This window comes from Nocardia terrae (genome assembly GCF_009760405.1).
Classification (GTDB): Bacteria; Actinomycetota; Actinomycetes; order Mycobacteriales; family Mycobacteriaceae; genus Nocardia; species Nocardia terrae.
Map to the genome: position 1 here is coordinate 111703 of NZ_WRPP01000014.1, position 55266 is coordinate 166968.

62 protein-coding genes (2 of these 62 cut by a window edge) are annotated in these 55266 nt (G+C 68.2%); 37 read left to right on the forward strand and 25 right to left on the reverse strand.

The genetic code is table 11. The features are described from left to right. The 3 genes from GPX89_RS41095 to GPX89_RS41105 form a co-directional block, all read left to right on the forward strand. A protein-coding gene (locus GPX89_RS41095) for a winged helix-turn-helix transcriptional regulator (protein WP_157393194.1) crosses the window boundary here: on the forward strand, positions 1-49 show its end. 338 nt of this gene lie to the left of the window's left edge; the window shows 49 of its 387 coding nt (coding positions 339-387); the start codon falls outside the window, past its left edge; the stop codon is at positions 47-49. Between the two features lie 164 nt (positions 50-213). Further along, the gene (locus tag GPX89_RS41100) at positions 214-1464 is read left to right on the forward strand and encodes a sensor histidine kinase (RefSeq protein ID WP_328602898.1); all 1251 of its coding nucleotides are present in this window, start codon (positions 214-216) and stop codon (positions 1462-1464) included. Further along, positions 1461-2150, forward strand: coding sequence for a response regulator transcription factor (locus tag GPX89_RS41105; RefSeq protein ID WP_157393195.1), 690 nt, complete (start codon positions 1461-1463; stop codon positions 2148-2150). The genes GPX89_RS41100 and GPX89_RS41105 overlap by 4 nt, the downstream gene beginning before the upstream one ends. A gap of 106 nt (positions 2151-2256) precedes the next feature. On the opposite strand, the gene GPX89_RS41110 is transcribed toward GPX89_RS41105, so the two are convergent. The 5 genes from GPX89_RS41110 to GPX89_RS41130 form a co-directional block, all read right to left on the reverse strand. Then, positions 2257-2613, reverse strand: coding sequence for a hypothetical protein (locus GPX89_RS41110; protein WP_157393196.1), 357 nt, complete (start codon positions 2611-2613; stop codon positions 2257-2259). A gap of 176 nt (positions 2614-2789) precedes the next feature. Further along, the gene (locus GPX89_RS41115; RefSeq protein ID WP_157393197.1) at positions 2790-3173 is read right to left on the reverse strand and encodes a hypothetical protein; all 384 of its coding nucleotides are present in this window, start codon (positions 3171-3173) and stop codon (positions 2790-2792) included. A gap of 134 nt (positions 3174-3307) precedes the next feature. Continuing rightward, positions 3308-3892, reverse strand: a complete 585-nt coding sequence (locus GPX89_RS41120) for a hypothetical protein (protein ID WP_157393198.1) — start codon at positions 3890-3892, stop codon at positions 3308-3310. Positions 3893-3907: 15 nt separating this feature from the next. Then, the gene (locus tag GPX89_RS44100) at positions 3908-4591 is read right to left on the reverse strand and encodes a hypothetical protein (protein WP_198347833.1); all 684 of its coding nucleotides are present in this window, start codon (positions 4589-4591) and stop codon (positions 3908-3910) included. 108 nt (positions 4592-4699) lie between these two features. Then, positions 4700-5551 carry a hypothetical protein gene (locus GPX89_RS41130; protein WP_328602921.1) on the reverse strand — a complete coding sequence of 284 codons (852 nt, stop codon included), beginning with the start codon at positions 5549-5551 and terminating at the stop codon, positions 4700-4702. Positions 5552-5670: 119 nt separating this feature from the next. Here GPX89_RS41130 and GPX89_RS41135 point away from each other — a divergent pair, with 119 nt between their 5' ends. The 9 genes from GPX89_RS41135 to GPX89_RS41175 all read left to right on the forward strand — a co-directional run bounded on the left by GPX89_RS41135 (position 5671) and on the right by GPX89_RS41175 (position 14463). Further along, positions 5671-6663, forward strand: a complete 993-nt coding sequence (locus GPX89_RS41135; RefSeq protein WP_328602899.1) for a Ppx/GppA phosphatase family protein — start codon at positions 5671-5673, stop codon at positions 6661-6663. A gap of 389 nt (positions 6664-7052) precedes the next feature. Continuing rightward, a complete protein-coding gene (locus tag GPX89_RS41140; RefSeq protein WP_157393199.1) occupies positions 7053-8432 on the forward strand; it encodes a hypothetical protein in 1380 nt (459 codons plus the stop codon). A 22-nt stretch (positions 8433-8454) separates the two neighbouring features. After that, positions 8455-9378: a sugar phosphate isomerase/epimerase family protein gene (locus GPX89_RS41145; RefSeq protein ID WP_328602922.1), complete on the forward strand. Its 924-nt coding sequence runs from the start codon at positions 8455-8457 to the stop codon at positions 9376-9378. Positions 9379-9519: 141 nt separating this feature from the next. Continuing rightward, positions 9520-10416 (forward strand): thioesterase family protein, encoded by an 897-nt coding sequence (locus tag GPX89_RS41150; RefSeq protein ID WP_157393200.1) that lies wholly within the window; start codon positions 9520-9522, stop codon positions 10414-10416. 173 nt (positions 10417-10589) lie between these two features. Further along, a complete protein-coding gene (proC, locus tag GPX89_RS41155; RefSeq protein WP_157393201.1) occupies positions 10590-11408 on the forward strand; it encodes a pyrroline-5-carboxylate reductase in 819 nt (272 codons plus the stop codon). 232 nt (positions 11409-11640) lie between these two features. Continuing rightward, a complete protein-coding gene (locus tag GPX89_RS41160; protein ID WP_040813644.1) occupies positions 11641-11883 on the forward strand; it encodes a helix-turn-helix domain-containing protein in 243 nt (80 codons plus the stop codon). A gap of 197 nt (positions 11884-12080) precedes the next feature. Beyond that, positions 12081-12182, forward strand: a complete 102-nt coding sequence (locus GPX89_RS41165; protein WP_003402602.1) for a 30S ribosomal protein bS22 — start codon at positions 12081-12083, stop codon at positions 12180-12182. A gap of 233 nt (positions 12183-12415) precedes the next feature. Continuing rightward, on the forward strand, positions 12416-13447 hold the full coding sequence (locus GPX89_RS41170; RefSeq protein ID WP_157393278.1) for an NAD-dependent epimerase/dehydratase family protein: 1032 nt from the start codon (positions 12416-12418) through the stop codon (positions 13445-13447). Continuing rightward, positions 13444-14463, forward strand: coding sequence for a lysophospholipid acyltransferase family protein (locus GPX89_RS41175; RefSeq protein WP_157393202.1), 1020 nt, complete (start codon positions 13444-13446; stop codon positions 14461-14463). Before GPX89_RS41170 ends, GPX89_RS41175 begins: the two co-directional genes overlap by 4 nt. Positions 14464-14652: 189 nt before the next feature. Here the strand turns inward: GPX89_RS41175 and GPX89_RS41180 are convergent, their stop codons facing one another. Beyond that, on the reverse strand, positions 14653-15687 hold the full coding sequence (locus tag GPX89_RS41180) for an HAD family hydrolase (protein WP_407939567.1): 1035 nt from the start codon (positions 15685-15687) through the stop codon (positions 14653-14655). Between the two features lie 147 nt (positions 15688-15834). Between GPX89_RS41180 and GPX89_RS41185 the strand changes: the two genes are divergently transcribed. The 5 genes from GPX89_RS41185 (at position 15835) to GPX89_RS41205 (ending at position 21232) form a co-directional block, all read left to right on the forward strand. After that, positions 15835-16095: a glutaredoxin family protein gene (locus GPX89_RS41185; RefSeq protein ID WP_157393203.1), complete on the forward strand. Its 261-nt coding sequence runs from the start codon at positions 15835-15837 to the stop codon at positions 16093-16095. 322 nt (positions 16096-16417) lie between these two features. After that, a complete protein-coding gene (locus tag GPX89_RS41190; RefSeq protein WP_328602900.1) occupies positions 16418-17224 on the forward strand; it encodes a redox-sensing transcriptional repressor Rex in 807 nt (268 codons plus the stop codon). Further along, positions 17221-18621: a glutamyl-tRNA reductase gene (locus GPX89_RS41195; RefSeq protein WP_157393204.1), complete on the forward strand. Its 1401-nt coding sequence runs from the start codon at positions 17221-17223 to the stop codon at positions 18619-18621. Before GPX89_RS41190 ends, GPX89_RS41195 begins: the two co-directional genes overlap by 4 nt. Before the next feature lie 8 nt (positions 18622-18629). Continuing rightward, complete coding sequence (gene hemC, locus GPX89_RS41200) at positions 18630-19673, forward strand: hydroxymethylbilane synthase (RefSeq protein ID WP_235949278.1); 1044 nt, start codon at positions 18630-18632, stop codon at positions 19671-19673. Next, positions 19670-21232, forward strand: coding sequence for a bifunctional uroporphyrinogen-III C-methyltransferase/uroporphyrinogen-III synthase (locus GPX89_RS41205; RefSeq protein ID WP_157393206.1), 1563 nt, complete (start codon positions 19670-19672; stop codon positions 21230-21232). Before hemC ends, GPX89_RS41205 begins: the two co-directional genes overlap by 4 nt. A gap of 439 nt (positions 21233-21671) precedes the next feature. On the opposite strand, the gene GPX89_RS41210 is transcribed toward GPX89_RS41205, so the two are convergent. Then, a complete protein-coding gene (locus tag GPX89_RS41210) occupies positions 21672-21992 on the reverse strand; it encodes a hypothetical protein (RefSeq protein ID WP_328602901.1) in 321 nt (106 codons plus the stop codon). Between the two features lie 144 nt (positions 21993-22136). Between GPX89_RS41210 and hemB the strand changes: the two genes are divergently transcribed. From hemB to GPX89_RS41235, 5 genes are all read left to right on the forward strand, one after another. After that, on the forward strand, positions 22137-23114 hold the full coding sequence (gene hemB, locus GPX89_RS41215) for a porphobilinogen synthase (RefSeq protein ID WP_157393207.1): 978 nt from the start codon (positions 22137-22139) through the stop codon (positions 23112-23114). Positions 23115-23136: 22 nt separating this feature from the next. Further along, positions 23137-23649, forward strand: coding sequence for a hypothetical protein (locus tag GPX89_RS41220; RefSeq protein ID WP_157393208.1), 513 nt, complete (start codon positions 23137-23139; stop codon positions 23647-23649). A gap of 278 nt (positions 23650-23927) precedes the next feature. Next, on the forward strand, positions 23928-24440 hold the full coding sequence (locus GPX89_RS41225) for a hypothetical protein (RefSeq protein WP_157393209.1): 513 nt from the start codon (positions 23928-23930) through the stop codon (positions 24438-24440). After that, complete coding sequence (locus tag GPX89_RS41230) at positions 24440-24682, forward strand: hypothetical protein (protein ID WP_157393210.1); 243 nt, start codon at positions 24440-24442, stop codon at positions 24680-24682. Before GPX89_RS41225 ends, GPX89_RS41230 begins: the two co-directional genes overlap by 1 nt. A gap of 58 nt (positions 24683-24740) precedes the next feature. Continuing rightward, on the forward strand, positions 24741-24965 hold the full coding sequence (locus tag GPX89_RS41235) for a hypothetical protein (RefSeq protein WP_157393211.1): 225 nt from the start codon (positions 24741-24743) through the stop codon (positions 24963-24965). 93 nt (positions 24966-25058) lie between these two features. Here GPX89_RS41235 and GPX89_RS41240 read toward each other — a convergent pair whose 3' ends face one another. After that, a complete protein-coding gene (locus GPX89_RS41240) occupies positions 25059-25442 on the reverse strand; it encodes a hypothetical protein (protein ID WP_198347834.1) in 384 nt (127 codons plus the stop codon). Between the two features lie 422 nt (positions 25443-25864). Here GPX89_RS41240 and hemL point away from each other — a divergent pair, with 422 nt between their 5' ends. From hemL to ccsB, 6 genes are all read left to right on the forward strand, one after another. After that, positions 25865-27202 carry a glutamate-1-semialdehyde 2,1-aminomutase gene (gene hemL, locus GPX89_RS41245; RefSeq protein ID WP_328602902.1) on the forward strand — a complete coding sequence of 446 codons (1338 nt, stop codon included), beginning with the start codon at positions 25865-25867 and terminating at the stop codon, positions 27200-27202. 977 nt (positions 27203-28179) lie between these two features. Next, a complete protein-coding gene (locus GPX89_RS41250; protein WP_157393283.1) occupies positions 28180-28824 on the forward strand; it encodes a histidine phosphatase family protein in 645 nt (214 codons plus the stop codon). Then, on the forward strand, positions 28821-29459 hold the full coding sequence (locus GPX89_RS41255; RefSeq protein ID WP_157393213.1) for a TlpA disulfide reductase family protein: 639 nt from the start codon (positions 28821-28823) through the stop codon (positions 29457-29459). Before GPX89_RS41250 ends, GPX89_RS41255 begins: the two co-directional genes overlap by 4 nt. Before the next feature lie 5 nt (positions 29460-29464). Further along, a complete protein-coding gene (locus tag GPX89_RS41260; protein WP_328602923.1) occupies positions 29465-30289 on the forward strand; it encodes a cytochrome c biogenesis CcdA family protein in 825 nt (274 codons plus the stop codon). Position 30290: 1 nt separating this feature from the next. Beyond that, a complete protein-coding gene (resB, locus tag GPX89_RS41265; RefSeq protein ID WP_157393214.1) occupies positions 30291-31910 on the forward strand; it encodes a cytochrome c biogenesis protein ResB in 1620 nt (539 codons plus the stop codon). After that, complete coding sequence (gene ccsB / locus GPX89_RS41270; RefSeq protein ID WP_157393215.1) at positions 31910-32896, forward strand: c-type cytochrome biogenesis protein CcsB; 987 nt, start codon at positions 31910-31912, stop codon at positions 32894-32896. Before resB ends, ccsB begins: the two co-directional genes overlap by 1 nt. A 44-nt stretch (positions 32897-32940) precedes the next feature. On the opposite strand, the gene GPX89_RS41275 is transcribed toward ccsB, so the two are convergent. After that, positions 32941-33402 (reverse strand): hypothetical protein, encoded by a 462-nt coding sequence (locus GPX89_RS41275; protein ID WP_157393216.1) that lies wholly within the window; start codon positions 33400-33402, stop codon positions 32941-32943. A gap of 100 nt (positions 33403-33502) precedes the next feature. Further along, a complete protein-coding gene (locus GPX89_RS41280; RefSeq protein ID WP_157393217.1) occupies positions 33503-35089 on the reverse strand; it encodes a glycosyltransferase family 39 protein in 1587 nt (528 codons plus the stop codon). A gap of 261 nt (positions 35090-35350) precedes the next feature. Here GPX89_RS41280 and GPX89_RS41285 point away from each other — a divergent pair, with 261 nt between their 5' ends. Beyond that, positions 35351-36541 carry a Rieske 2Fe-2S domain-containing protein gene (locus tag GPX89_RS41285; RefSeq protein ID WP_157393218.1) on the forward strand — a complete coding sequence of 397 codons (1191 nt, stop codon included), beginning with the start codon at positions 35351-35353 and terminating at the stop codon, positions 36539-36541. 71 nt (positions 36542-36612) lie between these two features. Here GPX89_RS41285 and GPX89_RS41290 read toward each other — a convergent pair whose 3' ends face one another. Then, positions 36613-37035, reverse strand: a complete 423-nt coding sequence (locus GPX89_RS41290) for a hypothetical protein (RefSeq protein ID WP_328602903.1) — start codon at positions 37033-37035, stop codon at positions 36613-36615. A gap of 92 nt (positions 37036-37127) precedes the next feature. Here GPX89_RS41290 and GPX89_RS41295 point away from each other — a divergent pair, with 92 nt between their 5' ends. Continuing rightward, positions 37128-37691: a TetR/AcrR family transcriptional regulator gene (locus GPX89_RS41295; RefSeq protein ID WP_157393219.1), complete on the forward strand. Its 564-nt coding sequence runs from the start codon at positions 37128-37130 to the stop codon at positions 37689-37691. A gap of 203 nt (positions 37692-37894) precedes the next feature. Here the strand turns inward: GPX89_RS41295 and GPX89_RS41300 are convergent, their stop codons facing one another. Next, complete coding sequence (locus GPX89_RS41300; protein WP_157393220.1) at positions 37895-38092, reverse strand: hypothetical protein; 198 nt, start codon at positions 38090-38092, stop codon at positions 37895-37897. A 73-nt stretch (positions 38093-38165) separates the two neighbouring features. Beyond that, positions 38166-38399, reverse strand: a complete 234-nt coding sequence (locus GPX89_RS41305) for a BldC family transcriptional regulator (protein ID WP_045438682.1) — start codon at positions 38397-38399, stop codon at positions 38166-38168. 220 nt (positions 38400-38619) lie between these two features. Between GPX89_RS41305 and GPX89_RS41310 the strand changes: the two genes are divergently transcribed. Next, on the forward strand, positions 38620-38931 hold the full coding sequence (locus GPX89_RS41310; RefSeq protein WP_328602904.1) for a DUF4229 domain-containing protein: 312 nt from the start codon (positions 38620-38622) through the stop codon (positions 38929-38931). After that, on the forward strand, positions 38928-40013 hold the full coding sequence (gene cds1 / locus GPX89_RS41315; protein ID WP_328602905.1) for an L-cysteine desulfhydrase Cds1: 1086 nt from the start codon (positions 38928-38930) through the stop codon (positions 40011-40013). Before GPX89_RS41310 ends, cds1 begins: the two co-directional genes overlap by 4 nt. Positions 40014-40051: 38 nt before the next feature. On the opposite strand, the gene GPX89_RS41320 is transcribed toward cds1, so the two are convergent. Beyond that, positions 40052-40936 (reverse strand): helix-turn-helix domain-containing protein, encoded by an 885-nt coding sequence (locus GPX89_RS41320; RefSeq protein ID WP_157393221.1) that lies wholly within the window; start codon positions 40934-40936, stop codon positions 40052-40054. A gap of 140 nt (positions 40937-41076) precedes the next feature. Between GPX89_RS41320 and GPX89_RS41325 the strand changes: the two genes are divergently transcribed. The 4 genes from GPX89_RS41325 (at position 41077) to GPX89_RS41340 (ending at position 42741) form a co-directional block, all read left to right on the forward strand. After that, positions 41077-41361 (forward strand): hypothetical protein, encoded by a 285-nt coding sequence (locus GPX89_RS41325; RefSeq protein ID WP_157393222.1) that lies wholly within the window; start codon positions 41077-41079, stop codon positions 41359-41361. A 121-nt stretch (positions 41362-41482) separates the two neighbouring features. Further along, positions 41483-41704 carry a helix-turn-helix domain-containing protein gene (locus GPX89_RS41330; RefSeq protein WP_147207290.1) on the forward strand — a complete coding sequence of 74 codons (222 nt, stop codon included), beginning with the start codon at positions 41483-41485 and terminating at the stop codon, positions 41702-41704. Beyond that, positions 41704-42294 (forward strand): Clp protease N-terminal domain-containing protein, encoded by a 591-nt coding sequence (locus GPX89_RS41335; protein ID WP_157393223.1) that lies wholly within the window; start codon positions 41704-41706, stop codon positions 42292-42294. The genes GPX89_RS41330 and GPX89_RS41335 overlap by 1 nt, the downstream gene beginning before the upstream one ends. Before the next feature lie 63 nt (positions 42295-42357). Continuing rightward, the gene (locus GPX89_RS41340) at positions 42358-42741 is read left to right on the forward strand and encodes a phage holin family protein (protein WP_157393224.1); all 384 of its coding nucleotides are present in this window, start codon (positions 42358-42360) and stop codon (positions 42739-42741) included. Positions 42742-42758: 17 nt separating this feature from the next. Here GPX89_RS41340 and GPX89_RS41345 read toward each other — a convergent pair whose 3' ends face one another. Together GPX89_RS41345 and GPX89_RS41350 are read right to left on the reverse strand one after the other, a co-directional pair. Then, positions 42759-43634 (reverse strand): 1,4-dihydroxy-2-naphthoate polyprenyltransferase, encoded by an 876-nt coding sequence (locus GPX89_RS41345; protein WP_157393225.1) that lies wholly within the window; start codon positions 43632-43634, stop codon positions 42759-42761. 72 nt (positions 43635-43706) lie between these two features. Further along, entirely contained in the window at positions 43707-44162 is a 456-nt protein-coding gene (locus GPX89_RS41350; protein WP_157393226.1) for an SRPBCC family protein, read from the reverse strand. Positions 44163-44323: 161 nt separating this feature from the next. Between GPX89_RS41350 and GPX89_RS44105 the strand changes: the two genes are divergently transcribed. Continuing rightward, on the forward strand, positions 44324-48013 hold the full coding sequence (locus tag GPX89_RS44105; protein WP_198347835.1) for an AfsR/SARP family transcriptional regulator: 3690 nt from the start codon (positions 44324-44326) through the stop codon (positions 48011-48013). On the opposite strand, the gene GPX89_RS41360 is transcribed toward GPX89_RS44105, so the two are convergent. The 9 genes from GPX89_RS41360 to GPX89_RS41400 form a co-directional block, all read right to left on the reverse strand. Further along, on the reverse strand, positions 48010-48879 hold the full coding sequence (locus GPX89_RS41360; RefSeq protein WP_157393227.1) for a cytochrome c biogenesis CcdA family protein: 870 nt from the start codon (positions 48877-48879) through the stop codon (positions 48010-48012). The two genes, GPX89_RS44105 and GPX89_RS41360, sit on opposite strands and share 4 nt — an antisense overlap. Then, positions 48876-49622, reverse strand: coding sequence for a DsbA family protein (locus GPX89_RS41365; protein ID WP_157393228.1), 747 nt, complete (start codon positions 49620-49622; stop codon positions 48876-48878). Before GPX89_RS41365 ends, GPX89_RS41360 begins: the two co-directional genes overlap by 4 nt. A gap of 61 nt (positions 49623-49683) precedes the next feature. Beyond that, positions 49684-50115: a hypothetical protein gene (locus GPX89_RS41370; protein WP_157393229.1), complete on the reverse strand. Its 432-nt coding sequence runs from the start codon at positions 50113-50115 to the stop codon at positions 49684-49686. Positions 50116-50216: 101 nt separating this feature from the next. Then, positions 50217-51056, reverse strand: a complete 840-nt coding sequence (locus GPX89_RS41375; protein ID WP_157393230.1) for an ABC transporter permease — start codon at positions 51054-51056, stop codon at positions 50217-50219. Next, positions 51053-52063 carry an ATP-binding cassette domain-containing protein gene (locus GPX89_RS41380; RefSeq protein ID WP_157393231.1) on the reverse strand — a complete coding sequence of 337 codons (1011 nt, stop codon included), beginning with the start codon at positions 52061-52063 and terminating at the stop codon, positions 51053-51055. Before GPX89_RS41380 ends, GPX89_RS41375 begins: the two co-directional genes overlap by 4 nt. A gap of 150 nt (positions 52064-52213) precedes the next feature. Beyond that, positions 52214-53350: an o-succinylbenzoate--CoA ligase gene (menE, locus tag GPX89_RS41385; RefSeq protein ID WP_157393288.1), complete on the reverse strand. Its 1137-nt coding sequence runs from the start codon at positions 53348-53350 to the stop codon at positions 52214-52216. A 109-nt stretch (positions 53351-53459) separates the two neighbouring features. Further along, a complete protein-coding gene (locus tag GPX89_RS41390) occupies positions 53460-53822 on the reverse strand; it encodes a DUF3349 domain-containing protein (protein WP_407939568.1) in 363 nt (120 codons plus the stop codon). A 25-nt stretch (positions 53823-53847) separates the two neighbouring features. After that, positions 53848-54117: a hypothetical protein gene (locus GPX89_RS41395; RefSeq protein WP_157393232.1), complete on the reverse strand. Its 270-nt coding sequence runs from the start codon at positions 54115-54117 to the stop codon at positions 53848-53850. A gap of 9 nt (positions 54118-54126) precedes the next feature. Then, on the reverse strand, positions 54127-55266 hold the 3' portion of the coding sequence (locus GPX89_RS41400) for an inorganic phosphate transporter (RefSeq protein WP_328602907.1). 84 nt of this gene lie beyond the right edge of the window; 1140 of the gene's 1224 nt are visible here — the last part of the coding sequence; its start codon lies off the right edge, out of view; it ends in the stop codon at positions 54127-54129.

The window sequence follows — 55266 nt, forward strand, 5'->3', positions numbered from 1 at the left end:
TCACGGGGACACCGTGCGCACCGCCCTCTACGGCGATCCCGAGGATTGAACCGCCTCGCGAAAGTGGTTGCCACAAGGGCGCTCACCAGCCACGACACGCAGACCGAACATTGCGTAAACGCACGGCTAACGAGGATGGAAGTGCCCATGACCTGCGCGAAACTTCCAGCACCCGGGGTTTGACCCCGCGTCGGCGACCGTACGATTCAAAGTGTGAGCGTTCCACAGGCCGTGCTTTTGGCAGTCCTGGCGGCCGTAGTCGGACTGGCCGTCGGAGGACTGCTCATTCCGTATGTGAACGCCCGCCAGGAACGCCTGCGTGCCGCCACCGACACCGGGCTGACCATGTCGCAGGTCCTGGACTTGATCGTGCTCGCCTCCGAGTCCGGCATCGCCGTCGTCGACCAGTACCGGGACGTGGTGCTGGTGAACCCGCGCGCCGAGGAGCTGGGCGTGGTCCACGACCGCCTGCTCGACGAGCGCGCCTGGGCCGCGGTCGAACAGGTCCTGCACGGCGGCCAGGACGTGGAATTCGAGCTCACCGCCAAGATCCCCATGCCCGGCCGCGCCCGCCTCGCTGTCCGAGGAGTTGCTCGGCCGCTCTCCCAGGAGAATCCGAACTTCGTGGTCCTGTTCGCGGACGACGATTCCGAGCAGGCCCGCATGGAGGCCACCCGCCGCGACTTCGTCGCCAATGTGAGCCACGAGCTCAAGACCCCGGTCGGCGCCATGAGCCTGTTGGCGGAGGCGTTGCTGGAGTCCGCCGACGATCCGGATTCGGTGCGGCACTTCGGCGAACGCCTGCACGGCGAGGCCCGCCGCATGGGCAAGATGGTGACCGAGCTGATCGCGCTGTCGCGCCTGCAGGGCGCCGAACGGCTGCCGGAACTCGAGGCCGTCCAGGTCGACACCGTCGTCACGCAGGCCATCGAGCGCTCCCGCAATGTCGCCGAGGCCGCGGGCATCACCGTCTCCACCGACGCCACCAGCGGCCTGGAGGTGCTCGGCGACCAGACGCTGCTGGTGACGGCCCTGTCCAACCTGGTCGAGAACGCCATCGCGTATTCGCCGCGCGGCTCCCACGTGTCGGTGAGCCGGGCGTTGCGCGGCGGCTACGTCAATATCGCGGTCACCGATCGCGGTATCGGCATCTCCAAGGAGGACCAGGAGCGCGTCTTCGAACGTTTCTTCCGGGCCGACAAGGCGCGCTCGCGTGCCACCGGCGGTACCGGCCTCGGGCTGGCTATCGTCAAGCATGTGGCCGCCAACCACAACGGTGAGATCACCCTGTGGAGCAAACTGGGCACCGGATCGACGTTCACCCTGCGTATCCCGGCCCACCCTGCCGATTCCAACGGGCAGGTCGACAAGAAGCTTGCCGCCGGGGTTCCGGTGGCCAAGAAGGAAAGCGGTCCGCGTCCCCTCGGGCGGGCCAGAACCAACGGTGTGGAGGCAACCCGATGACGAGTGTGCTGATCGTCGAGGACGAGGAGTCGCTGGCCGATCCGCTCGCGTTCCTGCTGCGCAAGGAGGGGTTCGAGGTCACGGTGGTGGGTGACGGCCCGTCCGCCCTGTCCGAGTTCGACCGTTCCGGCGCGGATATCGTCCTGCTCGATCTCATGCTCCCCGGCATGAGCGGCACCGACGTGTGCAAGCAGTTGCGTGCTCGCGGCAGCGTCCCGGTCATCATGGTGACCGCGCGCGACAGCGAGATCGACAAGGTGGTCGGCCTGGAACTGGGCGCCGACGACTACGTCACCAAGCCCTACTCCTCGCGCGAGCTGATCGCCCGCATCCGCGCGGTGCTGCGCCGCGGCGCGGGCGAGGAGCCCGACAACGGCAGCGAGACCAGCGTGCTCGAGGCCGGCCCGGTGCGCATGGACGTGGACCGCCACACCGTGCAGGTCAACGGCAAGTCGGTGACCCTGCCGCTCAAGGAGTTCGATCTGCTCGAGTACCTGCTGCGCAACTCGGGTCGCGTGCTGACCCGCGGCCAGCTCATCGACCGCGTGTGGGGCGCCGACTACGTCGGTGACACCAAGACCCTCGACGTGCACGTGAAGCGCCTGCGCTCCAAGATCGAGGCCGACCCGGCCAAGCCGGAGCACCTGGTCACAGTGCGCGGCCTGGGCTACAAGCTCGAGGCGTAGGCCCCGAACCACGAAAAGAACCCGCCCGCCTCGCAATCGCGAGGCGGGCGGGTTTCATGCTTTCTCCCCGACCAAGATTCGTGCGTCCCCCCCCGCCGTCGGCGAACTATGCGTTCGGATCCGACTGCATGTTGTAGACCCACGCGGTGCCGAGGCCCGGAATCTCCTGCTGGTTGAGGATGATCCAGCCCAGGCCCGGGTTGTCCTGCTGCATGCAGCCGTACAGCGGCACGTCCGCGCCGTTGCCCTTGCAGGCGATGGTGTGGCTGGTGCCGTACGGGCTGACGATGATCTGCTTGCCGGCGTCCTTGGCACCCAGCACGGCGGGATCGTTGTAGATGACGAAGTTGGCGGTCTGATCGGAGTAGGCGTTGGGATCGGCGTTATCAGCGAAGGCTTGCGGCGCGAGGGAGACAACGGCACCGGCGGCCAGAGCGGCGACGGCGAGGGTTTTCTTGATCATGGCCAGTGTGTCTAACACGTCTCGGTGAATTGGCAATAGCCGATCGATGTCGGGCGCACTTCCGGCTATTCACAGACCGAGGTCACGGGACCGAGAGGACAACGAAATATACTTCCACGCAGCCTGATTCGATTGCCGGGCGCGGGCACCCATTGTTCACCCGCCGGACATCTGGACTACGAGCCCGCACTGCCGGTGCCCAGGGAACCGGAGCCGAAGGGCGCATCGGAGACCTGTACCACGATCGACCGGTTCTCGGAGCCCTGCGAGACGGTGAGGACGTGCTGACCGGTGGTCATGGGCCGCCAGCTGATGGAGGCGTGTCCGGGCGGCGACTGGATCTTGGGCGGGCCGATCTGGACGCCGTTGTCGCTGAAGTACACGAGCTGGCCGATCGAGGCGCCGCCGAGCGTGGCCGAGACCGTGTACGCCTTGTCCACCACCAGGTTGCCCGGGTCGATGCCGACGCTGTCGACAGTGGCCGAAGCGGAAGGGGCCGCGAGCCCGGCCGCGGCGACCAGGGCCGCGAAACCGGTGATTCCAGAACCGATTCGACGCACGGCAAGCACACTAGGGGACCGAGAGTCTGAATCGGAGGCGTTTCGCAAAAATTCCGCAGCGAGCGTCCGCTTGGTTTGTTCGAGCGTGACGGGATCCGGAGCGGATCCCGTCACGCCTAGGTGCGGAGACCGGACTAGCTGCTGCCGAACAATCCCCGCAACAGTGCGCTGACCAGCGAGCCCGCGCTACCGGTCGCGCTGCCCGTGCCGCCGCTGCCACTGCCGCTCCCACTGCTCGGCTGGCTGGTCGACGGGTTGGCGGTAGGCGGCGTGGCCTGGGCCGGAACCGCCGGCGCGGTGGTGGTCGGCGCGGTCGTGGTGGTCGGCGGGACCGGAGTCGTGGTGGTCGTGCCCGCGCCCGAACCGTCGTTCACGTCCACGACCAGGTATTGCGTGCTGCTGCCCTGCGAGGCCGTGATGACGTGGCGGCCCGCGGTGGCGGGCACCCAGTCCAGATTGGATTCGCCCATCGGCCACGGCATCTTGCCGTTCGGGGTGAGGCTGGTGCCGTTGTCACTCCAGTAGACGGTCTGGCCGAACAACGGACCCGACAGCGAGGCGTGCAGCCCGTAGGAGGTGCCGACGGTCGGCGAGTTGTTGGAGATGGTGATCACGTCGACGTCGGCGGTCGCCGCGGGCGACATGACGGCCACGACCGCGGCGGCGGTGGCGCCGGCCAGCCCGGCCCCGATCGCGCGGCCGGAGGACTTGTTGCGCATGGGAATTCCTGTTCGTCAGAGACCGAACGGCAGGCCGTTGGCGCTGCCGGTGCCACCGCCGCCGCTCGGGGCGGGCGTCGTGGTGGTGGGAACCGTTGTGGTGGTGGGCGGCTCGGTCGTGGTGGTGGGCGGGGCCGTGGTAGTGGTCGGGGGAACCGTTGTGGTGGTGGGCGGTTCAGTGGTGGTGGGCGGGGCCGTGGTCGTCGTCGGCGGGGCCGTGGTGGTCGTCGTCGGCGGCGCCGTGGTGGTGGTCGTGGGCGGGGCCGTGGTGGTCGTGGTGGGTGGCACCGTGGTGGTCGTCGGCGGGACCGTCGTGGTGGTGGTGCCGTCGCTGACGGTCACCGTCACGGATTGGGTGACGCCGTTCTGAGTGCACGTAAGGGTGTGCTGCCCTGGGGTTTTGGGCGTCCAGTCGAGGCTGGCGTTGTACGGCGGCCACGGGACCTTGCCGACGGGGGTGAGGCTGTTGCCGTTGTCGGCCCAGTAGACGAGCAGGCCGAACGACGCACCGGACAGGCTGGCGTGCAGCGTGTAGGTGTTGTTGACCGTCCAGTTCGATCCGGAGATGGTGACCGAGTCGACGTTGGCGTGGGCGGCCGGGGCCTCATGGGTGGTCAGGACGCCGATGGCGCCGGTCGCGATGGCCAGTCCGGCGAGTCCGACGCCGATATGGCGGCCGCCCAAGGGGATTTTGCTCACTGTGCGTACTCCTGTGCTGCGACCCCCGAGGGGTAGGGGTCGGTGGCACAGTAGGTGAGCAACTATGTGAAATTCTCAGTTTTCAGAAAAATCCCGGCAAGTATTTCGCTACTGCCGCGCGGGCTTGGCCTTCTTGGCGGGCTTCTCGGCCGCCGCGGCCTCGGCGGCCTTCTCCTGCGCGATGGCCGTCGCCGGGTGCACCGCCACGATGCCCAACCCCTGCCGTCGCTTGCAGTGCTGCGCCAGCTCGTCATAGGCGGGCTTGCCGATCAGCTCGATCAACTCGGGCGCGTAGGCCTCCCACACCGGCCGGGTGCCGACGTGCGCGTCGGGCGAACCCGTGCAGTACCAGTTCAGGTCGAGCCCGCCGGGACCCCAGCCGCGCCGGTCGTATTCGGTGATGACGGTCCGCAGGATCTCCACCCCGTCGGGCCGGTCCACCCAGTCCTGCGTCCGGCGGATGGGCAGCTGCCAGCACACTTCCGGCTTCACCGTGAGCGGCTCCAGCCCCTTGCGCAGCGCCATGGTGTGCAGCGCGCAGCCGATGCCCTCGCTGAAGCCGGGCCGGTTCAGGAAGATGCACGCGCCGTCGACACGCCGGGTGCGCAACGCCGGTTCGTCGTCGAGGTCGTCCTCTTCCAGATACAGCTTCTTACGGACCCGGCCCTGCTCGTCGGTCGCCTTGTCCATCAGCTGCCAGTCGTCGGCTGTGAGCATTTTCACAGCCCGGTGCAGCTTCTTGCCGTCCTCGGCGTCGGAGAGGAACGCGCCGTGGGAACAGCAGCCGTCGTTCTCGCGGCCGTCGATGATGCCCTGGCATGCCGGAGTGCCGAAAACGCAGGTCCAGCGCGAGAGCAGCCAGGTCAGATCGGCCGCGATCAAATGCTCGTCATTAGCTGGATCCACGAATTCGATCCACTCGCGCGGAAAGTCGAGTTCCACCTCGGGCGTCGGGTCGATCTTCGCCGCTGGTCGCAGCCCGGTCGGTCCGCTCGCCGATGCCCCTGTCGTCACAACGCGGAACGCTAACAGCTCAGTCGCCTGGCCAGAAGTCGTGACGCACCCAGTACCGTGTTCTTGTGCGGCTCGGTGTACTCGATGTGGGAAGCAATACCGTCCACCTGCTCGTGGTGGACGCGCATCGTGGTGGACACCCGATGCCGATGAGTTCGACGAAGTCCGCGCTGCGGCTGTCGGAGAGCATGGACGATCTGGGGCGGATCACGTCCACGGGCGCGGCCCGCCTGACGGCTACCGTAGCCGAATTCGCAAGCATCGCAAAGACTTCCGGTTGTGTGGAGCTGATGGCCTTCGCCACCTCGGCGGTCCGCGAGGCCACCAACTCCGATGAGGTGCTGGCCCGGGTGCGCCGCGAGACCGGCGTCAATCTGCAGGTGCTCTCCGGTGTCGACGAGGCTCGACACACTTTTCTCGCGGTACGCCGCTGGTACGGATGGAGCGCCGGGCGGATTCTCGATCTGGACATCGGCGGCGGCTCGCTGGAACTGAGCAACGGCGCGGACGAGGTGCCCGATGTGGCGCTCTCGCTGCAACTGGGCGCCGGCCGGTTGACGCGCGACTGGCTGCGCCACGACCCGCCGGGCAAGCGCCGCGTCGCGGTGCTGCGCGACTGGCTCGACGCCGAGCTGGTGCTGCCCGCCAAGCAGCTGCTCGAGGTGGGCCGACCGGATCTGGCGGTGGGCACCTCCAAGACCTTCCGCTCGCTGGCCCGGCTGACCGGGGCCGCCCCCTCTGTTGCGGGACCCCGGGTTCGGCGTACCCTCACCAGTTCCGGCCTGCGGCAGCTGATTGCGTTCATTTCGAGAATGACAGCCGCCGACCGGGCAGAATTGGAAGGCGTGAGTTCTGATCGGTCACAGCAACTCGTGGCCGGTGCGCTGGTCGCGGAGGCGAGTATGCGGGCACTGTCCCTGGACACGCTCGAAATCTGTCCCTGGGCACTGCGAGAGGGATTGATCTTGCGCAAGCTGGATACCGACCTGGATAGCGAACCGATAACCGGCGGCCCCGAGGGCGGCCTGTCGGGCCCGATCGAAACGGTGTCTCGATGACCGAGGATGCAAGTCAGCTGTCCGTTGCCGAGCTACTGGCGCGGAACGGGCAGCAAAGTGGGTCCCCCGCGAGCGGTGGGGGGCGTAGACGTCGAAGTGGCCGTGGCATTTCCGTCGCGGATCTGACCGGTGATATTCCGGTGGTCCCGCGCAATGGATCGTCCTCGCACGCCGCGCCCGACGAAGAGGTGGTCGCTCCCGCGCCCGAACCCGCCCCGGTTGAATCGGACTATTCAAACTTTTCGAACTACTCGAATTATTCTGATTACTCGAACTTTTCGGATTACTCGGACCTCTCCTCCTCCGGATCCCCGGCAACACCGGACTATTCGGCGCCGGACTACTCGTCGTACGCCGCGGTACCCGATCCGGACCCGGTGTATTCCCCGGTGTCCGGGCCGATTTCGTACTACGACCCGCTGGCCCCCACCCCGCAGCCGCCGTCCCTACCCGAGCCGTCCGGCCGGGACTGGTCGGCGGGCCTGAACTGGCCGCCCACCGAGAATCCGCTACAACCGGACGGGCGCTCGGGTGGTGGCCGCCGCCGCAAGCCGGATCCGCTGGACTCCGAGGTGTCGCTGGATCGGCTGGGCGGCCCCGACCTGGATCGGCCGGGCGGAATCGACCCCGCCCCGCCCCGCGAGGGCGGCCGTCGCCGCCGCTACGACCCGGAGGACGACACCACCGACGAGGTGCGCCCGTTCCGCGGCGACTCCGCGATGCGCGGCCTGGAGGCAAGTTCGCGCCCGCAGCTCGACGAGCCCGCGCGCACCCAGTTCAACCCCGCGGCCCGCCCGCCCTTCGAGGACGTGGCCCGCACGCAGTTCAATCCGGCCGCCCCCGCGTGGTCGCCCGCGCCGGGACCCGAGCCGCTACCGCGCGCCCCGCGCGGCTTCGAACCGCCGCAGCCCGGCCCCGCGGCCCCGCCCATGTCGCGCTCGGCCCGCCGGCACGCCGAGTCTCAGCTGCCGCCCGGTCCGGCGCAGGCCCCGCCCGATGAGCGGCGCGGCGGCGTCGACCACGGCGCGGCCAACGGACTTCCGGCGTGGTCGGCGCGAAGACGGCCGGGTCCCGACGCCGATCGCGGCGATCAGGCGGCGGTGCCGACGGCCGCGTGGTCCGCGTCGCTGGCCGACGACGATCAGCAGCTGCTCTCGGGTGAATCGGTTGCCGGTGATCTGCTCCGCGATGCCCACAATCGTGATGACGAACCCCGGGGCCGGAATTCACGCTTCGGCGATTCGGGCGGCGGCAAGCGTCGCGGCGGTGCTGCCCGTGGCCGCGTGGCGGTCGCTCCCGAGCCCGAACCCGACGATCACCTCACCGATTTCTACGAGCCGCTCGACGACGACGAGTACGACGATTACGACGACGAGCCCGAAACGTCCATGGCCGGACGGCTTTCCGCCTTCAAACAGAAGGCGGGGGCGATCGGCCGCAAGGCGGGGCGCGGCAGTGCCGTCAAGCCCGCCCGGGCGCGCGCCCGGGGCCGTTCCGACGAGGACGACAATCGCCGGCAATGGGCGGTGATCGCGGGCCAGAGTGTGGGCGCGGCGGTCGCGGGCATGTTGCTGTTCAAGGGTTTCGAACGCATGTGGGAAATGCTCCCGTGGGTGGCCCTGGCCCTGGCGATGATCGTGATTCTCGGATTGGTCGCCTTGGTGCGCGTGCTGCGCCGGACCGATGACATTTTCTCCACTGTGATTGCCGTCGTCGTAGGCGTCTTTGTCACGCTCGGACCGCTAGCCTTTCTACTCAGTACGAACTGAGCAGGGAGCGGCAGTGGGGAATATCGTGCAAGCGCAGGGGGCGAGCACCGAGAACCGGGCGGAGCGAAGGGAAGTCCGGGTCGGGCTCTCGACCGCCTCGGTGTATCCGGAGAACACCGAGGCCGCGTTCCGGTACGCGGCCGAACTCGGATTCGACGGCGTGGAACTCATGGTGTGGGCCGAACCGGCCAGTCAGTCGATTTCCACCGTGCAGCATTTCGCGCACAAGTACGACGTGCCGGTGCTGGCCGTGCACGCGCCGTGTCTGCTGATCTCGCAACGGGTCTGGGGGTCGGACCCGATCGCGAAGCTCACCCGCAGCGTGCACACCGCCGAGGCGCTGGGCGCGGCCACCGTGGTGGTGCACCCGCCCTTCCGCTGGCAGCGCCGCTATGCCGAGGGCTTCGCGAAACAGGTTGCCGAACTGGAGAATTCGGGACCGGTCGCGGTGGCCGTGGAGAATATGTTCCCCATGCGCGCCGACACCCTGTTCCGCGGTAGCTCGATTCAGCGCCTGGAACGCCGCGGCGGCCATCCCGGCCCGTCCATCACCACTTTCAGCCCCTCCTACGACCCCACCGACGTCGGCTTCCGCCACTACACCCTCGACACCTCCCACACCGCGACCGCGGGCATGGACCCCCTGGTCCTGGCCGGTCGCATGGGTTCGGGCCTGACCCACCTGCACCTGGCCGACGGCCGCGGCGCCGCCACCGACGAGCACCTCATCCCGGGCGAGGGCACCCAGCCGGTGGCCGAGCTCTGTGAAATGTTGGTCCACAACGGTTTCGACGGCCAGGCCGTCATCGAGGTGAACACCCAGATGGCCCGCACCACCATGGACCGGGCCGCCATGCTCAATCGCGCACTGCAGTTCGCGCGCAAACACCTGAACGATTTCTCGCCCGCTCCGACTCCGGAACCGACCGCCGCGCACCGCGGCTGAATTCTTTTCGGCGTATTCGGGGGTTTCGGGGGCGTAAGCCCCTGAGAGCTTCGGTGAGTTCGGGTGATTCATCCCACCGACCGGATGGAATGATCTGCTCGCCCGTTTACGCTGTACAACCACACAGTGGAAGGACAGCGGATGACAACGGAGTTGACCGTCGAACCGGATTCGGCGAACGAACTGGCGAATGCGCCGTTCAGTCGCGTCTGCCGAATGATCGAACTCGATTCGGACACTCCCGAAGTCGGTCGCTTCGCGGGCTCGATCGATCCCACCTGGACCATCGGCAACAAGGTGCACGGCGGCACCATGGTCGCGAGTAGCGCGGCCGCCGCCACCGAGTGGCTGCGCCGCACCGCTCCCGAGCAGGCCGCCATGTTCCCCATCTCGGCCAGCACCGACTTCCTGGGCGCTCCCGACCCGGGCGAGGTCGAGTACGAGGTCCGCACCCGCAAGCTGGGCCGTCAGATCGCGCTGACCGGCGCGAGCCTGATCCAGAACGGCCGCACCCTCGTCCACACCGCCTTCACGTTCAGCCACCTTGACGACTCGGCTCCGCGGTACGCCGCCGACCACGCGGGCGACATGCCCGCCGAACCGGACGCCGACTCCCTCGCCTACGACGAGCGCAACCCCATGGGCAAGCTGGTCCACGTGGCCCAGGGCGCCTCGGTCGCCATCGACACGCGGTGGGCGCGCTTCCTCGCCGGCGAGAAGTCCGAGCCCCGCCTGCGCCTGTGGATCCGCCCCCTCGCCGGCGACGAGCAGGACCCCGACGTCGCCGCCTTCTTCGCCATGATGGCCGCCGACATGAGCCCGCCGGTCCCCATGAACCTGGGCCACTTCGGCTGGGCGCCAACCGTGCAGATGACCACCTACCTGCGCCGCCGCCCGGCCCCCGGCTGGCTGCGGGTCATCGCCCACAGCCGCGAGGTCGGCAACCGCATGTTCGACGAGGACCAGCTCGTCATCGACTCCACGGGCGCCATCGTCGCCCAGAGCCGCCAGCTCGCCCTGATCCCCCAGCCCCGCTAGCGAATTGGTTCCCGTATGCCAGGGTGACAGCTGATTTCGTGACGGTCGGGGTAACTCGTCGGGTACGTCCTGAGTTGTTTCGGCTCTCAACCGCCGGCACGCGTTGCCAGCGCCAACGGCTCTCAGCCGTGCGCCAAAGTCGCGGGGAGGCGGGGGAGCTAGCCTTGAAACCCATGACGAGGATTGCGGTTATCGGTGGTGGTCGGATCGGTGAGGCGTTGATCGCCGGCCTGCTCGAGTCCGGGCGGGCCACCAAGGATCTGGTTGTTGTCGAGCCGGTCCCGGCGCGGGCGGAGTTGCTGGCCGAGCGGTTCGGCATTCGCACCACCACCGATATCGCCGATGCGGCCAAGTCCGCGGACCTCATCGTCGTCGCCGTGAAGCCGAACGATGTGGACGGCGTGGTGGCCGAACTGGGCAAGGCCGAACTCGGCGACGAACACGATCAGGTGCTGGTCTCGCTGGCCGCCGGTGTGCCGACCACGCGCATGGAATCCCGGCTGCCCGCCGGTTTCCCGGTCGTGCGGGTCATGTCGAACACCCCGATGCTGGTGGGTCAGGGCATGAGCGCCCTCGCGGCGGGCCGCTACGCCCGCAAGGAGCAGCTGGCCCTGGTCACCGAGATGATGGAATCGGTCGGCAAGGTCGTGACGGTTCCGGAGTATCAGATGGACGCCGTGACCGCCGTGTCCGGTTCGGGTCCGGCCTACTTCTTCCTGATCGTCGAGGCCATGGTCGATGCCGGGGTGGGCCTGGGTCTGACCCGCGATGTGGCCACCCAGCTGGTGGTGCAGACCATGCTCGGTTCGGCCGCGCTGCTCGACGAGTCGGGTCAGTCTGCTCCGGAATTGCGTGCCGCGGTCACCTCGCCCGGTGGCACCACCGCGGCCGGTCTGCGGGAGCTGGAGCGGAACGCGGTGCGTTCGGCATTCCACGATGCATTCGACGCCGCAAAACGCCGTTCCGCCGAACTCGGCGCGGTCGCGGACTAACGTTGACGGTGCGGCGATCGCGTTCGCCGCACCTTTCTCGTCCTCGTGGCGTCCCAATACTGCTCGGTTGCTAGTTTGCTGCCGAAGGCCGACTCGCCACAGCAAAGGCTGATTTCTCACACCCGTCGCAGCAATCCCACTGGTCCCGCTAAGCTTCAAGGAGCACGTGCGTGTCTGTTCCGCCGGTGGGGAAGCCGGCGGCGCGGACGTGCCGGAGGTCAGTGACGCGATGATGTCTGGAAACAGTCAAGCGAGGTCCGGAAACAGCCCAATCAACGCCAGCTCGGTCATCGGCGGAGGGACACAGTTCCTCACCGTCGCCGAGGTCGCGAATCTGATGCGGGTATCCAAAATGACGGTGTACCGGTTGGTGCATTCGGGAGAGCTGCCCGCGGTGCGGGTGGGGCGTTCCTTCCGAGTACACGCGAAAGCGGTACACGACTATCTGGAGACGTCCTACTTCGACGCGGGGTAGCACGCCCGGGGTAGTCAGTCGGCCCCCACCCGTTTCGTTCGCCGGAGAGTGGCCCGGTAGCATGGACCGGCATCCTGTACGTGCCGGTGGTGCCGCCGGGTCCATCTCGGCCCGTATCGGGTAGGGACTGTGCAGGGTCAGACAGTGTGCACCCCGTGAAAGCGGGGATGACCCGAGAGAACGCGAGGAACAACCCTATGGGTTCTGTGATCAAGAAGCGCCGCAAGCGCATGTCGAAGAAGAAGCACCGCAAGCTGCTTCGCCGCACGCGTGTTCAGCGTCGCAAACTCGGCAAGTAAGCCCGCTGCGTCGTAGCTGGAAGCCCGTCACCGTCGGTGGCGGGCTTTCGTTTTTCACGGGTGATTGAAGTCATCGTTAGATCCTGGTTAATACTCTTCGGATGGCCCCTACCGGCCGGTTACCCTTGGGGGCGCGGGAATAAAAAGCAGGCAGTGACACAGCAAAACATTGGGGGCTGCGAGTGGGATCCGGTGCGGCAGGGACCCGGGACGGGCAGGCGCCCAAGGTGGTGATGGTGACCGGCGCGAGCCGGTTCTTCGGCGGCAATGTGGTGGCCCGGCTGGCGGCCGACCCCAGCGTCGAACGCATCATCGCCGTGGATGCCAAACAGCCCAGCCGGGAGTTGCTGCGCCGCATGGGCCGCGCCGAATTCGTGCGCGCCGATATTCGAAATCCGTTGATCCGCAAGGTTATCGACGGAAATCAGGTGGACACGGTGGTGCATCCCGCAGCGCTGTCGCGCCCGCCGTCGGGTGGCGGTCGCGCCGCCATGAAGGACATGAACGTCCTCGGCGCCATGCAGCTGTTCGCGGTGTGCCGCAAGGCTTCCAGCGTGCGCCGGGTGGTGGTGCGGTCCTCGTCGGCCGTCTACGGGTGCAGTGCCAAGGATCCGGTGAAATTCACCGAGGAAATGAGCGCGCGCACCCCGCCGCGCGGCTGGTTCGCGCGGGACATGATCGAGGTGGAGGGTTTCGTCCGCGGTCTGGCGCGGCGACGCCCGGATATCTCGGCGGCCATTCTGCGTTTCCCGCCGATCGTGGGTCCGCAGTTGGCCAAACGCGGTGTGCAGTATTTCCGTTCGCCGATCACGCCGACCATCCTCGGCCGCGATCCGCGCATGCAGCTGCTGCACGAGGAGGACGGCATCGCCGCCCTGGTCCACGGAGCGATGACCGCTCCGGGCGGGACCTTCAATGTGGCCGGGGACGGCGCCATGGCGTTGTCGCAGGCCATCCGCCGGGCCGGGCGGATCGAATTGCCGGTCCCGTACGCGGTTTTCCGCACCGTCGGGCGCACCGTCATGGGCCCGGTGATGCGGGAGTTCACCGCGGAGCAGATCGACTACTTCCACTTCGGCTGCGGTCTGGACACCACCCGGATGCGCACCGACCTCGGATTCCAACCGCGCTGGACCACGGTGCAGGCATTCGACGACTTCATAGGGGGCGCAGCGTTGCGGCCCGTGATCGATCCCACGTGGATCGACGCCGCAGAGAACAAACTTCTCGGCCTGCTCGGGGCCGGGACGGGAGCACACCAATGAGTGACGTAGCGAAGGTGATTCGACTTCACGACGTGGATTTCGAGACGCGGCCCAACCGCCCGTCCCGGGTGTGGCCGGCGGGGGAGCCGGCGCTCACCCCCGTGACCTCGCTGACCGATCGGCTCGCCGAAGTCGAAGCGCGTCAGCCCAAGTCGCTGGGTGACCTGATTCGGGGGTCCGTGGCGGAGGGGGTCCGCTACACCGCCGATTTCGCGCGCCGCCGCCTCACCGGCGACTACCAGGTCGACGAATTCGGTTTGGACGAGCACCTTCTCGAATCGGTCATCCTCCCGATGCTGCGGCCGCTGTCGGACCTGTGGTTCCGGGTCGAGGTGTCGGGCATCGAGAACATCCCGGAGGTGGGTGGCGCGCTGATCGTGGCCAACCACGCGGGCACGGTCCCGCTGGACGGGCTCATGCTGCAGCTGGCCGTGCACGACCGGCATCCCAAGCAGCGCGCGCTGCGCATCCTCGCCGCCGACCTGATCTTCGAGACGCCGATCATCGGCGGCCTGGCCCGCAAGGCCGGGCACACCCTGGCCTGCCCCGCCGACGCCGAGAGGCTGTTGCGCGCGGGCGAAGTCGCGGGCGTGTTCCCCGAGGGTTACAAGGGCATCGGCAAGCCGTACGGGGACCGGTACAAGCTGCAGCGTTTCGGCCGTGGCGGTTTCGTGTCGGCGGCGGTGCGCACGGGTGTGCCGATCATTCCGTGCTCCATCGTGGGCTCGGAGGAGATCTACCCGAAGCTGGCCGATCTCAAGCCGCTGGCGCGACTGCTCGGTATCCCGTATTTCCCTGTCACGCCGCTGTTCCCGCACCTGGGCCCGCTGGGCGCGATTCCGTTCCCGTCCAAGTGGTACATCGAATTCGGTGAACCGATTTCGACCGCGGGATATGAACCGGCCGATGCCGATGATCCGATGACGATGTTCGAAATCACCGATCAGGTACGCGAAACCATTCAGGGGACGCTGTACAAGAATCTGATCAAGCGCCGGAATCCGTTCACAGGTTAGATTATGCTCCCCCGCCTCCCCGAATATTCAGCGGGCGGCTGAGAGCCGTTGGCGTTGGGCACCCGTGCCGCCGGTCGGGTGCCCAACCTATTTCGGGGGTACCCGGTGAGCTACCCCCGCGGTTGCGAAATCAGCTGTCGCCTTGGCATATCTCGCGCCGAGTATGGCTGGCGCCGAAGGGAATCCAGCTCAGCTCGCCTTGGCCTCGCGTTTGCGCGAGAGCACCGCGGCCGCCGCGCCGCCGGCCGCGCCGAGTGCGATCGCCGTGGGCACACCGACTTTCGCGGCCTTGCGCCCGGTGCGGAAGTCGCGGATCTCCCAGCCGCGGTTCTTGGCGACCTCGCGCAGATCCGCGTCCGGATTGATGGCCACCGCGGTGCCGACCAGCGAGAGCATGGGCACGTCGTTGTGGCTGTCGGAATAGGCGGTGCAGCGCTTGAGGTTCAGGCCCTCGCGAATGGCCAGGGTGCGCACCGCGTGCGCCTTGCCCAGCCCGTGCAGGATGTCGCCGACCAGACGGCCGGTGAAGACGCCGTCCTCGCTCTCGGCGACCGTGCCGAGCGCGCCGGTCAGGCCCAGCCGCTTGGCGATGACCTGGGCCAGTTCCACCGGCGTCGCCGTGACCAGCCAGACCTGCTGGCCCGCGTCCAGGTGCATCTGCGCCAGCGCCCGGGTGCCGGGCCAGATCTTGTCGGCGATGATCTCGTCGTAGATCTCCTCGCCCAGCGCGGCCAGTTCGGCGGTCGGGCGGCCCGCGATGAACGAGAGCGCCTTCTCCTTGCCCGACGCCATGTCCGAGTGGCTCTCCTTGCCGGTCACCCGGAATTTGACCTGCTTCCAAGCCATATCGACCAGGTCGGAGGTCTTGAAGTACTTGCGCGCCGCCAGCCCGCGGGCGAAGTGCACGATGGACGCGCCCTGCACCATGGTGTTGTCGACATCGAAGAAGGCCGCGGCGGTGAGGTCGCGGGGGACCGCCGGAATCGGCGTGTCGTCATCGTCGCGCAGCGCGAGCTCGGCGTCGTGCAGGGCGATGGCGGCATCGGCGCTGGCCTCACCGGCCAGGTTGGCGCGGACCTCTTCTTCGCTCGGACCGAACGGACTGCGGGTGATGCGGGTGAACTGATCCTGCAGGTCCTGCAGGCCCTGACCCCAGCGCGCCGGGAATTCACCGAATCGTCCCGCGATGAAGCTCGTCCCCTGCTCTTTCGAACGTTCCGGCACCAGTACCTCCGCCTGTTCCGACCAAGTCGCCGGTTAGCCCGGGGCCAATACCTAGGGTGCATGCGCCGGCATAGTCAACAGTAACGCCCGGGGGTGGCCGCAACGTAGACGGCGAACGACATAACGGGAAGTTGTTAGATGGTGGCTATGAGCGATTCGCCACATGCTGTGACTCTGTTGACCCGTAGTGGTTGCGGGCTGTGCCACACGGCACTCGAACAATTGCGGCCGATCTGCGCGGAGTTCGGCGTCGAGGTCGCCACGGTCGACGTGGACGAGGCCGCCGCCACGGACCCGGGCCTGCGCGCCGAATACGGGGACCGGCTGCCGGTGGTGCTGCTGGACGGGCGTGAGCACAGCTATTTCGATGTGGATGAACCGCGTCTGCGCGCCGACCTCGCGAAATAGCGCGCGATAGGGGACTTTTGGGGGTCATGAAACCCGACCCCCTTCCCTCGTGTCCTCCGGTGTGTTGCGTGGCGGGTTCGCGCTGATGAGGGTTGAATGAACCCGGGGCCGGAGCCCGCCGCAAAGTGACTGAATTCACCGACTTTGTGCAGGGCTTCACAAGCGGTTACGGTGGTGGCACGCAACCCGCCTTCTCGGGCAGCGGAAGCGACCCCCTGAACCTGACTCGACCTCGCCTGCAAGGACCGCGACGGTCTCCCGGCGTCGGGTCGACAAAAGAACCCGGACACTCACCCCCGGCCGGACGAGGAGCGCAAGCGACGTGACAGAGCAGCACGAGACGCCGCCGACTGGCGTCTCCAAGGCTCTGCAGAAGGACATCCCGCAGGCCACGGTGGCCCGGCTGGCCACCTATCTCCGAGTGCTCGCCGTACTCGCCGACGACGGTGTAGCCATCGTATCGAGTGAGGAACTGGCTGTCGCGGCGGGTGTCGGTTCGGCGAAGTTGCGCAAGGATCTTTCGTTCCTCGGGCCCAACGGCGTTCGAGGTGTGGGCTACGACGTCGTCAAGCTGCGCGACCGCATCGAGGATGTGCTCGGACTGTCCGAGGGACACCGGGTGGTGCTGGTCGGGGCGGGTCATCTGGGCCGGGCGCTGATCGGCTACGGCGGTTTCCGCCGGCGTGGTTTCGCCATGGTCGGGCTGTTCGACAACGATCCCGCGGTGATCGGCACGACGGTGTGCGGACTGGTCGTCCGCGATGTGTCCGAATTGACCGATGCTGTGGCCGCTTTGGAACCGACCATCGCCGTCATCACGGTGCCGGACACGGCCGCGCAGGGCGTCTGCGATCTGCTGGTCGACGCCGGCCTGCAGTGCATTCTGAGTTTCTCGGCGCTGGCGCTGGACGCGCCCGCGACCGTGGAGGTACGGCGGGTGGATCTCGCGGTCGAGATGCAGTTGCTGTCGTTCGAGCGGGCCCGCAATGCGGAATCGGCCGCGGAGGAAGCCATGAGCGCCGCCGCGGCGGGCACGGCGAGCGTCGCCGCAGGCGATGTAACCGCGGTGTCTACCCCGATTCGCCGGGTACCGATGACAACCAGCAAGGGAGCGGTGGTCCAGCCATGAGTGTGCTTCTCGTCGGGATCTCGCATCGCAGTGCACCGGTAGCGGTGCTCGAGAAGATCGCCATCACCGAGACCGACCGGCCCAAGCTGACCGACAAGATGCTGGCCTCCAGCCACGTCTCCGAGGCGATGATCGTCTCCACCTGCAACCGCATCGAGGTCTACGCGGTCGTCGACGCCTTCCACCCCGCCCTGGGCGAGATCGGCGAATTGCTCACCCGGCATTCGGGTCTGCCGCTGCCGGAGCTCACCAAGCACGCCTACGTCCGCTACGCGGAGGCCGCGGCCGAGCACCTGTTCGCGGTGGCCTCGGGCCTGGACTCCATGGTGGTCGGCGAGCAGCAGATCCTGAGCCAGATCCGCGCCGCCTATTCGGCCTCGGACGCGCAGCAGGCGGCCGGGCGCACCCTGCACGAGCTGGCCCAGCACGCGCTGCGGGTCGGCAAGCGGGTGCATTCGGAGACCGGCATCGATCGCGCGGGCGCGTCGGTGGTGTCGGTGGCGCTGGATCGGGCGCGCGCGGTGCAGGGTCCGCTCGAGGGCCGGACCGCGCTCGTCCTCGGCGCGGGCGCCATGGGCGGGCTCTCGGTGGCGCAGCTCGCGCGCGGCGGGGCCGCCAAGATCCTCGTGGTGAACCGGACGCTGGAAAAGGCGCAGCGTCTGGCCAATACGGCCACCACCATGCACGGGGTGGCCGCCGAGGCCATCGAAATCGATCGGCTGGACGAGGCCATGGCCGCCGCCGATGTGGTGGTGACCTGTACCGGCGCGGTCGGCACCGTGGTCACCCTCGCGGATGTGCACCGGGCGCTGTCGACCAAGGCGGGCACGTCGGCCGGGGTTCGGGAACTGGTCATCTGTGACCTGGGCCTGCCCCGCGACGTGGACCACGCCGTGGCCGGGCTGCCCGGCGTGACGGTCATCGACATCGAGACGCTGCAGCGCGATCCGTCGGCCGGCGCGGCCGCCGACGACACCGCCGCCGCGCGGGCCATCGTGGCCGACGAACTCTCCAAATACCTTGCCGGACAGCGCATGGCCGAGGTCACCCCGACCGTGGCCGCGCTGCGCCAGATGGCCGCCGACGTGGTCGAGGCCGAACTGCTGCGCCTGGATTCCCGACTACCGGGACTGGAATCCACCGAACGCGACGAGGTCGCCCGTACCGTGCGACGGGTGGTCGACAAACTGCTGCACGCGCCGACCGTGCGGGTCAAACAGCTGGCCTCCACCCCGGGCGGGGACAGCTACGCCGAGGCGCTACGCGAGCTGTTCGAACTCAAACCCGGTGCGGCACAAGCGGTTGCCGCGCCGATGGAGATCTCCGCCCTGCAGGGCGAACTGGCCGATGATTTCACCGCCGCCCACCCGGGTGACGAACAGGGGCACACCGCATGACCGGAGCTATGGTGCACGAGAACGAGACAACAGTCCGCGGGACAGTGGATTCGCCCTGGCGCATCGGGACTCGCGGCAGTCTGCTGGCCCTCACCCAGGCCGGGCATGTGCGCGACGCCCTCATCGCCAACGGTCAGCAGGCCGAGCTGGTCATCGTGAAGACCGCCGGTGACCAGAACGCCACCGATCCCGTGCAGAAGATCGGCGTGGGTGTCTTCACCGCCGCGCTGCGCGAGGAATTGGCCGCGGGCAACGTCGATATCGCGGTCCACTCGTACAAGGATCTGCCCACCGCGCAGGACCCGCTGTTCGATATCGCGGCGATTCCGCCCCGCCAGGATCCGCGCGACGCGCTCGTGGCGCGCGACGGCCTGGTGCTCGGCGAGCTGCCGGCGGGCGCGAAGGTCGGCACCTCGGCGCCGCGCCGCTCGGCGCAGCTGAAGGCGCTGGGCCTCGGCATCGAGATCGTGCCGCTGCGCGGCAATCTCGACACTCGGATTTCCAAGGTCGTCAACGGTGAACTCGATGCCGTCGTGGTGGCGCGGGCCGGGCTGGCCCGCATCGACCGCCTCGATGCCGTCACCGAATCGCTCGAACCGGTGCAGATGCTGCCCGCGCCCTCGCAGGGCGCGCTGGCGGTCGAATGCCGCAGCGTCGACACCGAACTCGTGACCATCCTGTCCGCCCTCGACGATCCCGGCACCCGTGCCGCGATCACCGCGGAGCGGGCGTTGCTGGCCGAACTGGAGGCCGGCTGTACCGCACCGATCGGTGCGCTGGCCGAGGTCGTCGAATCCCTCGACGACGACGGCCGGGTGGTGGAGGAGTTGTCGCTGCGCGGCTGCGCGGCGGCGATCGACGGCTCGGACGTGATCCGGGCTTCAGTAGTGGGCTCAGTGGCGGATGCCGAAAAACTGGGCCGAGCACTGGCGCGCGAGCTCTTGGAGCTGGGGGCGCGCGAACTGCTCAGCGTCACGGAGGAATCGAACGACGTGGAATCCGCTGAGCTCACCGACGACAGCAATCCCAGCCCAATGGAGAACCAACGATGAGCCGAGTGACGAAGAAGAATCCCGGTCGGATCCTTTTCGTGGGGTCCGGGCCCGGCGATCCGGCGCTGCTCACCGTGCGTGCCCGGGAGGTGATCGGCCGGGCGACGCTGGCGTTCACCGATCCCGATGTCGACAAGGGCGTGCTCGCCCTGATCGGCACCGCGGTCGAGGAGAACCCGGACGGTACCCGTCCCGTCGACGTGCGTCCCGCCCTCGGTGACGCCGCCGAGGTGGCCAAGACCCTGATCGCCGAGGCGCGCAACGGGTTCGACGTGGTGCGCCTGGTGTCCGGCGACCCGATGACCACCGATTCGGTCATCCAGGAGATCAACGCCGTCACCCGCTCGCATCTGAACTTCGAGGTGCTGCCGGGCCTTTCGGCCGGCACCACCGTGCCCGCCTACGCGGGCATCGAGATCGGCTCCAGCCACACCGAGGTGGATGTGCGGGGCGAGGTGGACTGGGCGGCCGTCGCGGGCGCGCCGGGTCCGCTGGTGCTGCACGCCACCTCCGGGCATCTGGCCGAAACCGCTTCGGCGCTGGTGGAACACGGCCTGGCGCCGCAGACCCCGGTCGCGGTGACGGTGCGCGGCACCACGCGTCAGCAGCGCACCATCGATGCCACGCTGGCCACGCTGAACAATGCCGCGTCCGAACTGGTCGGCCCGCTGGTGGTCACGGTCGGCAAGGAAGTGGACAAGCGCGCCAAGACTTCCTGGTGGGAGTCGCGCGCCCTGTACGGCTGGACCGTCCTGGTGCCGCGGACCAAGGAGCAGGCCGGCGAGATGAGCGAGAAGCTCGTCATGCACGGCGCGATCCCCATGGAGGTGCCGACCATCGCGGTCGAGCCGCCGCGCAGCCCCGCCCAGATGGAGCGCGCGGTCAAGGGCCTGGTCGACGGCCGCTACCAGTGGGTGGTGTTCACCTCCACCAACGCGGTGCGCGCGGTGTGGGAGAAGTTCGGCGAATTCGGCCTGGACGCCCGCGCTTTCAGCGGCGTGAAGATCGCCTGCGTCGGCGAGGCCACCGCGGAGAAGGTGCGCTCCTTCGGCATCAACCCCGAACTGGTGCCCTCCGGTGAGCAGTCCTCCGAGGGCCTGCTGGCCGACTTCCCGCCCTACGACGACGTTTTCGACCCGGTCAACCGGGTGCTGCTGCCGCGCGCGGACATCGCGACCGAGACCCTCGCCGAGGGTCTGCGCGATCGCGGCTGGGAGATCGACGATGTCACCGCCTACCGCACCGTGCGGGCGTCCCCGCCCCCGGCGGAGACCCGCGAGATGATCAAGACCGGCGGCTTCGACGCGGTCCTGTTCACCTCGTCCTCCACGGTCCGGAACCTGGTCGGCATCGCCGGCAAGCCGCACGCGCGCACCATCGTGGCCTGCATCGGCCCCAAGACCGCCGAGACGGCCATCGAATTCGGCCTGCGCGTCGACGTGCAGCCCGAGATCGCTCAGGTCGGCCCGCTCGTCGAGGCCCTCGCCGAGCATGCCGCCCACCTGCGCGCCGAGGGCCTGCTGCCCCCGCCGCGCAAGAAGAGCCGCCGCAGCCGCTGAACTCCGACGGCCGCCGTTGCCCGGCAGTCATGACGACAATCGGCCCCGCATCCGAGGATGCGGGGCCGATTGCGTTTCCCGGCATTCGGGGCGATGCAGGGGTGTGCCCCGATACCGGCTCCGGACGCCCCCGACCAGCCCCGGCGTCCGGCCATTGCCGCTCCGGTATGGACCGCGGCAACGAGTGGCGCGCACCCGGCGGGCGGATGCGTCTTGCGGATACGGCTTTTCGGGGGTGGGGTCGCACTCGTCATGCCGATCGACGGCAGCACCCTCGCGGGGAGTTCGGCCGTGACCGTATTGGAGGGTCTGCTGGGATCCCTGATGTCCGGCTCGGGCAGTCCGTGTACCACTCATTGCGACCCCAACACCTAGCGGTGCCTCTCCGGTCGAGGTTCGCCGAATCCGCCGGTGCGATGCCGGCGAACCTCTGCGGCTGTCAGCGCTGGGCCGCCATCAGGCGGCGGACCATGCGGCAGGTGGCGTCCGAGGGCCAGTGCACGCCGATGACTTCGGCTGTGGCGCGGATGGTTTCGTTGGTCGCCTGGTCCGGGCTGAAGGCTCCGGCGTCCAGCAGCGCGATGGCCAGCCGCATTGCCTTCAGCCGGCGATTGTGCGAGATGTACCACGAGCGCGGGCGCCCGGCCGGCAGCGGCTGCTTGGCCAGCGGCCGCCACGCGTGATCGATCATGTCCCCCTTCTTCGGCACCCCGGCGGGCTGGTTCCTCTTGTCGGACATGCTGGTAACGGCTGCGAGCACGGCGACTCCCTCCATCGAACGTATCTTCGATTCTACCCGGACCCACCGACAAAATCCGCTGCTCACAATGACTTTCAAGGTCATCGGAGGCCCGGCCGACGAGGCGCGCGCACCCGGTTCGCGGACCGGGCATAGTATGCGAACATGACCGGAATGGACCGCCCTCGGCGGTTGCGCCGCACTCCCGCCATGCGTCGGCTCGTCGCCGAGACCAGCCTGGAGCCGCGGCACCTGATTCTGCCCATGTTCGTCGCCGACGGGCTCGACGAACCGCGTGAGATCTCCTCCATGCCAGGCGTTTTCCAGCACACCATGGATTCGCTGCGCAAGGCGGCCGTGGAAGCGGTGGCCGCGGGCGTGGGCGGGCTCATGCTCTTCGGCGTGCCGAAGGCCGAGGACAAGGACGCGCAGGGGAGCGGGGCCAGCGATCCCGACGGGATCCTCAACCGCGGGCTGCGCGCGCTGGTGCACGAGGTCGGCGGCTCGACGGTGGTGATGGCCGACACCTGTCTCGACGAGTTCACCGACCACGGGCACTGCGGCGTGCTCGACGCGAACGGCGCTGTCGACAATGACGCCACCCTCACGCGCTATGTCGAAATGGCGCTGGCGCAGGCCGAAACCGGCGCGGACCTGCTCGGCACCAGCGGCATGATGGACGGCCAGGTGGGCGCGATCCGGGAGGGCCTGGACGCCGCCGGATACGCCGACACCGGCATCCTCGCCTACGCCGCGAAGTACGCGTCCGCGTTCTACGGCCCCTTCCGGGAGGCGGTCGGCTCCTCGCTGCAGGGCGATCGCCGTACCTACCAGCAGGATCCGGCGAACCGCCGCGAGGCGATCCGCGAGCTGGAACTGGATCTGCTCGAGGGCGCCGACATCGTGATGGTGAAGCCCGCCATGTCGTATCTGGACATTCTGCGCGAGGTCGCGGATCGCTCCACCGTGCCGGTGGCGGCGTATCAGATCTCCGGCGAGTACGCGATGATCACCGCGGCCGCGCAGCGCGGCTGGATCGATCGCAAGGGCGCCGTGCTGGAATCGCTGCTCGGCATTCGACGGGCCGGCGCGGACATGGTGCTCACCTACTGGGCCACCGAGGCCGCGAACTGGCTGCGGTGAGCGGAACCGAGTAGCTCCTGTCGTGAATCCGATGGTCCCACCGGGCATTTCGCGCCCGACGCCGGAAGACGTCCGCACCGCCGCCCAACTCTGGTATGCCGCATTGGGTGTCGGTGTGGTGCAGGCGATCTCCGCCCTGATCGCCCAGTTCGGGCAGCGGCACGAGCTGGCGCAGAAGATGTTCGACCAGGTCAAGGAACAGCAGCCGACCGTGACGCTGGCGCAGGTGCAGGTCTGGACGGTGATCGTGTTCATCCTGGTCGCGGTGTTCTGGCTGGTGCTCACCGGGGCCGCGGTGGCGGTGGTGTACCAACTGGGCCGCGGAAAGAACTGGGCGCGAGCGATTCTCACCGGCTTCGGGGTCTTCCTGGTGCTCGGTGCGGCGGGCACGCTGTTCGGGTTCGGGACCGAGAAGGGTATCGCCGCGCTGGTCGCGGGCGGGGCCGGGATCGTGCAGGCGGTGCTGGCCGGCGGGGCTGTATTCCTGTGCTACCGAAGCGAATCCGAGGCTTTCTTCCGCCCCAAGCCGCAGTAGTGACTCCGAAGTTTGTTACTAACGGACTAACAGGTATGGTGAGGGTAGTCACAGGGATTTCGGGAACCGGAAGCCGGCCGCCACACGTTGTGTTATGGCGTGCCTCGGCCCCGGGAAGGCGGAGGCAACGATGCGAGTGGTGATCCAGCAGCCGCACAGCCTGCGGCGCGACGTATTGGTGCTGAGTCTGCTGTTCCTCTTCGGACTGCTCACCCTCGCCGTGCTGTTGATTCCGGGCCTGGCCCACTGAGCGATTCCGCGATCTTTACGCTCGACCTATGAGTGAGGCCATCAACGCCCCAGGGGCCGTGCTGTTCTCCGAGCCCGGCGCGCGCTGGCGGACCATTGCCTACGGGCCCGCGCTGTGCGCGATCATCCTGGCGATCGAGCTGATTCGCGGCGGCGCCGTCCACTGGTTCGGGCTGGCCTTCTGCGCTGTGCTGCTGGCCGGATTCGTGTGGCTGCAGGTGGTGGCGGGCAAACGGCACATCAGTGTCGAGCTGACGCCGGAGAGCCTGCGCGAGGGCACCGAGGTGACGCGCCTGAACGACATCGCCGAGGTGCTGCCGGAGGACGACCAGGAATCCTGGGATTATGAGGACTGGCAGTCGGCGCGGGCGCTGGGCGAGTTGACCGGAGTGCCGCGGCGGCGCAAGGGGATCGGGCTCAAACTGAAAGATGGCCGCCTGGTGCAGGCTTGGGCACATGACCACGTCACGCTGCGAGCCGAGCTGACGGCCGCACTGGAGCGGTCGAACGGTGGGACGGTGGAGGAGAAGGAGGCGCAGTGATGCGGGGGCTGACCGTATTCGCCGAATTCGTGCTCGTGCCGCTGCTGGTGGTGGCGGCGGTGTGGTGCTGGCGCAATGGGATTCAAACGAGCATGTTCAAGCCGCAGGGTGAGGCGCCGGCGTTTCATGCCACGCGGTATGTCGGGCCCTGGCTGGCCGGGTCGGCGGTGTTCGCGATCGGGGCCGGGCTGGCGCTGATCGATGTGCTGGCGCGCGCGTTCCGGCGGACACGCCGTACATAAGGGTGCGAAGTTTGTTTTCGCCTTGGAGGGCTTCGGTTCCGGGCGGAGACTGGAAGACATGAAGCGCACAGATCTCGTGAAACGCATCGCCGCCGCGGTGCTGGCCACGGGGGCCGTCGGCGCTGTGGCGATGGCTCCGGCCGCCGCCGCGTCGGTCGATACCGCCCCGGATCTCCGGTCGCAGCCCGTGGCGACGTCCTGGGAAGACCTACTACCGCCCCAGCTGAATTGCCTGCTGTCCACCGGATGGGCAGTGTTCTGCCTGGGGATTCCGCTCTCCTAGCGGGTCGATGCACAACGTCGGTGGTGGCGCGACCGCAGACCGCGCCGCCATCCTCGTTGCCGAAAAGCTGTCAGCCCTGCTTACGCGGAACCCTCAGTTCCAATTCTGGTAAACGTCCAGCACCCGGCCGCCGTGGCTACCCGGAGCATTGAAGAAGACCACCACAGTGCCGTCGGGATGATCCCCGGCCTCCATGACCACCTGCCGCAGTGAGGCGTGCACGCCGCCCTTGTCGTCCTTATATATCTGCGTGTCCGGCTGTAATCCGGCGCCCATTCGGCTCAACGGCACGAACATGCTGATCACTGCGGGAATTGGGCCATCCGCGATAGCGACGGTTTCATCGTGGGAGAGCACCACGCCCACCCGGCCCTGATCGACCTGGGCCACCGGTACGCCCGCCCCGGCCGCCCCGGCCGCGGCCAGGACCCCGGTCGTCATCGCCACGATTCCCACCCCGAACAGAACGACCCGCATACGTCTCGCCCTCTCTCCGAAGCCGCCTCCTGCGCCGAGACATTACGCACCAGCAATCAACTAGCGAATAATGTTGTCCGAAACTCACTCCGGCGTGTTGCGCCCGGCGCGTCTGCACTCGCCGAGTTCTCGACGGGACGACTTCACAGTGGTGTGAAGACAGGCGAGTTCCAGCCGTGTGTGACCCGTTGCTGCGAGTTCGTTCCGCCCCTTATGTCTTGTGGTCCACCTGGAGATTCGCGGCGCGGCTCGTTCTGGACTGAGCGGAGCGGAGGAGCGAAGCGGGGGAGCGGAGGGAGGGAAGAACGAGACTTGCAGCGCCGCGAACCCGCCCGGAGCGCAGCGGAGGGCAAATGGGACACAGCCCACTCGACTACACCCTGTCGTGGACGGGTCGGGGGGCGGCTGAGAGACTGGGTGCCGTGAGTTCTTCTCCGCGTGTGAGCCAGGTGTCGGTCCCGGTCTCAGCCCAACTTTTCGAACGCGCCGCGGCGGTCATTCCGGGTGGCGTGAATTCGCCCGTGCGCGCGTTCAAATCCGTGGGCGGCACGCCGCGGTTCATCGCGTCCGCGCGCGGCTGCACGCTGACCGATGCCGACGGCAACGAGTACGTGGACCTGGTGTGTTCGTGGGGTCCGATGATTCTCGGGCACGCGCACCCGGCGGTGGTCGAGGCGGTGCAGAAGGTGGCCCCGGGCGGGCTGTCCTTCGGCGCGCCGACCGAGGCCGAGATCGAGCTGGCCGAGGCCATCGCGGGCCGGGTCGCGCCGGTCGAGCGGGTGCGGCTGGTGAACTCGGGCACCGAGGCCACCATGAGCGCGGTCCGGCTGGCGCGCGGCTTCACCGGGCGCAGCAAGATCGTGAAGTTCAGCGGTTGCTACCACGGGCACGTGGACGCACTGCTGGCCGACGCCGGTTCGGGCGTGGCCACGCTGGGTCTGCCGACCTCGCCGGGCGTCACCGGCGCGCAGGCGGCCGACACCATCGTGCTGCCCTACAACGACCTCGAGGCGGTGGCCGCGGCCTTCGCGGCGAACCCGGGTGAAATCGCCTGTGTCATCACCGAGGCCGCGGCGGGCAATATGGGTGCGGTCGCGCCGGTTCCCGGATTCAACGAGGGACTGCGCAAGCTCACCTCCGAGCACGGCGCGCTGCTCATCATGGACGAGGTCATGACCGGTTTCCGGGTGAGCCACTCCGGCTGGTTCGGCATCGACGGCGTGGCCGGTGACCTCTACACCTTCGGCAAGGTGATGAGCGGTGGCCTGCCGGCCGCCGCGTTCGGCGGGCGCGCCGACATCATGAACCACCTGGCCCCGATGGGCCCGGTCTATCAGGCGGGCACGCTGTCCGGGAACCCGGTCGCGGTGGCCGCGGGCCTGGCCACGCTGCGCGCGGCCGATGAGCAGGTGTACGCGACGCTGAACAAGAACGCGGAGCGGCTGGGCGGGCTGATGACCGATGCGCTGAGCGCCGAGGGCGTCCCGCACCGGGTGCAATTCGCGGGCAATATGGTGAGCGTGTTCTTCGCCGAGAACCCGGTCACCGACTACGCCGCCGCCAAGGCGAGCGAAACCTGGCGTTTCCCAGCCTTCTTCCACGCCCTGCTGGACGCCGGCGTGTACGCGCCCCCGAGCGCCTTCGAAGCCTGGTTCGTCTCGGCCGCCCTCGACGAGAACGCGTTCGACCGCATCGCCGCCGCCCTCCCCGCCGCCGCGCGCGCCGCGGCGGCCGCCACCCCCGAAGGACCCGCCGCGTGAGCTCAGCCCACCCCGACTCCGGACTACCCGCCCCCAGCCCCCACGAGGCCCCCCTCTCCGCCGCCGACGCCTCCCGCCTGCTCGACTCCATCCGCCAGGCCGAGCACGACCTGGCCGTCACCGGCGAACACATCATCGTCTCCCCGGCTGCCGAATCCGCCTTCGCCGCACAGGAATCGGGCAATTCCGGCGCGGTGTCCCCGGTGCCGTCCACGGACTCCGCCGTGGAGGCCGATGCCGCCCACGCCGCTGCCCATGACGCCGCCGGTTCGGCCGAAGAGCCCGCTGTACCGGCCGGCTCCGACGATTCCGGCGTGCGGGGTGCGGGCAGTGCGCGCGCATCAGCCGCGGGCGCCGAGCCCGTGTTCGAGGCTGCCGTGTCCGCGGCCGAGGAATTCGCCGCCCACGCCACCGACTACGACGAGGCGAGCGAATACGCTGCCGAGGTCCCCATCGGCTCCGGGGTCGAAGCCGTCTCCCACCCTGCTCCGGCGGGTGCGTTCGGCGATCCTGAGCCCGAGGCCATGGCGTCCGCGGCGGAGGAATCCGCCGCCCCGGAAATCGAACATGCCGAGAGCGTCACCGCTGCGGCCGGTTCCGCTGACCCGATCGAATCGGATGAGTCCGGCGCTGTCGACGCGTCGGGGAGCGGCTTCACCGCGAATGCTGCCGGGCACGGCGCCGAGGGGGTACCGGTCGGCTCCGCGGCCGAGGTGTTCGCGGCCGTTGCCGATGCCGCCGATGAATTCGCGGCGAGTGCTGCCGATCCCGCTGCCGTCGCGGCGGTTTCGGAGTTCGTCGAGTCCGCGGCGTTCGTGGCCGAAGTGGTGGTCGAGGTCGATCCCGCGGACGACGCGGCCGAATCCGATGCGGCGCAGGTCATCGCAGCCGAAGCCGTCGATGCCGTCGCGGGTTCGGATGCCGTCGCGGGTTCGGGTGAAGGCGCCGATCCTTCCCGCGCGGCGAGCGGTTTGATTCTGCCCGGGGACGTGGCCTCCGATGTCGAGACGATCGTGCACGTGTTGCGGCACGGTGAGGTGCACAATCCGCGGGGCGTGCTGTACGGGCGGTTGTCCGGGTTCCAGCTGTCGGTGACCGGGCGGGCGCAGGCGCAGGCCGTCGCGCGATCGCTGGCCGATCATGACATCGCGCTGGTGGTGGCGTCGCCGCTGCAGCGGGCGCAGGAGACCGCGGATCCGATCGCGGCCGGGCACGGGCTCACCATCCGGACCGATGAGAATCTGATCGAGGCGGGCAATACCTTCGAGGGGCTGGGGGTTACGGCCAGCACCCTGCGCAAGCCCCGGCACTGGTGGAAGCTGCGGGATCCGTTCACGCCGTCGTGGGGTGAGCCGTATCTGCAGATCGCGCACCGGATGCTGGCCGCGGTGAACAAGGCGCGGGTGGAGGCCGCCGGTCGGGAGGCCGTGCTGGTGTCGCATCAGCTGCCGGTGTGGACGCTGCGGCGATTCCTGCAGGGCCAGCGTCTCTGGCACGACCCGCGCAACCGCCAGTGCTCGCTGGCGTCGCTGACTTCGCTTGTCTACCAAGGCGACACGCTGATCGACATCGTGTACTCCGAACCGGCCGGTGCGTCCGATCCTTCGGTGACCGGAGCATGAGACCGGCCATCGCGTCCCGGCCCCGCACCGCCCGCCCCTTCCGGCGTGCGGTGGCGCTGCTGGCGGGCCTGTGTGTGGCGGCCGTGCTGGCCGGGTGTACGACGGCGGGCAAGGACGCGGTGGCCCAGGGCGGCACCTTCGACTTCGTCTCCCCGGGCGGTAAGACCGAGATCTTCTACGATCCGCCGTCCTCGCGCGGCACCATCGGCAAGCTGTCCGGCCCGGATCTCATGCACGACGGCAAGACCGTCGGCGTGGACGATTTCCCGGGCCAGGTCGTGGTCGTCAATATCTGGGGTCAGTGGTGCGGCCCGTGCCGCGCGGAAGCCCCGGCGCTGGAACAGGTTTACGCGGCGAGCAAGGACAAGGGCGTCGCGTTCCTGGGCATCAATGTCCGTGACAACCAGAAGGACAAGGCCCAGGACTTCGTGACCGACAACAAGGTCGGTTACCCCTCGATCTACGACCCGTCCATGCGCAGCCTGCTCGCGCTCGGCGGCAAGTTCCCGACCAGCGTCATCCCCACCACCATCGTGCTGGACAAACAGCATCGGGTGGCGGCGGTGTTCCTGCGCTCGCTGCTGGCCGAGGATCTGCAGCCGGTGGTGGACAAGCTCGCGCAGGAGCAGTCGTGAACCACGTGACCGTGCTTGCCAGCGTGGGGGATTCGTTCCAGCAGACCGCCGCCACCGGGCCGTTGCTGCTCGCGCTGGGCGCGTGCCTGCTGGCCGGGCTGGTGTCGTTCGCCTCGCCGTGCGTGGTGCCGCTGGTACCGGGCTACCTGTCCTACCTGGCGGGCGTGGTCGGTGCGGAGGCCCCGCCGGTGACGGTCGAATCGGCCAGGAGTGTCACCACCGATGCGGCGCAGCGCCGTTCCGCGCGCCTGCGGGTGGCGGGTGCGGCGGGCCTGTTCGTGGCGGGCTTCACCGTGGTGTTCGTGCTCGCCTCGGCGACCGTGTTCGGCGCGATCCAGGCGCTCAATGTGAATCGCGATCTGCTGCAACGCATCGGCGGCGTGGTGACCATCGTGATGGGGCTGGCCTTCATCGGCCTGATTCCCGCGCTGCAGCGCGACACCCGCATGGAGCCGCGCCGGTTGAGCGGCATTGTCGGAGCCCCGCTGCTGGGCGCGGTCTTCGCGCTCGGCTGGACGCCGTGCCTGGGCCCGACGCTGTCGGGCGTGATGGCCGTGTCGGCGGGCACCGAGGGCACCACCGCGGTCCGCGGCGTCGCTCTCATCGTGGCCTACTGCCTGGGTCTGGGCCTGCCCTTCGTGATCCTGGCCTTCGGTTCGGCGACCGCGTTGCGCGGCGTCGGCTGGCTGCGCCGTAATTCCCGCACCATTCAGGTGATAGGCGGTCTGCTGTTGGTGGCCGTCGGCATCGCCCTGGTGACCGGGGCGTGGGACCAGTTCGTTTCCTGGGTCCGCGACGCCTTCGTCTCGAATGTGACCCTGCCGATCTGACATGACTGCCACCATCGAAACCCCCAGCGCCCCCGCCCATCCGCCGCGTCAGTCGCCGCTGCGCCGTGCGATCGGCCTGCTGCGCAACACCTGGCGCGGGCTCACCAGCATGCGCACCGCGTTGATGCTGTTGTTCCTGCTGGCCCTGGCCGCCATCCCGGGCGCGCTGCTGCCGCAGCGCAGCCTGAACGCGGGCAAGGTCGACGACTACATCCGCAATCGCTCGACCCTGGGCCCGTGGATGGACCGGCTGCAGCTGTTCGACGTGTTCTCCAGCTTCTGGTTCACGGCCGTCTATGTGCTGCTGTTCGTTTCGCTGGTGGGCTGCATCCTGCCGCGTTGCCTGGACCACTACCGGGCGCTGCGCACGCCGCCGGTCAAGGCGCCCCGCAACCTTTCCCGCCTGCCGCACCACTGGTCGGGCAGCGACGCCGCGACCCCGGAGGCCGTGGTCGAGCGGGCCCGCGCGCAGATGCGCGGCTGGCGCACGGTCGTGCAGCCGGGCAATCGTGAAGGGGAACTGACCCTTTCGGCCGAGAAGGGCTACACGCGCGAGCTCGGCAACCTGGTCTTCCACCTGGCGCTGGTGGGTCTGCTGGCGGCCGTGGCGATCGGCAAGCTGTTCGGTTACGAGGGCAATGTGGTCGTGCTCGCCAATGACGGGCCGGGCTTCTGCACCACCTCGCCGGCGGTGTTCGACTCCTTCCGCGCGGGCAATGTGAACGACGGCACCGGGCTGACGCCGATGTGTGTGCGGGTCAAGGACTTCAAGGCCGACTATCTGGAGAACGGTCAGGCGTCGATGTTCACCTCGAACATCCAGTACCAGACCGGTTCCGATCTGAACTCCGACACCTGGCGCGACGCGCGGATCCAGGTCAACCATCCGCTGCGGGTCGCGGGTGACCGGGTCTACCTGCAGGGACACGGTTTCGCGCCCAAGTTCACGGTGACCTTCCCGAACGGGCAGACCCGCACCGAGGCCATCCAGTGGAAGCCGGACGACGCCACCACCTTCCTGTCCTCGGGTGTGCTGCGGATCGACCCGCCGGGCGGCATGTATCCGACCGAGGAGGAGCGCCGCAAACATCAGATCGCGATCCAGGGCCTGTTCGCGCCGACCGCGCTGATGCACGGGCAGTTGCTCACCTCCATGTATCCGGCCATGAAGGATCCGGCGGTGGCGATCGACATCTACCAGGGCGATACCGGTCTGGACACCGGTCGCGCGCAGTCGCTGTTCGCGCTGGATCAGGAGATGATCAAGCAGGGTCGCCTGGTCAAGCAGAACCGCGTGAACCTGAAGCCCGGGGAGACCTCGACCCTGCCCGACGGCACCAAGGTGACCTTCGACGGCGCGGAAGAGTTCGTGAACCTGCAGGTCTCGCACGATCCGGCGCAGCAGTGGGTGCTGGTGTCGGCGTTGACCATGATGGCGGGCCTGCTGGTGTCGTTGCTGGTGAAGCGCCGCCGCATCTGGCTGCGGGTGTACCCCGGCGAGGAAGCCGACGGGGTACGACGTACCGTAGTAGAAATGGGCGGATTGGCCCGCACCGACCAGGCCGGGTGGGGCGGCGAATTCGACCGCCTGCGTGAGCGGCTGCTGACGGGAGACAAGTAATGCCGATCGACTCGAATATCGCCTCCTACAGCGATCTCGCCTTCAAGTCGGCCATCGTGATCTACGCGCTGGTGTGGATCATGCTGGTCTGGCAGTTCGCCCTCACCCGCACGGTGCCCACGACCACGCGCCAATTGGTCACCGCCGGAGGCGGTTCCGACACCGTCGACGAGCTGCCCGCCGACGTCCCCGGCAAGGTGACGCCCCGCGGCGTCGAGCGCCCGTTCCCGGAACGCCTGGGCAATATGGCCTTCGCGGTCCTGTTCGTCGGCTTCGGCGTGCACGCGGCCTCGATCGTGCTGCGCGGCTTCGCAACCCACCGCTTCCCGCTCGGCAACATGTTCGAGTTCATCTCCATGGCGACGGCCGCCGCCGTCGGCCTGGGCTTGGTGCTCTTGCGCGACCAGCGCTACCGCGCCATGTGGTCGTTCCTGCTCGTCCCCGTGCTGATCCTGCTCTTCCTCGCGGGCACCAAACTCCACGTGGACGCGGCTCCCGTCGTCCCCGCCCTCAAGTCCTACTGGCTTCCCGTCCACGTCACCGTCGTCTCCATCGGCTCCGGCGTATTCCTGGTCTCAGGCGTGGCGAGTCTGCTCTTCCTCTACCGCATCTGGCAGCCCGCAGGCGCTGAGTCCGACAACATCTTCGGCCAGTTGGCCCGCCGCCTCCCCGATGCCCAGCTCCTCGACCGCCTCGCCTACCGCACCACCATCATCGGCTTCCCCATCTTCGGCGCGGGCGTAATCCTCGGCGCCATCTGGGCCGAAGCCGCCTGGGGCCGCTTCTGGGGCTGGGACCCCAAGGAAACCTGCTCCTTCATAGCCTGGGTCCTCTACGCCGCCTACCTCCACGCCCGAGCCACCTCGGGTTGGCGAGACACCAAGGCCGCCTGGATCAACATCGCCGGCTTCGTAGCAATGCTGTTCAACCTCTTCATCATCAACATCGTGGTGAGCGGCCTGCACAGCTACGCGGGCCTCAACTAGCGCGAGGTTCGGCCACGGCGGGCCGAACCTCGGCGTTGGGGGACCTACTTGGCCGAGAGGCTGCTGAGCAGGCCGCCGATGACCGGTATGGAGGAGGCGCTTCCGGTCGACGCGGGCGCGGCGGCTACGGAAATGTTGGTGATGATGGTCGAGATGTATTCCGAGGTGCCGTTGAGGTCTTCCTCGACCCAAATCTGGTGGGTGCCTGCAGTTTTCGGTGTCCACTGAGTGGAGCCCGACCAGTTGGGCGCCGGATTCTTCGTTGTGCTGTTCAACGTGTTGCCGGTGACGTCTTGGTCGATCAGATAGAACGTCGCGCCCGGGGCGACCGGGATCGTCGCATTGACGGTATAACTCTGACCGACAGTGAAGTTGCTGCCTATGAGGGTGGTGCTGCCGTTGGTTATGTCCGCCAGTGCGGACGGCGCGGTGAGCGCCGGTGCGGCGATCACCGCGGCGACAGCTGCCGCGGTGGCCAAACCGCGGCTGACCCGTGATGCGTTCAAGAGAATCCCTCCCAAGTGTCGAAAGTTCCCATGTGTCATGGGAACTGACGCAGGCTAGCAGGAATTTGAAGCATCGATAAGTAACTTTGCTGCGGGTTGGTCAGATACCGCTCGGGAAGGTGAGGGTTTGGAGGCCGGGCCAGACTTCGGACCAGGGCTTCAGGGGGTCGCGGCAGATGTAGACGGTCATGAGGCGTTCCAGGCCGGGGAGTCCGTTGGGGTCGTTGATCTTGCGGACTTCGGTGGTGGAGGCGAACTTCGAGAGGAAGTCCTTGTCGCCTACGCCGTCTACGGAAAGGTAGACGATGGTGCGGGCGGAGTCGGAGGGTGGGCCGAAGTAGCCCCAGCCTCGGTTGGGGGAGTAGATCGGGGGGAGGTTGTAGTCGCGGCCGAATTCTTCCAGGGCGCTTGCTTGGACGTAGGCGGCGGCTACTACCGCGGTGTTGGCGCGCTCGGACTCCGGGAGGGACTTCACGGCGTCGTTCACGGCGGAGGTGAAGGTGGTGTAACCGTCTGGGCCGAACCAGGATTCGCGGATCCAGTATTGGGCTTGGTCGGTGATCGGGCCCTTCGTGGTCAGGCTCTTGGGGAGGGGGATCCAGGCCTGGGTGACCGGGACCTCGATCATCCAGACGGTGAACAGGACCGCGGACAGGACAGCCACGGCGTTGACCCAGCGGGCGATGAGGCGCTTGGCCTCGACGGTGCCGAGGGCGTACGCGCCCGCACCCAGGAGGGCGGGCCAGAAGCCCGCGATGTAGTAGGAGCGGCCGTTCTCGACCAGCACCACCGTGAGCAGGATCAGACCCGCGATGAGGGCGAAACGGTAGGGGCGCAAGGCTTCCAGGCGGACCAGGCCCCACAGGCCGAAGATGCTGAGCAGGCCGCCGATCAGGCCGCACTGGAAGGCGATCTCGATCGCGCAGATCAGCGGGCCGGTGTTGGCGGCGTGCTGTTCCTGGGCGATGATCTCGGTCATCTGGGATTCCACCCAGCCGTGCTGGGTCTGCCAGATGATGCCGGGAATCATGGCGACGACCATGATCAGGGTGCCGATATAGAGGGCGGGGCGGCGCAGCACCTCGCGCGGGCCGGCGATCAGGACGCCGATGCCGAGCATCGCCCACACGCCCGGCACCATCCACTTGGCCTGGAAGGCCAGCGCGGCCGCGACCCCGGCGGCGATCAGCAGCCAGTCCTGACGGGTGCGCACCCAGCGGATCAGCAGGTAGACGATCAGCGCCTGGAGCGGGATGTCGAAAGTCAGTGTGATCAGCTGGATCTGGTCGAAGGCCAGCGGTGAGACGGCGTAGCCGAGGGCGGCGAGGATCTGGTACCGCGGTGCGGCGCCGAGCTCCCGTGCGGTCGCCGCCGAGACCACCGCCGCGGCCGCCATCAGCAACAGCGCTGGAATCCGCAGTCCCAGTACCGAACCCGGCGCGATCAGATCCATGATGTGCGCGACGAACGGCGCCAGCGGACCCTGATCCGGGTACGCCCAGGCCAGCCGCCGCCCGGCCGCGAGGAAGTACAGCTCGTCACCGAAGAAGTTGATTCGCGCCGCGGCGATGCCCATGACGGCGGCGAAGCCGAGGGAGACGGCCAGCACGCCCTTCCAGGCGAACGGCGGTGGCGCGGCGACGGGTTCGACCGCGCCCATCTGGGGCGCCGTATCGGTGGTGGCCATCAATCCTCCAGAGACGACAAAGACGCCCGGCGGAAACCGAATTTCGGCTGTGCCGGGCGTCGATCAGCTGCAGAATAGCCGGTTTGTGAAGATCGGTCGCCCCCGGCGTTTCCGGGGCTTGCCCGGACGGTCCGCGCCGGTTCGGATCGGCGGTGAGAAAGAAGCTCTTTCCAATGAGCCCTACCGATGAGTACCGGGGCGTTGTACCGTATTAAGCGTCAGTGATTAGAACACGTTCTAGTTTTCGAAACGGGAGTCATCATGGCAATGGCGCCGCAGGGTCGGGTCGGCAAGGTGCGAGAGATCGATGTGGGTACCGCGCCGACGCGCTACGCGCGCGGCTGGCACTGTCTCGGGCTCGCCAAGACGTATCGGGACGGGAAGCCGCATCAGGTTTCGGCGTTCGGCACCAAGCTCGTGGTGTTCGCCGACAGCAAGGGCGAGTTGCACGTGCTCGATTCCTACTGCCGCCACCTCGGCGGCGATCTGAGCATGGGTGAGATCAAGGGTGATTCGATCGCCTGCCCGTTCCACGACTGGCGCTGGGGCGGCAATGGCAAGTGCACCGGGATCCCCTACGCGCGGCGCGTGCCCCCGCTGGCGCGGACCCGCTCGTGGATCACGTTGGAGCGCAACGATCAGCTGTTCGTGTGGCACGACCACGAGGGCAATCCGCCGACCGACGAGGTGACCATCCCCTATATCGAGGGCCCGTACACCAATGCCGACGGCAGCGGATCGGAAACCCTCGGCGACGGCTGGACCGAATGGACATGGGAGTCCATGGTGATCGAGGGCTCCAACTGCCGCGAGATCATCGACAACGTCGTGGACATGGCGCACTTCTTCTACATCCACTTCGCGTACCCGACCTTCTTCAAGAACGTCTTCGAGGGGCATATCGCGACGCAGTACCTGGATTCCACGGCCCGCCCGGACAAGGGCATGGCCACCCAGTACGGCGGCAATTCCACGCTGAAGTCGGTGGCGTCCTACTTCGGTCCGTCCTACATGGTCAATCCGCTGCTCAACAACTACAGCGGCTTCGAGCTCGAGACCGTCCTGATCAACTGCCACTACCCGATCTCGCAGGACGCCTTCGTGCTGCAGTACGGCATGTCGGTGCGCAAGCCGACCGGTGTGGACGATGACGCGGCCGATCGGATCGCGAAGAAGATGACCAAGGGGATCGGCGAGGGCTTCCTGCAGGACGTCGAGATCTGGAAGCACAAGTCCAAGATCGAGAATCCGCTGCTGACCGAGGAGGACGGGCCGGTCTACCAGCTGCGTCGCTGGTACGACCAGTTCTACGTGGACGTCGCCGACATCGACCCGAAGGCGGTGCAGCGCTTCGAATTCGAGGTCGACACCACCAAGGCCAACCAAGCCTGGGAGGCCGAGGTCGCCGAGAACATGCGGCGCAAGGCCGAAGAGGACGCGGTCACCAACTGACCGCCGGTCCGGGACAGTGACGACGCGGCCCGGGCGGGGCGAGATAGCGGCTCGCCCCGCCCGGGTCCGTCTCACTGCGCGGCGGCGGTGACCGCGGCGATCAGGGCTTCGCCGGTGTAGGCACGCCCGCCGATGCCCCACGCACCGTCGGGCGCGTTGAGGATATTGACCCAGATGTCTTCGCGCGCATGGCCTTCGACGGTGAGCCCGTCGACGATATCGGTGGCCGCGACGATGAACGCGGCCCGGGCGGCCGGATCCGGCAGCCCGATATTGGGCAGTTTGAGCTCGACCATGACGATCGGCCGGTTCACGCCACCGGCGTAGATGTCCGACGCGGGCAGCAGATGCACTGTGCCGCCGATGATTCCGGTGAAGAAGTCGTTGCCGGTGCCGCCGCTGATCTCGGCGAGGGCGGCGGAGAGGGCGGGCAGGACGTCGCGTTCGCCGCGGGGACTGAGGACGCCGCGGGGTGCGGTCACGGTGATGGGCACGGGTTTCTCCGTTCTCGTCGCGCTAGTACGTACGTACTAGCGATTCGAGTGTGTACTAGTATGGCCGTACTAGTCAACGGTGGGAGGAAAACATGGCGGCGACGACACGGGACCGGATGATCGACGCGGCCATCGACGCACTGCAGAAGAAGGGCGTCGCGGGCATGTCCTTCACCGCAGTCCTCGAGGCCAGCGGCGCGGCCCGCGGCGCGATCTATCACCACTTCCCCGGCGGCAAGGCCGAATTGGTGGCCAGCGCCGCCGCGCGCAACGGCGACCAGGTCCGCGAACGCCTCGCCGCGCTCCCCGCTCCCGGCCCGCAGGTTCTGGTCGAAGCCTTCCTGGAACTGGTCCGCCCGGTGGTGGCGGAATCCGCTCGCGGCGCGGGCTGCGCGGTCGCGGCCGTCACCGTCGATCCGGACAGCGGCGACCTGCGCACCGTGGCCGCGACCGCATTCGATTCCTGGACAACGACTCTGGCCGAGCGACTCACCGCCGCCGGTGTCGAACCGCCCGCGGCGACCGATCTGGCCACCACCCTGCTCACCCTGCTGCAGGGCGCACACGTCCTCTGCCGTGCGGAGGGAACCATCGAGCCCTTCGACCGGATGTCGCGCGCCGCCATCGATCTTGTGCGACACCGCTTCCCGGCCTAACCTCCGCCCGACTCATCCCGAATTGTCGGTGAGGTGGTTGTAGACCGTCGGTTCGGCGAGCTCATGTCGAGCATTCCGGAGCTGGTTTTCGCCTGAGACGCGGTGTCGAAAACGACGCGTCCCCCGCGGAGTGCGCTGGCGCGGTTCCGCGGGGGACGGTCACATTTGTCTCTATAGCTAACTGGTTGGCAAGCTTCGATGAATCAGGTGGATTCGCCATCGCGATGCTCTCGGGAGAGCTTTGCGAGGAAATCCGGATCGTCTTCTGGACCGATGATGCGGTTGCGCCGAGTGGGTGCTGGGCCGGTGCCGGCCGATCGCTGGGGTCCGAAAGCCTTCCAGCACAGCATCGCGATGGCCACGACCGCGATGAGTGCCAACAGGTACGTCACGTCGCTCACCTCCTGACAACGAGGGTAATCCGAGTGCGTACCCGAGGCACGTGAAGCGTGCGGTAATCCTGATGAATCGGTGTTACACGCGGGTGGCCTCGGTGGTGAGGGACCGCAGGAGTTGCATGACTTCGGATTCGCGGAACCGGCGGTGACCGCCCGGTGTCCGCAGGGAGCCGAGCCGACCTGCGTGAGCCCAGCGGGTCACGGTCTTCGGATCGACGTGGAACAGGGCGGCGACCTGGCCAGGGGTAAGCAGAGTGTCCTGGCCGGAGACGGAACCCAATGCGCGGCTCGGCGCGGTGAACGCAGTCATTCGCAAACCTTTCCGTTTCGACAGATCCCTCATCAGTAGCGACATCGTTGCACTGCACCCCTCGGGTGTTCGAACGGTCTCGCTTTGGTAAAGGGGAAGTAATAGACAAAACGGATATCCGTTATGTGTTTACGGTCACGTTTGAATTCCGCGCAGCGAACATCCAGCGACCTCTGGGTCACCGGCGGCGGCCGGGACCCGGTCACCTACGCTGTTCTGCGTGAGTGACGCAACCCCGACCGACGGTGCGGGCCGCCGCCTGGCCCGAAACTTGGCCCTCTACACGGTCGCCCGGCTCGGAATGGTCGCCGTCATCGCCGCGATCATCATGGGTGTGGCCGCCGTCGTGCACGTGGCCATCCCGCTCATCGTGGCTCTGCTGTTCGCGCTGCTCATCGCCATGCCGCTGTCGCTGCTGCTGTTCAAGAAGCTGCGCACGCAGGTCAACAAGGACATCGGCGCGTTCGACGCCAACCGCCGCAAGGAACGCGACCAGCTGCGGTCGCGCCTGCAGGGCCGGGACGAGCAGTGAAGCGCTGCGATCGCAGCGCACCCCGGGCCTGGGTCGACAATGCCGTCCGCCTCATCGACGCCGACACCCAGCGCAGCGCCGATACCCATTTGCTGAGGTATCCGCTGCCCGAGGAGTGGGGCGTTCAGCTCTATCTGAAGGACGAATCCACACACCCGACAGGCAGTCTCAAACACCGCCTGGCGAGATCGCTGTTCCTGTACGCCATCTGCAACGGCTGGGTCACGGAGGGCACCACGGTGGTGGAGGCTTCCTCGGGCTCGACCGCCATCAGCGAGGCGTATTTCGCCAGGATGCTGGGCCTGGACTTCGTGGCCGTGGTGCCGGCCAAGACCTCACCGGAGAAGCTCGCGCTCATCGAGGCGCAGGGCGGGCGCTGCCATCTGGTCGACCGGGCCCCCGATATCTATGCGGAGGCAGCCCGTTTGGCCGACGAGACCGGCGGCCACTACATGGACCAGTTCACCAACGCCGAGCGGGCCACCGACTGGCGCGGCAACAACAACATCGCCGAATCCATCTTCCAGCAGATGACTTTGGAGACCCATCCGGTGCCGGAGTGGGTGGTGGTGGGCGCGGGGACCGGCGGCACCAGCGCGACCATCGGCCGCTACCTGCGCTACAAGCGGCACGCGACCCGACTGGCGGTGGTGGATCCGGAGAACTCGGCCTTTTACGGCGGCTACGAGGTCGCTGACCTCGGGTATCAGACCGGAATGCCGTCGCGGATCGAGGGTATCGGGCGACCGCGGGTGGAGCCCTCCTTCGTGCCGAGCGTCGTGGATTGCATGGTCGAGGTGCCCGACGCCGCCTCGGTGGCGACCGCCCGGCATGCCAGTGCGGTGCTCGGCCGCCGGGTGGGCGGGTCGACGGGGACCAACCTGTGGGGTGCCTTTGCCCTGATTGCCGACATGATCGCCGCGGACCGTACCGGCAGTGTGGTGACGCTCCTGTGCGACGGCGGAGACCGTTATGCCGGAACCTATTTCAATGACGAATGGGTTGCCGACCAGGGGCTGAGCTTGATCGAGCCGACCGCGGTCCTGACCGAATTCATCGCCACCGGTACTTGGTCGGGCTAGTTTTCGCACGGCACGACGGGTCGGTCGATAACCGTTGATCACCCATCGAGAAGATTGCCATTTATTTGCTGTAGCGGTTTTGTCGGGGTCGGGTCGTTAGCTTGCGCAGTGGGTTCCGAGGTCACCGGTCGGTTTTCTTCGCCTCGGATGGTGTTAATAGGGCTTGACGTTTCGGGCCGCTGGCGCACCACCGGACGGGTCACCGCGGCGGGCTGATCGACCGGAGTGCCGAGCACCAACATCCACGACTGCAGGGTCGATTGGGTCCGCCACATATTGATCCGCAACTCGGTGATGGACAGCGTCTGTGGATCGCGGACCAGCTTGACCAGATGCAGGCGCTCGGACGCGACCGCGTCGGAACGCCACATCAGCGCGAAGTCCGAATCGGTGAGGCACTTCCCGAGAATCTGCGCGCCGCGTTCGTTCTCGCCGCTGCGGGCCAGTTGCAGGCGGAAGCGGCTGGCCGCCATCCGGGTCTCGGCGTCCCAGTTCACCATCACGGTGCGCGCGATCGGATTGAAGATGAGCCATTCCAGGTAGTTGGTGCCGGGCTCGAGCTCGCGGAAGAACTCCTGGTGCGCGGCATTGACCGCGACGATGTCGTAGAGCTCGGTGATGTAGGCGCCGATCGCGGGGTTGAGCAGGTCCAGGTACTCCTGGTCGGCCGGGGTGGGGTGGTCGGCCTCGACCCGGGGGAGCGGGCCTTCGGCCAGCACCAGGGCGTACTCGAATTCGGCGGGCGGCAGTTTCAGTGCGGTGCCGAGGGATTCGATCACGCGGCGCGAGGGGTTGGCGCCGCCTTCGATCTTGGTCAGGTAGGGGACCGAGAGGTTGGCCAACCAGGCCAGTTGTGGACGCGTGAGATTCGCGGTGGTGCGACGCTGGCGAATGTACTCGCCGAACGTGGGAACTCCATCCATTTATTTAGGCTGACCTTACTAGTATGGCCGTCGGGTACACGCTCGGTTGCCGACGGATCCTGCTGTGGTCTCCGGGTGAGGAGCGGCACGGTAATCCGTTCTGCTCCAATAGTTTGGAACAACAACAAACAGGAGAAAAATTGGGGCAGCAACCGCGGCCGGTTCTAGATGTCAATGTCACAGTCGGGCCCTGGGTCATCTCCTCGGTGCGTGGCCTGCGTGCGCGGTCGAAGTACGGTGAGGTCGGCAATGCCTGGGAGCCCGCGGCTTTCGGGCTGTACCGGGACCGGGACGGTGACATCTGGGAGAAGGGACCGCAGGGCTGGCGGCTGCAGTTGCAGGGTGGTGTGCCCGTCGATCCGGACACCATCTGGGACTGGTCGGACTCGGTTCGCGAGTTCGCGCCCTTCACTCCTTGGGGCTGAACGACACTCGCCCCACCTGCTCTCGTCTCCGTCGTCACGTGATGTCCGCTGACGGCGAACACCCTTCCGGATGTGTCAATTTTCGTTGACGCGCCGTGAATGTCAACGTAAATTGACACTCATGAGTGAAGCAACGACTCTGGCGGCCGCCGCCGGCAGCCCCGACCCCCAGGTCGGGCTCCGCGCGGTGCTCGCACTGCGCCGGTTGCTCGAGCGGCTCGAAGCCATTCAGGTCACCAATGCCCGCACCCAGGGCTGGTCCTGGCAGGCCATCGCCGACGCGCTCGAGGTCAGCCGGCAGGCGGTCCACCAGAAGTACAACCGGAAGGGCGGTATCCGCTGATGTTCGAACGATTCGACAAGGCGGCCAAATTCGCGATCGTCATGGCGCAGGAGGAAGCCCGGGAGCTGTGCTCGTCGACCATCGAGGTCGAGCACGTGCTGCTGGGACTGCTCGTCGCCCCGGACACGGGCCTGCGGGAAATCCTTGCCGCGCACGGGCTCACCGCCGACACGGTGCGAGAGGCCCTGGCCCGCAAGCGGACCGGCGAACCCCTCGGCGAGGAGGACGCCGCGGCCCTGCGATCCATCGGCATCGACCTCGACGCCGTGCGCGAGAGCCTGGAGGCCACCTTCGGCGAGAACGCCCTCGATCGAGCCGATGTGCCACAAGGGAAATGGCGCTGGGGCAAGTACTGGGGCGCGGAAGGCGGCCCGCGCGGCCACATTCCGTTCACCAAGGAATCCAAGAAGGTCATCGAGCTGTCCCTGCGCGAGGCGCTGGCACGCAAGGACGACCACATCGAGGCCGCGCACCTGATGCTGGCCGTGCTGCGCGCGCCCAACGACGTCACCCGCCGCCTGCTCGGGGACGAGACCGCGCAGCACACGCTGCGCGACGCGGTGACCGGCTACCTGGACCGCGCGGCCTGATCGGCACCGCGCCGCACCCCGGATATCCGGCCTCCCCGATGATCTCGCCCTACGATCGGGGGCATGACGACGCTCCTCATCCGTCTGCTGATCAACGGCGTGGCGATCTGGCTGGCCGCTGCCTGGGTGCACGGCATCGAGATCAAGACCCCCGAAGACACCACCTCGAGCAAGATCCTGGTGATCGCCGCCATCACCGTCGTGTTCGCCCTGGTGAACACCCTGGTGAAGCCGCTGGTGAAGGTGCTCTCGTTCCCGTTCATCGTGGTCTCGCTGGGCCTGTTCCTGCTGGTGATCAACGCGCTCATGCTGTGGCTGACCGCGAAGATCACCGGCACCACGGATTACGGCCTGCGGGTGGACGGCTTCTGGGCCGCGGTCCTCGGCGGCATCATCGTCTCGGTGGTGAACTGGGTGCTCGGCGTCCTCGTACCCGACAACGACTAGGCCGTCCCCGACCGGGACTAGAGCCCGGAGATCGTCAGCGCGACGGCGGTCAGGACGGCCCAGACCAGCATCGCCAGACCGGTACCGGCCAGGGCGGGAATCAGACCCGGCCCGTTCTTGCCGGACCGCACCGGCTCATTGGCCTTGAACGCCAGCGGCAGGGCGATCAGCCCGGCCAGCGCCCACGGGGTGCGCGCCACCAGCACCAGGCTCGCCAGGAACGGCACCGCCAGCAGCACCAGATGCAGTGTGCGGGTGCGCGTGTCACCCAGGCGCACGGCCAGGGTCAGCTTGCCGGACTCGGTATCGGTGGGAATGTCGCGCAGGTTGTTGGTGACCAGCACCGCGCTGGAGAACGAGCCGACCGCCACCGCGCACGCCAGCCCGGCCCAATCCACCCGGCCGGCCTGCACGAACTCGGTGCCCAGCACCGCGACCAGGCCGAAGAACACGAATACCGCGATCTCACCGAAACCGCTGTAGCCGTACGGGTTCCGGCCGCCGGTGTAGAACCAGGCCCCGGCCAGGCAACCCGCGCCCACCAGGATCAGCCACCAGGCGCTGGTGGCGACCAGCACCAGGCCGATCACCGCGCCCAGCGACAGGCAGGCGACGGCGGCATTGCGGACCGACGCTGGGGTGGCCAGCTTGGAACCGACCAGCCGCAGCGGGCCGACCCGTTCGTCATCGGTGCCGCGAATGCCGTCGGAGTAGTCGTTGGCGTAGTTGACGCCGATGATCAGGGCCACCGAAAGCAGCAGGCACAGTATCGCTTTCCACCACACGAACCCCCCGATCGAGACGGCCGCCCCCGTCCCCGCCAGCACCGGGGCGATGGCGTTGGGCAGGGTGCGCGGCCGCGCGCCCTCGATCCACTGCGCTGCTGTAGCCATGCATCGCAGCGTAATGCGAGGACCGGCGGCCGCGCCCACCCGAGTGACAGGGCTCGCGCGCCGGGGCGGGGGTCAGGCCTCGGCGGCGGCCTTGAGCTGGGCCAGACCCTTCTCGAAATCCTTGCCCACCAGGCGATCCATCGGCACGAGCTTGCCGACGATCGCCATGATCCCGTTCTGGTGACCGGTCATGCGCCAGGTCACCGCGGTGGTGTCGCCCGCCGGGCGGAACTCGAAGGTGACCTGGTTGCTCGCCTTGAACGGCTTCTCGAAGTTCAGCTGGATGCCGATCTCCTCGGAGGTGGCCGAGGTGATCTCCATGTCGCCGCGCCCGGCCTTGCGATTGCCGTTCCAGAAATAGCGGGCCCCGATGCCGCGATCGGCCCCGCTGTAGACGCGCTCCATGGCGGGGTCCGTGTCCTCCCACGGAGACCATTTGCGCCACTGGTGAAAATCGTCGATGAGTGCCTGCACCTGCACGGGATCGGCCTTGATGACCGTTTCCCGGTGAATGTCGAATTCGGCCATGTCCTGAGCGTAGGCGTTCGCGTGCCACCGCGGCCCGCCCTCGATAAATCCGGTTGAGCCGGGCCGGGCGCGTCGGGTAAGCCGGGGGCCGGACCGATGGCCGTCCAACCGGCCCGGCGGATCGGGCGTCGGTCCCCTCTCTCACCTACGATTGGCGAGGAATGTATTCGGAAAAAGGCAGTTCGAGCAGCACGGGAAGCGCGCGGGTGGCGAACGTGGGCGACTCGACCCTGGTGGCCCTGCTGGGCGAGGTCGCATTGCGGCGCGACGGTGCGCTCGCCGCCGTACCCGGAGCCCGGGCCCGCCTGCTGGTCGCCGCCCTGGCCTCCCACCCGGGCCGCAGTCGCAGCGCCCAGGCGCTGATCGACGACATCTGGGGTGAGACCCCGCCGCGCGCGCCCATGAACGCGCTGCACACCCAGGTCTCCCGGCTGCGCTCCGCGCTGCCCGAGGGCGCACTGGAGATCGGCCCGGCCGGATACCGCCTGGTCCTCGCCCCCGACCAGGTCGACCTGACCCTGGCGGGGCAGCTGGAAAAGCAAGCCCGCCAAGCCCATTCCGCCGGCGACGACCCCGCCTGCCTGGACCTGCTGACCGCCGCCCGCGCCCTGTGGCGCGGCGAACCGGCCGCCGATCTGCCGCCCGGCCCGGTCGCCGACGAGCTCGCCGCCCTCGCCGCGACCCGCCGCCGCGCCCTCGACGCCCTGGAACTGTCGGCCCGCGAAGCCGTCGGCGACCTGCCCGCCGCCATCGATCTGGCCCAGCACGCCGTGGCCGCCGACCCGTTCGACGAGCCCGCCCACGCCACCCTCATGCGCCTGCTCGCCGCGGCGGGCCGCACCAACGAGGCCCTCGATGTCTTCGCGACCCTGCGCACCCGCCTGGTCGACCAACTCGGCGCGGACCCGGGTCCTGCGCTGGTGGCATTGAATACCGCCATCCTGCGCGGAGAACCGCTGCCGGGACAGCCGACACGGGGAATCACGCCCGGTGTGGGATCGAGACGCGTGGCGGGCACGGCATCGCCGACGGATAGTGCTGCGGCGCAGTCGTATACGTCGTCGCATCCCGAGGCGGATGCGGCTGACCCCGGCGCGCACGTGCCCGAGGCTCGCGGTGGTGTCCATCGCCCGGACGTGCTGACCGGTGTAGGGGCGCGTGGACTTTCCGCTGTGCCGGACGACGGGGACGGACCGGCCGGATATCCGGCAACGACCGCCGGTACGACGCCCGCATTCACGGAAATGTCTCGTACGCAGGGGAATTCGCAGAACATCGGGCGCGGATCGGGCAGTGACGGCTCGGGCTCTGCGCACTCTCGGGCAGTCGGGTTCGCGCAAGCGGCGGTGGCGCGGCAACAGGTAGGCGAGGCGGCGATCGGATTGCGCGCCGCGCCGAATCCGCTGCTGGGGCGGGAAGCGGATCTGACCGCGTTGCTCGAGCTGCTCGGTACGTCGCGAGTGGTGACGGTGCTCGGACCGGGTGGGACCGGAAAGACCCGGATCGCCAACGAATTGGGTGCGCGAACGGCGCACGACACCGCCGTGGTGCTGGTGGAATTGGCCTCGCTGCGGGCCGACCCGGAGAGCACGGCCGATACCCGGCTAGAGATCGAGGCCGCCATCGCGGCAACCCTCGGCGTCGCCGACATGGGCCGCGAGACGAATCTGCTGCGGCAGGTCCAGGGGCGGGACATCCGGCAGCGGCTGCGCGCCGCACTCGGAGTGGGCCCGACCCTGTTGATTCTCGACAACTGTGAGCACCTCATCGAGCCGGTGGCGGAGATGGTGGCCGACCTGGTCGGCGTGAGCGATCAGCTGACCATTCTCACCACCAGTCGCGCACCGCTGGAGATCACGGCCGAGGCCGTGTATCCCTTGCCGCCGTTGACCATCGACGCGGCCGGATCGCCCGCCACCGATCTGTTCGCGGCCCGGGCCCGCGCGGTCCGGCCGTCGGTGCGGATGGATCCCGAGGTGGTCGCCCGGCTCTGCCGCACCCTCGACGGCCTGCCGCTGGCCATCGAACTCGCGGCGGCGCGGGTGCGCACCATGAGCGTCGAGGAGATCGAATCCCGGCTCGATCACCGATTCGCATTGCTGCGCACCGGTGATCGCAGCTCGCCGCAGCGGCATCGCACCCTGCACGCGGTGATCGAATGGAGCTGGAACCTGCTGGACGAGCCGCAGCGGGTGGCATTGCGCCGATTGTGCCGGTTCTCAGCGGGATTCACGCTCGCCGCCGCCGAGACCGTCCTGTCCGGGGCCGAGATCGACGACCCCGCAACGGCTGTCGACGGCCTGGTCGGCCAGTCGTTGCTGACCGTGCTCGAAGACGACGAGGGCGGCACCCGCTACCGGATGCTGGAGACGGTCCGCGAATTCGGGGAGGAACAGCTCGCCTTCACCGGCGAATCCGACCTGGTGATGAACCGAATGTCCCAGTGGGCCAGGGATATCGCGGTGGCGGCGGCCCGCCGATACCAGAGCGGCGAGCAGGTGGCGGCGGCGCTCGACATGGGCGCGGAGATGGACAATCTCCTCGCGGTGCTGCGCTACGCGCTCGAGCGGCGCGACACCGAGACCGTGCACACGGTCTTCCCGATCCTGTCGGCGCTGTGGGTGCTGCGCGGGGCGCATGCCGAACTGATCAGCTGGTCACCGCGCATCATCGCCCTGCCGCCGCAGACCCACCCGAGGGTCGAGACCGAGACCGATCTCTACGTCTACGGCCAGTTGATGCTGGGCCTGCACATGTCCTTCGGCGGCGACCTGCGCCGCATAGCCCGGGTCAGGACGGCCATCCGCCGGATCCTGGCCTCGGCCGCGCCCATGAGTCCGGTCTCCCGCTACCTCGGTGAACTGGTCACCCAGCCCCGCAACACCACCCAGCTGGGCCGCAGGCTCAGCGCCGGGGTGCGATCAGCGGACCGGATGACCCAGATGGCCGCGCTGATGTTGCGGGCCAATCTGTGCGAGAACATCGGCCTGGTCCATCAATCGATGCGCGACGGCGAGACGGCCTTGCGCATCAATGGCGACGGGGACACCTGGAGCACCGCCATGACCTGCCAGCATCTGGCGAGCTTGCACGGCCAGTCGGCGCGCTACGCCCAGGCGGTCGACTACTACCGGCGCGCGGTGGACCTGTTGGAGGATCTCCGGGCCTGGGACGAGGCCGCGGAGATGCGTTCCTTCCTCGCCGTGACACTGGCCGGTGCGGGGCAGCCGGCGGAGGCGCGGCGCGGGCTCGAACCCGCGCTCCGCGCGCTCGGCGGCCTGCCGCTCGACGTTCCGGTGACGAAGCCGAATTACCGCCTCGCCGCCGCCTCCGCCGCCATGGCGGAAGTCGAACTCGCCGAAGGGGATATCGACACCGGGCTGCGCCGCTTCCGCTACATGCTGCCGCTCATGAACTGGCCGCACGATGTCGGTGTGCCGGGACCGGGGACCCTGATCCTGGTCGCCGCCGCCATCGACGCGCACGTGCTGAACGGCCGCGCCGACGAGATGACGCGCCCCGCGGCCGACCTGATCGATGTCAGCCTGCGCATGCTGGCCCAGTTCTACGATCTGCCGCAGCTCGGCGCGGTGGGCTGCGCGATCGGAAGCTACCTGCTCGCCACCGGGCAGCACCTTGACAGCGCCCTGGAGCTGGTGGTCCTGACGCCGAAAGTCTTCGGACGTCAGGACTATCCGTCTCAGCAGTGGAGCGTTCACCTCGACCTGCATCGCCCGGCGCTGGGTGAGGCGCGGGTGGCGGCCGCCCTGGACGCGGTGGCCGGACTGGGCCGCCGCAAGGCCGCCGACCGGATCATGGAACGCCTGAAGGCGGTCGCGGGCACGTTCTAGGTTTCCGAGCCCACCGGTTCCCGATCCGGTTCGCGATCCTCGGTGCGGTCCGAGCGCAGCAGCCGCCAGGCGATCGCGCCCAGGGCGATCGCGCCGAGCACCAGCAGCACCGTCGTGTTCGACACCAGGTCGCCGAGTCGGCGGACTCGGTTCTCCATCGCGAATTCGGTGTCGGCGCTGAGGATTCCGGGTAGAGCCGCGGTGCCGTCGAAGGCGAGGAACAGGACGCCGAGGGCAATGAAGAACAGCCCCGACAGCACCGAGGTGGTGTGGAGATCGATGCGGCCGAGCCGGAAGCTGCGGCCGCGCAGCCACTTTCGCCTGCCCAGCTCGAAGCGGTCCCAGAGGGAGGCCAGGACGAACAGCGGGGCGGCCAGGCCCAGGGCGTAGACCGCGAGCAGCAGGCCGCCCTGGACCGGGGAACCGCCGACGGCCGCGACCGCGAGGATCGAGCCCAGGATCGGGCCCGCGCAGAACCCGGCCAGGCCGTAGACCAGCCCGAGCAGGTAGACCGCGCCCGCCTGCTCGGGCCGGCCCCGCCCGGCGGCCGCGCGCTGGGCGAAGCCGAAAGCGAAACCGCGGCCGAGGATTTGGACGACACCGAGCACGATGATGGTCCAGCCGCCGATGGCGATGAGCAGCTCGCGATGCCCGACCAGTACCCGACCGGCCAGCGAGCCCGCCGCGCCGAGCGGGACCAGGGTGGTGCACAGGCCCAGGTAGAACAGGCCGGTCCGGGCCAGCAGTCGGCCCCGGGATTCGAAGGAGTAGGCGAAGAAACTGGGCAGCAGCAGCGCGCTGCACGGGCTGAGCAGTGCCAGCAGCCCGCCCAGGAAGGCCGCGAAAAAGCCGATGCCGCCGGTCATTCCGTGGCCTGCCCGGTGGCGGCGCGCGCCGCCTCGATGCTCGCGCGGAACTGCTCGATCGGCTGCGCGCCCAGAATCGGGCGGCCGTTGACGAGGAACGCCGGGGTGGAATTGACGCCGATGCCGATGCCCTCGTTCACATCGGCCTGTACGGCCGCGGTGGCGGCCGAAGAAGCGAGGTCGGCGCGGAACTTCTCGATATCGGGCACGCCCGCCTCGCCCGCCAGATCGACGAGCTTGTCGCGGGTGAACGCGCCGGTGTTCTTCTTCTCGGGGGCGTGATCGAACAACGCCCGGTGGTACTCCCAGAACTTGCCCTGCTGTCCGGCCGCCCACGCGGCCCGCGACGCGTCCTCGGACTCGGCTCCGAAAATCGCCAGGCTGCGCCATTCGATGCGCAGTACGCCCTGGTCGACGTACTGGGAAACGAGCTGGGGTTCGATCTTGGTGGCGAAGACCTTGCAGAACGGGCACTGGAAATCCGAGTACTCGACCATGACGACCGGGGCGTCGGCGCGGCCCAGGGCCAGCGGATCGCGGGCATCGCGCTTGGCCAGCGTCGCCAGTTGCGCGTACAGGGGATTGGTCTCGGTCGGCGCGGCGACCGGCTCATCGGGCTTCTTGTCGGCGCCGAGCATTTGGATCGCCGCGATCGCGAGCAGCCCGACGGCCGCGATGAGGGCGAGACCGGCGAAGGTCCTTCTGGTTTTGAGGGTGGCGGGATTCTTGCGCTTTCGGGACATGCGAGTACTCCTCAACGGCCGCATGGAGAATGACGAAAAGGTGCTGGATCATTCAGGGGGTCTAAATGATCAGCACGGTCGTCAGGTGCGGAGCCGCCACCGGAGGGGTGGGTGCGCGCGGTTGCTTCCCGATCGAAAGCTGCTGGGGCGTCCGGAATTCCGGGTCGAGAACGGCGCAGGCGGCGGCGAGTTGGTCGCCGAGCGCGCGGGGCGGGCTGACGAGCATGCCGGTGGGATCGGAGGCCGGATGCTCCTGTTTGCGACAGGCGGGGGCCGGATCGAGGGCCGGATGCCCGGAATCCTTGGTGACCCGCGTATCGAGCGCGGTGACGGAAACCGTCGGCGTGCTCGAATCGAGCAGTGAAATCCGCTGTGACGAGCCCCATCCCGCGACCGCGGCGATGAGCCCCAGGACAATCAGGACTCCCGCGAAGAGCGCACCCCGAGAGAGCCGAACGGACCTTCGGCTGATCGAGGCGGGAGCGGGATTCACCGGACCGACCATAACAGGGCCGGGCATACCCCTGGCAAACAGAAAGGCCCGCCCATCGATTTCTCGATGGGCGGGCCTCCCAACCGCGGGGCGCGGGCGCGTCAGGCGCGCCGCATGTACGCCTTCACCGCGAGCGGGGCGAAGATCGCGATCACGGCCACCGAGCCGATGATCGAATACACCAGGTTGTGGCTGTAGACGTTGTCGTTCATCAGCTCACGGGCTGCATTCACCATGTAGTAGATCGGGTTGGCCTTGTTGACGCCCTGCAGCCAGCCCGGCATGGTCGACACCGGTGTGAACGCGCCGGACATGAACGTCAGCGGGAACATGATCATCATCGAGATGCCCTGCACCGCCGGCGCGCTCTTACCCGTGATGCCGATCAACGCCCAGATCCAGCTGATCGCGAACGAGCAGAACACGACCAGCAAAGCGGCGACCACTACGGCCACGAAGCCGCCTTGCGGCCGGTAGCCGAGGACCATGCCCATGGCGATGGTGAGCACGGTCGCCAGGCCGTAGCGCACCATATCCGCCAGCAGTGCACCCGACAGTGCCGAAATACGGGCGATGGGAAGGGATTTGAAGCGGTCGAAGACGCCCTTGTCCATATCCTCCCGCATCTGGGTACCGGTAACCACGGAGGTCAGCACCACTGTCTGCACCAGCAGGCCCGGGATAAGGATCGGCAGGTAGCCCGAGACGCTGTGCGCGATGGCCCCGCCGAAGATGCCCGCGAACAGTGCGGTGAACAGAATCGGCTGGATCGTGACATCGAACAGCTGCTCGGGGTTGTGCTTGATCTTGAGGATTCCGCGGTAGGCCATGGTGAACGAGTTCGCCACCGCCTGCTTGAACGGAATGTGGTTGCTCACTTCGGGAATGGGTGCGGCCTCGGCCGCGTGCCGCCCAGCGGGGGCGGAGAGAGTCGTGGTCATGCCGCGCTCCGTTCGGTCTCGTCGGTGTCGTTCTCGGCCGCGTGCCCGGTGAGCGCGAAGAAGACTTCGTCCAGGCTCGGCTTGGCGACGTTGATCTCGTCGACCCGGATGTCGTGCTCACGCAACCGGATCAGGATGTCGGTGGTGATACTGGGGTCGGGCAGGGGAGCGGTGATACGCCCCGCCTCGGGGGTGATGGTGGCCTCGACGGTCCGGCCCGCCGCGCGGGACAGCAACTCGCCCACCAGGTTCCGGGCCTCCTCGATGCGATCGCGCTCGGCCAGCGTCAGCTGCAGCGCGGACAGGCCGACCGAGGACTTGAGCTGATCGGAGGTGCCGTCGGCGATGACCTTGCCGTGGTCGATGACCGCGATCCGGTCGGCCAGCTGGTCGGCCTCGTCCAGATACTGCGTGGTGAGCAGCACGGTCGAGCCCTCCCGCACCAGGCGGCGGATGGTGTCCCACATCTGGGCGCGGGTGCGCGGGTCGAGGCCGGTGGTCGGCTCGTCCAGGAACAGCAGCGGCGGGCGCGAGATCAGGCTGGCAGCCAGATCCAGGCGTCGGCGCATGCCGCCGGAGAAGTTCTCCAGCGCCTTGTCGGCGGCGTCGGTCAGCCCGAACTCCTCGAGCAGTTCGGCCGCCTTGCGCCGCGAGTCGCTCCGGGACAGACCCAGCAGACGCGAGAAGATGACGAGATTCTCGGTGGCCGAGAGCTTTTCGTCGACGGACGCGTACTGTCCCGTGACGCCGATCAGCGAGCGCACCGCGGTGGGCTCGGCGATCACGTCGTGGCCGAAGATGCGGGCGCTGCCGCCGTCGGGGCGCAGCAGGGTCGCGAGCATGCGGATGGTGGTGGTCTTGCCGGCTCCGTTGGGTCCGAGCACGCCGTAGACAGCCCCCCGCGGCACCGCGAGACTCACGCCGTCAACGGCCCGCTGCTCCCCGAAGACCTTGACCAAGCCCTCAGCCTCGATGGCGAGTGCCTCAGCAGGTGTGTAAGAAGTCATGCGATAACCATGGGGTGGGCCCCTTGCGCCCACCTTGCACGGCGATTGCGTCACCGACGCAAGCAACGACGGCGCTCACGCAAGAACGCGATGTATCAGCGTAAATAGCCGATATATCGACGCAAGCGGTCGATAGTGTGCCGCGCCGAATCAGTTCGGCGAGGCGGCCAGCAGTACCTGACGCAGCTTCGCCCGGTCGGGCTTGCCCGGCCCCCGCAGCGGAAGTTCGTCCAGCACGGCCAGTTCGCGCGGGGCGGCGATGGCGTCGAGTTCGGCGACCACGTGCTCACGGAGTTCGTCGAGGGTCGGGGCCGTCGCGCCCGGGGCCGGGACGATGGCCGTCGCCACTCGCTGCCCGAGACGGTCGTCGGGGAGGCCGAGGACCACGCATTCGGAGACGGCCGGGTGCGTGATCAGGACGGCCTCGACGACCTGGGGGATGACCAGCAGGCCGCCGGTCATGATGGCCTCGTCGAGGCGACCGGTGATGCTGAGCACGCCATTGTCGAAATGGCCCGCGTCCTCGGTGCGGAACCAGCCGGGTTCGGCGAAGGCGGGGTGGTCGGCGATATTGCGGTAGCCCTTGGCGACCATGTCGCCGCCGAGCAGCACGCGGCCGTCCTCGATGCGTACCTTCGTGCCCGTCAGGGGTACTCCCTCGTACACGCAGCCGCCGCAGGTTTCGCTCATGCCGTAGGTGCGGAAGACGGTGATGCCCGCCGCACGGGCCCGTTCCAGCACCGGCTTCGGCGTCGCTGCCCCGCCGACCAGGACGGCGTCCAGCGAGGCCAGCGCCTCGGTGGCGGCGGGCTCGTCGAGGGCCTTGATGAGCTGGGTCGGGACCAGCGAGGTGTAGCGGCGTTCGCCGCGCATGCTCGCGATCGCGCCGACCAGCGCCTCGGGCAGGAAGCCGCCGGAGACATCGAGGGTGATCGGTTCGGTGCCCGCCAGAATGCTGCGCAAGAGCACCTGAATGCCCGCGATGTGATGGGTCGGCAGCGCCAGCAACCACTGCCCGGGCCCGCCCAGTCGCTCGTGGGTGGCGTCGCCGCTGGCCCGCAGATTGGCCGGGGTGAGCATGGCGCCCTTGGGGTTTCCGGTGGTGCCGGAGGTGGTGACCACCAGGGCCACCTCGTCGTCGATCTCCTCGCCGGGCCGCAGGCTGCCGCTCAGGCGCTGGGTCTCGCGGCGGTCGGCGGTCGGGACCGGGAGCCAGGCGGGGCCGTTGCCCTCCAGAGCCTCTCGGAGATGCGGCAATACTTCGCCCACCGCTGCGCCGGTGGGCATGGGAAGAATTCGGAGGGTATTGCTCACGTTCGCGATCGTGTCATTCCGTGGAGTGGCGGCGCGCGGAGGGGTCGGCGCCCGGGTGTCGATGCTGCAGGGTCTCGTGCGGTCAGTCGGACGTCGGTGTCGCCAGTGGCCATCCACCGGCTGCGAGCCTGGAGGCCACCCGAGCGATATCGTCCTCGCCGGGCTGCTCCTTGGCAACTCGGGCAATCGCCGCCTCGATGTCGGCGCGGTCGATGCCGGAGGCGGCCACCCGCTCGCGAATGAGCTCCTCCACCACCAGGTGCACCTCGTAGTCGGTGAGCCGCCGGTGCAGCACCGCCAGCAGCGCCACATAGTCCGACTGCGGAATGCCCTGCGGATATCCCGCTTTCAACCAGTCCAGCACCTTGGTCAGCACATTCAGCCGCGACGGCGGAATGGGAGCCGGGTCCGTCGGGGACCGGTCGGGGCGTTCGGGGGTGCTCACGAGCGTGCCTTTCGATCAGGCGGCGTCACGCGCCGAGCAGGTGAATACCGAGTCGGCTGGCCAGGAATCCGCGTGCGATGAAGAGCACACCGGCCACCACCGCGATCATGACCACGCCGAAGCAGAGCAGCGAGGCGGCCAGCGCGGCGGTGCGGGTGGCACCGGTCGCGCCGTCGTCCACCTGCGCCCGGAAGCGGATGCCGACGGCGAAGACGGTCGGCAGCCCGGCGCCGAAGATCAAGGCCGCCAGCATGACCCGCCACAGGTCGGAGAGGTTGTGCAACAGGGTGTGCATCGCGGTCTCCTAACCGATTCCGACGGTGTCGTCATTGCGGCGGGCCGGGGTGTCGTCAGCGTGGTGTTGCGCCGGAGCCGGTGTCGCGGCCGCGCCGCCGTCCCACTCATCGGTCACGTTGTGCGCGTTGACTTCCTCGCGCTTGGACCGGAGCCAGATGAACGCGGCCATGGCGATCAGCAGCGCCAGCACCACCAGCACGCCCGCGGTGCCGCCGATGCCGTGCAGGATGCCCCAGCAGATCGCGCCCACCACACCGGCCAGCGGCAGCGTCAGCACCCAGGCCGTCACCATGCGCCCGAGCACGCCCCAGCGCACCTCCGCGCCGGGCCGTCCGATGCCCGAGCCGAGGATGGATCCGGTCACCACCTGGGTGGTCGAGAGCGGCAGGCCGAAGTGGGCCGAGGTGAGAATGATCGCCGCGCTGGTGGATTCGGCGGCGAAGCCCTGCGGCGGCGCGATGTCGACCAGGCCCTTGCCCAGCGTGCGGATGATGCGCCAGCCGCCCAGGCAGGTGCCGGCGGCCATGGCGATGGCGCAGGACACGATCACCCACAGCGGCAGCGGATCGCTGGCCTTGGCGGTGCCGTGCGCGATGAGCGCCAGGAAGATGATGCCCATGGTCTTCTGCGCGTCATTGGTGCCGTGCGCCAGCGAGACCAGGGAGGCGGTGCCGATCTGCCCCCAGCGGAATCCGCGTGACACGGTCTTCTCGTTGCTGCCCTTTGTGACCCGGTACACCACCCAGGAGGCGATCGAGGCCACCAGCGCCGCGACGATCGGGGAGAGCACGGCCGGGATGATGATCTTCGCGAGCACGCCTTTGCTGCCCGCGGTCCAGATCACCCCGTGCCAGCCCAGCGCCGCGATGGTCGAGCCGATGAGACCGCCGAACAGGGCGTGTGAGGAACTTGACGGCAAACCCAACAACCAGGTGAACAGATTCCACAGAATGCCGCCGACCAGACCGGCGAAGACGATGTCGAGCAGTGCCCGCCCGCTCACCTCCGACAGGTCCACGATGCCCTCGGCCACCGTCGCGGCGACCGCGACGCTGAGGAATGCGCCTATCAGATTGAGGGCCCCGGACAGGAGTACGGCGGTACGCGGCCGTAGCGCCCCGGTGGCGATGGAGGTGGCCATCGCGTT

What these genes read in the sequence shown, in the direction of transcription:
- proC (WP_157393201.1), top strand. Translation starts at nt 10,590, where the DNA reads ATGACGAGGATTGCGGTTATCGGTGGTGGTCGGATCGGTGAGGCGTTG.
- GPX89_RS41285 (WP_157393218.1), top strand. Translation starts at nt 35,351, where the DNA reads ATGGCAATGGCGCCGCAGGGTCGGGTCGGCAAGGTGCGAGAGATCGAT.
- GPX89_RS41205 (WP_157393206.1), top strand. Translation starts at nt 19,670, where the DNA reads ATGAGCCGAGTGACGAAGAAGAATCCCGGTCGGATCCTTTTCGTGGGG.
- hemC (WP_235949278.1), top strand. Translation starts at nt 18,630, where the DNA reads ATGGTGCACGAGAACGAGACAACAGTCCGCGGGACAGTGGATTCGCCC.
- GPX89_RS44105 (WP_198347835.1), top strand. Translation starts at nt 44,324, where the DNA reads ATGTATTCGGAAAAAGGCAGTTCGAGCAGCACGGGAAGCGCGCGGGTG.
- ccsB (WP_157393215.1), top strand. Translation starts at nt 31,910, where the DNA reads ATGCCGATCGACTCGAATATCGCCTCCTACAGCGATCTCGCCTTCAAG.
- GPX89_RS41350 (WP_157393226.1), bottom strand. Translation starts at nt 44,162, where the DNA reads ATGGCCGAATTCGACATTCACCGGGAAACGGTCATCAAGGCCGATCCC.
- GPX89_RS41380 (WP_157393231.1), bottom strand. Translation starts at nt 52,063, where the DNA reads ATGACTTCTTACACACCTGCTGAGGCACTCGCCATCGAGGCTGAGGGC.
- GPX89_RS41320 (WP_157393221.1), bottom strand. Translation starts at nt 40,936, where the DNA reads ATGGATGGAGTTCCCACGTTCGGCGAGTACATTCGCCAGCGTCGCACC.
- GPX89_RS41235 (WP_157393211.1), top strand. Translation starts at nt 24,741, where the DNA reads ATGAAGCGCACAGATCTCGTGAAACGCATCGCCGCCGCGGTGCTGGCC.
- GPX89_RS41255 (WP_157393213.1), top strand. Translation starts at nt 28,821, where the DNA reads ATGAGACCGGCCATCGCGTCCCGGCCCCGCACCGCCCGCCCCTTCCGG.
- GPX89_RS41105 (WP_157393195.1), top strand. Translation starts at nt 1,461, where the DNA reads ATGACGAGTGTGCTGATCGTCGAGGACGAGGAGTCGCTGGCCGATCCG.
- GPX89_RS41230 (WP_157393210.1), top strand. Translation starts at nt 24,440, where the DNA reads ATGCGGGGGCTGACCGTATTCGCCGAATTCGTGCTCGTGCCGCTGCTG.
- GPX89_RS41110 (WP_157393196.1), bottom strand. Translation starts at nt 2,613, where the DNA reads ATGATCAAGAAAACCCTCGCCGTCGCCGCTCTGGCCGCCGGTGCCGTT.
- GPX89_RS41240 (WP_198347834.1), bottom strand. Translation starts at nt 25,442, where the DNA reads ATGCGGGTCGTTCTGTTCGGGGTGGGAATCGTGGCGATGACGACCGGG.
- GPX89_RS41395 (WP_157393232.1), bottom strand. Translation starts at nt 54,117, where the DNA reads ATGCACACCCTGTTGCACAACCTCTCCGACCTGTGGCGGGTCATGCTG.
- GPX89_RS41165 (WP_003402602.1), top strand. Translation starts at nt 12,081, where the DNA reads ATGGGTTCTGTGATCAAGAAGCGCCGCAAGCGCATGTCGAAGAAGAAG.
- GPX89_RS41365 (WP_157393228.1), bottom strand. Translation starts at nt 49,622, where the DNA reads ATGTCCCGAAAGCGCAAGAATCCCGCCACCCTCAAAACCAGAAGGACC.
- GPX89_RS41335 (WP_157393223.1), top strand. Translation starts at nt 41,704, where the DNA reads ATGTTCGAACGATTCGACAAGGCGGCCAAATTCGCGATCGTCATGGCG.
- GPX89_RS41340 (WP_157393224.1), top strand. Translation starts at nt 42,358, where the DNA reads ATGACGACGCTCCTCATCCGTCTGCTGATCAACGGCGTGGCGATCTGG.
- GPX89_RS41150 (WP_157393200.1), top strand. Translation starts at nt 9,520, where the DNA reads ATGACAACGGAGTTGACCGTCGAACCGGATTCGGCGAACGAACTGGCG.
- GPX89_RS41225 (WP_157393209.1), top strand. Translation starts at nt 23,928, where the DNA reads ATGAGTGAGGCCATCAACGCCCCAGGGGCCGTGCTGTTCTCCGAGCCC.
- GPX89_RS41160 (WP_040813644.1), top strand. Translation starts at nt 11,641, where the DNA reads ATGTCTGGAAACAGTCAAGCGAGGTCCGGAAACAGCCCAATCAACGCC.
- GPX89_RS41195 (WP_157393204.1), top strand. Translation starts at nt 17,221, where the DNA reads ATGAGTGTGCTTCTCGTCGGGATCTCGCATCGCAGTGCACCGGTAGCG.
- GPX89_RS41295 (WP_157393219.1), top strand. Translation starts at nt 37,128, where the DNA reads ATGGCGGCGACGACACGGGACCGGATGATCGACGCGGCCATCGACGCA.
- GPX89_RS41360 (WP_157393227.1), bottom strand. Translation starts at nt 48,879, where the DNA reads ATGACCGGCGGCATCGGCTTTTTCGCGGCCTTCCTGGGCGGGCTGCTG.
- GPX89_RS41175 (WP_157393202.1), top strand. Translation starts at nt 13,444, where the DNA reads ATGAGTGACGTAGCGAAGGTGATTCGACTTCACGACGTGGATTTCGAG.
- GPX89_RS41185 (WP_157393203.1), top strand. Translation starts at nt 15,835, where the DNA reads ATGAGCGATTCGCCACATGCTGTGACTCTGTTGACCCGTAGTGGTTGC.
- GPX89_RS41305 (WP_045438682.1), bottom strand. Translation starts at nt 38,399, where the DNA reads ATGACTGCGTTCACCGCGCCGAGCCGCGCATTGGGTTCCGTCTCCGGC.
- GPX89_RS41345 (WP_157393225.1), bottom strand. Translation starts at nt 43,634, where the DNA reads ATGGCTACAGCAGCGCAGTGGATCGAGGGCGCGCGGCCGCGCACCCTG.
- GPX89_RS41120 (WP_157393198.1), bottom strand. Translation starts at nt 3,892, where the DNA reads ATGCGCAACAAGTCCTCCGGCCGCGCGATCGGGGCCGGGCTGGCCGGC.
- menE (WP_157393288.1), bottom strand. Translation starts at nt 53,350, where the DNA reads ATGCCCACCGGCGCAGCGGTGGGCGAAGTATTGCCGCATCTCCGAGAG.
- GPX89_RS41330 (WP_147207290.1), top strand. Translation starts at nt 41,483, where the DNA reads ATGAGTGAAGCAACGACTCTGGCGGCCGCCGCCGGCAGCCCCGACCCC.
- GPX89_RS41375 (WP_157393230.1), bottom strand. Translation starts at nt 51,056, where the DNA reads ATGACCACGACTCTCTCCGCCCCCGCTGGGCGGCACGCGGCCGAGGCC.
- resB (WP_157393214.1), top strand. Translation starts at nt 30,291, where the DNA reads ATGACTGCCACCATCGAAACCCCCAGCGCCCCCGCCCATCCGCCGCGT.
- GPX89_RS41170 (WP_157393278.1), top strand. Translation starts at nt 12,416, where the DNA reads ATGGTGACCGGCGCGAGCCGGTTCTTCGGCGGCAATGTGGTGGCCCGG.
- hemB (WP_157393207.1), top strand. Translation starts at nt 22,137, where the DNA reads ATGACCGGAATGGACCGCCCTCGGCGGTTGCGCCGCACTCCCGCCATG.
- GPX89_RS41280 (WP_157393217.1), bottom strand. Translation starts at nt 35,089, where the DNA reads ATGGCCACCACCGATACGGCGCCCCAGATGGGCGCGGTCGAACCCGTC.